53 protein-coding genes (2 of these 53 cut by a window edge) are annotated in these 57671 nt (G+C 30.1%); 48 read left to right on the top strand and 5 right to left on the bottom strand.

Features of this window, described 5'->3' with window-relative positions:
• From flhF to H9661_RS00510, 7 genes are all read left to right on the top strand, one after another.
• Nucleotides 1-178, top strand: partial view of a flagellar biosynthesis GTPase FlhF gene (flhF, locus tag H9661_RS00535; RefSeq protein WP_143314723.1) — the 3' portion only. The gene continues 944 nt to the left of window position 1, outside the view; 178 of the gene's 1122 nt are visible here — the last part of the coding sequence; the start codon falls outside the window, past its left edge; the stop codon is at nt 176-178.
• Nucleotides 172-1026, top strand: a complete 855-nt coding sequence (locus tag H9661_RS00530) for a MinD/ParA family protein (protein WP_143314722.1) — start codon at nt 172-174, stop codon at nt 1024-1026. The genes flhF and H9661_RS00530 overlap by 7 nt, the downstream gene beginning before the upstream one ends.
• Before the next feature lie 204 nt (nt 1027-1230).
• On the top strand, nt 1231-1956 hold the full coding sequence (locus tag H9661_RS00525; RefSeq protein ID WP_191767450.1) for a FliA/WhiG family RNA polymerase sigma factor: 726 nt from the start codon (nt 1231-1233) through the stop codon (nt 1954-1956).
• Between the two features lie 14 nt (nt 1957-1970).
• Nucleotides 1971-2420 (top strand): DUF6115 domain-containing protein, encoded by a 450-nt coding sequence (locus tag H9661_RS00520; RefSeq protein ID WP_143314720.1) that lies wholly within the window; start codon nt 1971-1973, stop codon nt 2418-2420.
• A 77-nt stretch (nt 2421-2497) separates the two neighbouring features.
• Nucleotides 2498-2620, top strand: a complete 123-nt coding sequence (locus tag H9661_RS19800) for a hypothetical protein (protein WP_279232032.1) — start codon at nt 2498-2500, stop codon at nt 2618-2620.
• Nucleotides 2617-3387: a flagellar hook-basal body complex protein gene (locus tag H9661_RS00515; RefSeq protein WP_143314719.1), complete on the top strand. Its 771-nt coding sequence runs from the start codon at nt 2617-2619 to the stop codon at nt 3385-3387. The genes H9661_RS19800 and H9661_RS00515 overlap by 4 nt, the downstream gene beginning before the upstream one ends.
• A gap of 17 nt (nt 3388-3404) precedes the next feature.
• Nucleotides 3405-4175 carry a flagellar hook-basal body complex protein gene (locus H9661_RS00510; RefSeq protein ID WP_143314718.1) on the top strand — a complete coding sequence of 257 codons (771 nt, stop codon included), beginning with the start codon at nt 3405-3407 and terminating at the stop codon, nt 4173-4175.
• A gap of 42 nt (nt 4176-4217) precedes the next feature.
• Here H9661_RS00510 and H9661_RS00505 read toward each other — a convergent pair whose 3' ends face one another.
• Nucleotides 4218-5861, bottom strand: coding sequence for a putative manganese-dependent inorganic diphosphatase (locus tag H9661_RS00505; protein WP_143314717.1), 1644 nt, complete (start codon nt 5859-5861; stop codon nt 4218-4220).
• 196 nt (nt 5862-6057) lie between these two features.
• Between H9661_RS00505 and H9661_RS00500 the strand changes: the two genes are divergently transcribed.
• Nucleotides 6058-8604: a calcium-translocating P-type ATPase, PMCA-type gene (locus H9661_RS00500; protein ID WP_143314716.1), complete on the top strand. Its 2547-nt coding sequence runs from the start codon at nt 6058-6060 to the stop codon at nt 8602-8604.
• 47 nt (nt 8605-8651) lie between these two features.
• Here the strand turns inward: H9661_RS00500 and H9661_RS00495 are convergent, their stop codons facing one another.
• Nucleotides 8652-9062, bottom strand: coding sequence for a hypothetical protein (locus H9661_RS00495; protein WP_143314715.1), 411 nt, complete (start codon nt 9060-9062; stop codon nt 8652-8654).
• Between the two features lie 249 nt (nt 9063-9311).
• On the opposite strand from H9661_RS00495, the gene H9661_RS00490 reads away from it, so the two are divergent.
• The 6 genes from H9661_RS00490 (at nt 9312) to sigF (ending at nt 15488) form a co-directional block, all read left to right on the top strand.
• Nucleotides 9312-10262: a DUF4003 family protein gene (locus tag H9661_RS00490; RefSeq protein ID WP_191767449.1), complete on the top strand. Its 951-nt coding sequence runs from the start codon at nt 9312-9314 to the stop codon at nt 10260-10262.
• 13 nt (nt 10263-10275) lie between these two features.
• Nucleotides 10276-11322 carry a DNA polymerase IV gene (locus H9661_RS00485; protein WP_191767448.1) on the top strand — a complete coding sequence of 349 codons (1047 nt, stop codon included), beginning with the start codon at nt 10276-10278 and terminating at the stop codon, nt 11320-11322.
• Between the two features lie 135 nt (nt 11323-11457).
• A complete protein-coding gene (locus tag H9661_RS00480) occupies nt 11458-13749 on the top strand; it encodes an AAA family ATPase (protein ID WP_143314712.1) in 2292 nt (763 codons plus the stop codon).
• A 191-nt stretch (nt 13750-13940) separates the two neighbouring features.
• Nucleotides 13941-14276, top strand: a complete 336-nt coding sequence (gene spoIIAA / locus H9661_RS00475; RefSeq protein ID WP_143314711.1) for an anti-sigma F factor antagonist — start codon at nt 13941-13943, stop codon at nt 14274-14276.
• A gap of 14 nt (nt 14277-14290) precedes the next feature.
• Nucleotides 14291-14722 carry an anti-sigma F factor gene (gene spoIIAB, locus H9661_RS00470; RefSeq protein WP_143314710.1) on the top strand — a complete coding sequence of 144 codons (432 nt, stop codon included), beginning with the start codon at nt 14291-14293 and terminating at the stop codon, nt 14720-14722.
• A gap of 10 nt (nt 14723-14732) precedes the next feature.
• Nucleotides 14733-15488: an RNA polymerase sporulation sigma factor SigF gene (sigF, locus tag H9661_RS00465; RefSeq protein WP_143314709.1), complete on the top strand. Its 756-nt coding sequence runs from the start codon at nt 14733-14735 to the stop codon at nt 15486-15488.
• A 149-nt stretch (nt 15489-15637) separates the two neighbouring features.
• Here the strand turns inward: sigF and H9661_RS00460 are convergent, their stop codons facing one another.
• On the bottom strand, nt 15638-17371 hold the full coding sequence (locus H9661_RS00460; protein WP_191767447.1) for a methyl-accepting chemotaxis protein: 1734 nt from the start codon (nt 17369-17371) through the stop codon (nt 15638-15640).
• A gap of 180 nt (nt 17372-17551) precedes the next feature.
• Complete coding sequence (locus H9661_RS00455; protein ID WP_243240306.1) at nt 17552-18703, bottom strand: 3D domain-containing protein; 1152 nt, start codon at nt 18701-18703, stop codon at nt 17552-17554.
• 176 nt (nt 18704-18879) lie between these two features.
• Between H9661_RS00455 and spoVAC the strand changes: the two genes are divergently transcribed.
• The 7 genes from spoVAC to H9661_RS00420 all read left to right on the top strand — a co-directional run bounded on the left by spoVAC (nt 18880) and on the right by H9661_RS00420 (nt 31102).
• On the top strand, nt 18880-19335 hold the full coding sequence (gene spoVAC / locus H9661_RS00450) for a stage V sporulation protein AC (RefSeq protein ID WP_143314707.1): 456 nt from the start codon (nt 18880-18882) through the stop codon (nt 19333-19335).
• Between the two features lie 11 nt (nt 19336-19346).
• On the top strand, nt 19347-20369 hold the full coding sequence (gene spoVAD / locus H9661_RS00445) for a stage V sporulation protein AD (protein WP_191767446.1): 1023 nt from the start codon (nt 19347-19349) through the stop codon (nt 20367-20369).
• A 12-nt stretch (nt 20370-20381) separates the two neighbouring features.
• Nucleotides 20382-20738 (top strand): stage V sporulation protein AE, encoded by a 357-nt coding sequence (spoVAE, locus tag H9661_RS00440; RefSeq protein WP_143314705.1) that lies wholly within the window; start codon nt 20382-20384, stop codon nt 20736-20738.
• Nucleotides 20739-20863: 125 nt separating this feature from the next.
• The gene (locus tag H9661_RS00435) at nt 20864-23353 is read left to right on the top strand and encodes a P-type ATPase actuator domain-containing protein (protein ID WP_143314704.1); all 2490 of its coding nucleotides are present in this window, start codon (nt 20864-20866) and stop codon (nt 23351-23353) included.
• Between the two features lie 22 nt (nt 23354-23375).
• Nucleotides 23376-25079, top strand: a complete 1704-nt coding sequence (locus H9661_RS00430; RefSeq protein WP_191767445.1) for a ComEC/Rec2 family competence protein — start codon at nt 23376-23378, stop codon at nt 25077-25079.
• 28 nt (nt 25080-25107) lie between these two features.
• Nucleotides 25108-26142, top strand: coding sequence for a DNA polymerase III subunit delta (gene holA, locus H9661_RS00425; protein WP_143314702.1), 1035 nt, complete (start codon nt 25108-25110; stop codon nt 26140-26142).
• Between the two features lie 181 nt (nt 26143-26323).
• On the top strand, nt 26324-31102 hold the full coding sequence (locus H9661_RS00420) for a pullulanase X25 domain-containing protein (protein WP_191767443.1): 4779 nt from the start codon (nt 26324-26326) through the stop codon (nt 31100-31102).
• 44 nt (nt 31103-31146) lie between these two features.
• Here H9661_RS00420 and rpsT read toward each other — a convergent pair whose 3' ends face one another.
• On the bottom strand, nt 31147-31410 hold the full coding sequence (gene rpsT / locus H9661_RS00415) for a 30S ribosomal protein S20 (protein WP_143314700.1): 264 nt from the start codon (nt 31408-31410) through the stop codon (nt 31147-31149).
• Nucleotides 31411-31583: 173 nt separating this feature from the next.
• On the opposite strand from rpsT, the gene gpr reads away from it, so the two are divergent.
• The 27 genes from gpr to recO all read left to right on the top strand — a co-directional run.
• Complete coding sequence (gene gpr / locus H9661_RS00410) at nt 31584-32558, top strand: GPR endopeptidase (protein WP_143314699.1); 975 nt, start codon at nt 31584-31586, stop codon at nt 32556-32558.
• A gap of 81 nt (nt 32559-32639) precedes the next feature.
• Nucleotides 32640-33701 (top strand): stage II sporulation protein P, encoded by a 1062-nt coding sequence (locus H9661_RS00405; protein WP_243129510.1) that lies wholly within the window; start codon nt 32640-32642, stop codon nt 33699-33701.
• A 214-nt stretch (nt 33702-33915) separates the two neighbouring features.
• On the top strand, nt 33916-34275 hold the full coding sequence (locus H9661_RS00400; protein ID WP_243129509.1) for a hypothetical protein: 360 nt from the start codon (nt 33916-33918) through the stop codon (nt 34273-34275).
• A 123-nt stretch (nt 34276-34398) separates the two neighbouring features.
• Nucleotides 34399-36204, top strand: a complete 1806-nt coding sequence (gene lepA / locus H9661_RS00395; protein WP_191767441.1) for a translation elongation factor 4 — start codon at nt 34399-34401, stop codon at nt 36202-36204.
• Nucleotides 36205-36316: 112 nt separating this feature from the next.
• Nucleotides 36317-36757: a hypothetical protein gene (locus H9661_RS00390; protein ID WP_143314697.1), complete on the top strand. Its 441-nt coding sequence runs from the start codon at nt 36317-36319 to the stop codon at nt 36755-36757.
• A 60-nt stretch (nt 36758-36817) separates the two neighbouring features.
• Nucleotides 36818-37942, top strand: a complete 1125-nt coding sequence (gene hemW, locus H9661_RS00385; protein WP_143314696.1) for a radical SAM family heme chaperone HemW — start codon at nt 36818-36820, stop codon at nt 37940-37942.
• A gap of 174 nt (nt 37943-38116) precedes the next feature.
• Complete coding sequence (hrcA, locus tag H9661_RS00380; protein ID WP_143314695.1) at nt 38117-39148, top strand: heat-inducible transcriptional repressor HrcA; 1032 nt, start codon at nt 38117-38119, stop codon at nt 39146-39148.
• 34 nt (nt 39149-39182) lie between these two features.
• The gene (gene grpE / locus H9661_RS00375) at nt 39183-39812 is read left to right on the top strand and encodes a nucleotide exchange factor GrpE (RefSeq protein ID WP_143314771.1); all 630 of its coding nucleotides are present in this window, start codon (nt 39183-39185) and stop codon (nt 39810-39812) included.
• A 65-nt stretch (nt 39813-39877) separates the two neighbouring features.
• Nucleotides 39878-41731 (top strand): molecular chaperone DnaK, encoded by a 1854-nt coding sequence (dnaK, locus tag H9661_RS00370; RefSeq protein ID WP_191767439.1) that lies wholly within the window; start codon nt 39878-39880, stop codon nt 41729-41731.
• Between the two features lie 126 nt (nt 41732-41857).
• Entirely contained in the window at nt 41858-42982 is a 1125-nt protein-coding gene (gene dnaJ / locus H9661_RS00365; RefSeq protein WP_143314693.1) for a molecular chaperone DnaJ, read from the top strand.
• A 139-nt stretch (nt 42983-43121) separates the two neighbouring features.
• Nucleotides 43122-43763: a pentapeptide repeat-containing protein gene (locus tag H9661_RS00360; RefSeq protein ID WP_143314692.1), complete on the top strand. Its 642-nt coding sequence runs from the start codon at nt 43122-43124 to the stop codon at nt 43761-43763.
• A gap of 197 nt (nt 43764-43960) precedes the next feature.
• Complete coding sequence (gene prmA / locus H9661_RS00355; protein WP_191767505.1) at nt 43961-44902, top strand: 50S ribosomal protein L11 methyltransferase; 942 nt, start codon at nt 43961-43963, stop codon at nt 44900-44902.
• An 11-nt stretch (nt 44903-44913) separates the two neighbouring features.
• Complete coding sequence (locus H9661_RS00350; protein ID WP_143314691.1) at nt 44914-45675, top strand: RsmE family RNA methyltransferase; 762 nt, start codon at nt 44914-44916, stop codon at nt 45673-45675.
• Nucleotides 45675-46982: a tRNA (N(6)-L-threonylcarbamoyladenosine(37)-C(2))-methylthiotransferase MtaB gene (gene mtaB, locus H9661_RS00345; protein ID WP_191767437.1), complete on the top strand. Its 1308-nt coding sequence runs from the start codon at nt 45675-45677 to the stop codon at nt 46980-46982. The genes H9661_RS00350 and mtaB overlap by 1 nt, the downstream gene beginning before the upstream one ends.
• 18 nt (nt 46983-47000) lie before the next feature.
• Complete coding sequence (locus tag H9661_RS00340) at nt 47001-47345, top strand: histidine triad nucleotide-binding protein (RefSeq protein WP_143314689.1); 345 nt, start codon at nt 47001-47003, stop codon at nt 47343-47345.
• Between the two features lie 125 nt (nt 47346-47470).
• The gene (rpsU, locus tag H9661_RS00335) at nt 47471-47647 is read left to right on the top strand and encodes a 30S ribosomal protein S21 (protein ID WP_008429643.1); all 177 of its coding nucleotides are present in this window, start codon (nt 47471-47473) and stop codon (nt 47645-47647) included.
• A gap of 31 nt (nt 47648-47678) precedes the next feature.
• Nucleotides 47679-48131, top strand: a complete 453-nt coding sequence (locus H9661_RS00330) for a GatB/YqeY domain-containing protein (RefSeq protein WP_143314688.1) — start codon at nt 47679-47681, stop codon at nt 48129-48131.
• A gap of 87 nt (nt 48132-48218) precedes the next feature.
• Nucleotides 48219-48506, top strand: a complete 288-nt coding sequence (gene yqfC, locus H9661_RS00325) for a sporulation protein YqfC (protein ID WP_143314687.1) — start codon at nt 48219-48221, stop codon at nt 48504-48506.
• On the top strand, nt 48503-49636 hold the full coding sequence (gene yqfD, locus H9661_RS00320; RefSeq protein ID WP_341480391.1) for a sporulation protein YqfD: 1134 nt from the start codon (nt 48503-48505) through the stop codon (nt 49634-49636). Before yqfC ends, yqfD begins: the two co-directional genes overlap by 4 nt.
• Before the next feature lie 37 nt (nt 49637-49673).
• Entirely contained in the window at nt 49674-51737 is a 2064-nt protein-coding gene (locus H9661_RS00315; RefSeq protein ID WP_191767435.1) for an HD family phosphohydrolase, read from the top strand.
• Between the two features lie 32 nt (nt 51738-51769).
• Nucleotides 51770-52273, top strand: a complete 504-nt coding sequence (ybeY, locus tag H9661_RS00310; RefSeq protein WP_143314685.1) for an rRNA maturation RNase YbeY — start codon at nt 51770-51772, stop codon at nt 52271-52273.
• 29 nt (nt 52274-52302) lie between these two features.
• Nucleotides 52303-53004 carry a diacylglycerol kinase gene (locus H9661_RS00305; RefSeq protein ID WP_143314684.1) on the top strand — a complete coding sequence of 234 codons (702 nt, stop codon included), beginning with the start codon at nt 52303-52305 and terminating at the stop codon, nt 53002-53004.
• A 425-nt stretch (nt 53005-53429) separates the two neighbouring features.
• Nucleotides 53430-54206 (top strand): CsxC family protein, encoded by a 777-nt coding sequence (locus H9661_RS00300; RefSeq protein WP_143314683.1) that lies wholly within the window; start codon nt 53430-53432, stop codon nt 54204-54206.
• A gap of 333 nt (nt 54207-54539) precedes the next feature.
• A complete protein-coding gene (locus H9661_RS00295; protein WP_191767433.1) occupies nt 54540-55694 on the top strand; it encodes a CsxC family protein in 1155 nt (384 codons plus the stop codon).
• A 637-nt stretch (nt 55695-56331) separates the two neighbouring features.
• Nucleotides 56332-56733, top strand: a complete 402-nt coding sequence (locus H9661_RS00290; protein WP_143314682.1) for a cytidine deaminase — start codon at nt 56332-56334, stop codon at nt 56731-56733.
• Nucleotides 56734-56742: 9 nt separating this feature from the next.
• Entirely contained in the window at nt 56743-57633 is an 891-nt protein-coding gene (gene era, locus H9661_RS00285) for a GTPase Era (protein WP_143314681.1), read from the top strand.
• A 9-nt stretch (nt 57634-57642) separates the two neighbouring features.
• Nucleotides 57643-57671: the 5' end (the start) of a DNA repair protein RecO gene (recO, locus tag H9661_RS00280; RefSeq protein WP_191767432.1), read on the top strand. The gene runs 721 nt beyond the window's last position; 29 of the gene's 750 nt are visible here — the first part of the coding sequence; the start codon lies at nt 57643-57645; the stop codon falls past the right edge of the window.

Raw genomic sequence — 57671 nt, 5'->3', positions numbered from 1 at the left:
TGTGATAATAACTAAACTTGATGAAACTTCAGTTTATGGGTGTATATATAATATTCGTAAAATTTCTAAGCAACCTTTACGATTTATAACTACTGGGCAAAATGTTCCAGATGATATAAAGGCGCCAACAAAAAGTGATATTATAAGATTTATATTTGGGGAGGAAGCCCTATGTTAGATCAAGCTGAAAGATTAAGACGATTGGTTAATGAAGAGAATAATGAAAACTATAGGAAAGCAAAAATAATTACAGTAACATCTGGTAAAGGTGGAGTTGGAAAAAGTAACTTTGTAGTAAATCTTGGAATAACCCTTCAAAAAAAGGGAAAAAGGGTCTTAATTTTTGATGCTGACATAGGTATGGGAAATGATGATGTACTTATGGGGGTATACCCAAGATATAATGTATTTGATTTAATAAAAGGTAGAAATATAGAAGATATACTTGTTGAGGGACCAGAAGGAATAATGTTACTTCCAGGCGGATCTGCATTAAATCAAGTAGAAGATCTTCAAAGTAATGAAAGAGATATATTTTTAAAAAAGCTAGAAAGCTTAGATGGGTTTGACTATATACTTATGGACACTGGAGCGGGAATAAGTAGAAGTGTTTTAGCGTTTATTGCGTGTTCTGAAGAACTTATAATAATTACTACTCCAGAGCCAACATCATTAACTGATGCATATAGTTTAATAAAAGCTACAGATCACTTTAACATTAAAGACAGGGCTAAAGTTGTAGTTAACAGAGCGTTTACAAAAGAAGAAGGTCAAGAAACTTTTAGAAAGTTTGAAAGAGCGATAAATAGATTTTTATCTGTTAAGGTAGAGTATTTAGGATGTATTCTAGATGATAGAAAACTTGTTCAAGGAGTAAGAGAGCAGGTTCCCTTTGTACTTTCGTATCCTAATTCAGATGCTTCAAGATCAATTGAGGAAATCTCAAAGAAGTTTTTAGGAGAAAGTTCAGATAGTAAATTAGGTGCTCAAGGACTATTTAAGAAGTTATTTAATATATTTTCTTAGAGAAAAATTATGATAGTTTGAAGAACGATAAAGAAAAGTATTCACTTGTAGGTAAGGTAATTAGGTGTGACAAATGTAAAGATGGATAGTACATTTGTGGATATAAACGAAAAAAGAGAGAAATAAGACAATTAAAAAGGTATTTAATGTAATGAGAAAACAGCGCGAGCTTATGTAGAGAGAGATTTAGAGGAGGAAGAGGTAATGACCACCTTAGATATTGTAGAAGGAAAAGAACAAATAGTAGCAAAATATATACCTTTAGTTAAATATATTGCTTCAAGGGTAAGTTTAGGGAAAAACAAGTATATGGAGTATGAAGACTTAGTAAGCTATGGGATGATTGGCTTAATGGATGCTATGTCAAAATATGATAAAAATAAAGGTATGAAGTTTTCTTCGTATGCATCAATAAGAATAAAGGGTGCAATTATTGATGAAATTAGAAAGTGCAGACCTATATCTAAGGGAGCAATGGATAAGTTAAATAGATATAATGAAGCTGTTGAAGAACTACAAAGAAAATTCTTTAGAGAGCCTTCTATATATGAAATAGCAAAACATATGAATCTATCTATTAATGAAATAGGAGAGATAGAAAATTATATAAATTATATTTCAGTTGTTTCTTTAGAAGATATCATATTTTCTGACGGAGAAGATATGACTATAATGGGTATTATTGAAGATAAGAATAGTCCAAGTCCTGAGCAAAGCTATGAGAAAGATGAAGAAGTTGCAATGCTTGCTAGAGCTATAGAAGGACTTAAAGAAAAAGATAGAACAGTTTTAAATTTATATTATTATGAAGGATTAACATTAAAAGAAATTGGAGTAGTATTAAATGTCTCTGAATCTAGAGTTTGTCAATTGCATAGCAGGGCTATTAGAAAGCTACGTGAAAAGATGCTTGCTATGAATTATTTATAGAAGAGGTAAATTGTATGCCAATAATATTGATAGTAATAGGTATAATTCTAATATTTTTAAATTATAAAGCTATAAAAAAAGGTGAAAACTCCTTTGGAAATGTGTTAAAATACAAAGAGGAAGATGTTTCTGACCTAGAAATTAAAATAGGTGAGGTTAGAAAGGATATGGCTGAAAGTTTACTGGAAATACAACAGGATATCCTAGAATTAAAGAATTCATATAAAGTGGACGATAATGATAGTGTTAAAGAAATAGACGAAGATAAAGAAGAATTGAAAAAAGATGAAAAAGCATATTTACTAGGTTCGGATGAAGGAGTCATCAATAATATTACTGAAAAAAGTAAAACAGAAAGAATAAAAGAGCTTCTTGAGATGGGCTTAAGTGAAGATGAAATTTGTGAGAAGCTATCTTTAGGCAAGGGGGAAGTACTATTAGTAAGAGGATTATTCAAAAAGTAAAGATAATAATAGATTTTTTTAGTGATAGAAAAATACTATTTGGAATAGGTATAGGATTAATCTTAGGAGTTATACTCATGTTTGGTTATGAGTATAAGAGTACTATTTCCGATGCTAAGATAGAAGAGAGAGCTAGAGATATGGGAATGCATTACGAAGGTGAATGCAAAGTACTATTTGAAAGGGATGGGAAAAAATGATTAGAAGTCTTTACACAGCTGTATCAGGAATGATAGCTATGGAAAATAAGCAAAATACTGTTACTAATAATATGGCAAATGCTAATACAACAGGATATAAAAGAGAAAATCTTGCAACAAAGAGCTTTAAAGATGTGTTAGTTGAAAATAAAGACAAAATACTTGGAAATAATAATGTTACACAAAAATTAGGTAAAATGAGTTTAGGTGTAGCTATTGATACTGTTGACACAGCATTTACTCAAGGTGACTTAAAGCAGACCGAAAATATTGGCGATTTTGCTATAGACGGTAGAGGTTTCTTTGCAATTCAGACTCCACAAGGTGTTAAGTATACTAGAGATGGTCAATTTAGAGTTAATAATAATGGTAATTTAGTCAACAATTCAGGTGATTTAGTATTAGGAATAAACAACAGAACTGGTGCTGTAGAACCAATAAATGTTGGTAAGGGAGATTATACAATAGATGATTATAATAACGTTAATGTTAATGGAGTTTCTAATTATAAGTTAGCTATAGCGGATTTTCAGGATTATTCAAAGCTAGGAAAAGCAGGGGACAACTATTATACTGGAGAAAATGCGGTATATGTGAATAATGCTACAGTTCGCCAAGGATTTTTAGAAACATCAAATGTTAACATAATGAATGAAATGGTAGATATGATAAGCACAATGAGAAGTTTTGAAACAAATCAAAAGTTTGTTAGCATGATTGATGAAAGTTTGGGGAAAGCTGCAAACAATATTGGTTCTGTTAGATAATAAAGAGGTGAAATGGGATGTATAGAATTTTAAGTACTAGTAAAGCTGGTATGAATGCTAATCAAACTAGATTAGATACTATAGGAAATAATATAGTTAATTCAGAAACTACAGGTTATAAAAAGGTAAATGTAGGATTTCAAAATTTATTAAGTGAATCTTTAAATAGACAAGGTTATAGAACTAATGATAAAGGAGCTTCAATGGGAACAGGTGTAAAAGCTAGTGAAATGTTTAGAGATAACTCTCAAGGTAATTTGATGACAACTGAATTACCTACAGATTTTGCTCTTGATGGACCAGGTTTCTTTAGAGTTCAACTAGCTAATGGAAATGTTGCTTATACTAGAGATGGTTCATTTAAGATTGATGGAATGGGAAGATTAGTTGATGCTAATGGGAATAAGCTTGAATTAAATTATGTAAATGGAAGATCAGAAGATAATACTAGTTTTAAAAGAAATAATATTTTAGTAGATACAGCAGGAAATGTGTTTACTAAAGAAGGAGATTCTTTTACAAAGGTAGCTGAAATTCCTGTGTATACAGCTACAGGAGATACTTCATTTACTTCAGTTGGGAAGAACTTATTTATGCCTACAGATGGAGCAAGGTTAGAGAGATCTACAGAAACTGATGTCCGTCAAGGTATGCTAGAAGCATCTAACGTAGATTTAACTACTGAAATGACAGATCTTATAGTAGCACAAAGAGCATTCCAACTTTCATCAAAGGGTGTAACCACTGCTGATCAAATGCTTGAAATGATTAATAATATGAGAAGATAAATAAAAAAATTAGTGATAAAATTTTTATCACTAATTTTTTTATTATATTAATGCTATTGTATTTGTTAGTGGTGGTATAACTTGTTTCTTTCTTGATAGTACACCAGGAAGGAAGCAAGTTGAATCTTCTAGTTTCACTGAAAAAGTCTTCTCTACTATTTCTGGAGACTTACCTGCTACTAAAACTTGAGATCCTTCATTCAATATATCGGTAAGTAGAAGTATAATAGTATCAAATCCACCTTCTTCTGCTTTTTTATTCATATATGAAAGCATATTTTCCTTAAGTGGCATAAATCCATCTATATCCATAGTGTTTACTTGTGCAACACCGATTTTCATATCACCGATTTTAAATGGTTTAAAGTCTTGATTGTATATTTCTTCTACTGTTTTGCCTTGTAATGATGTTCCTGCCTTAAACATTTCTTTGGCAAAGTCGTCTATATCAGATATTCCAGCTATTTCAGCTAACTTTTTACATGCATGAATATCTTGTTCTGTGCATGTTGGGCTTCTAAATAGAAGAGTATCTGAAATTATTGCCCCGCATAATAGCCCTGCTGCTTCCTTAGAAGGTCTTATTCCATTTTCAAAGAAGCACTTTGATACTATTGTAGAAGTACTTCCAAGAGGCTCGTTTCTAAAGTAAATTGGATTATTAGTTTGAATATCAGCAACCCTGTGATGATCTATAATTTCTAAAACTTCAGCTTCATCTAATCCATCAACAGATTGGCCTCTTTCATTATGGTCAACTTGAATAACTTTTTTCTTAAAGTTAGAAATAAGATGGTATCTAGAAATAGTTCCAACAACCTTTCCATCAGAATCAGTTACAGGATAACTTCTAAATCTAGTTTCAATCATAGTATCTTTTATATCATCAACTAAATCATCTTCAGTGAAAGATATTAGATTGTCATTAGCCATAACATAACTAACAGGAATACTTTGTATTATTAATCTTGAAGCAGTAAATGAATCGTGAGGAGTACTTATTATATTAACTCCAGCTTCTTTAGCTTTTTCTATAATTTTATCAGAAACCTTATGAGATCCTGTTACTATCATTAATGAAACATTTATATTTATTAAAGCTTCTTGCACATCTGGTCTATCACCAGCTATAGCTATATCTCCTTTTTCAACCATTCCTTTTAAGCTATCAGGTTGCATTGCAGTTACTACAATTTTGCCAGGAAATCTTTGGTTGTTAGCGTTTATATATATTTCTTTAGCAGAAAGAGTATCGATTATATTGTCTATAGTAGTATTACTCTTATCTAAAATTACATTGTCCCAAATATCCATATAAGATGAAGTTAAATTTGAAATTGATAGTATTCCAACTAAATGATCATTGATATCTGCTACAGGTAAAGATTTTACGTTTTTATCTCTCATGATATTCCATGCCATTTTTAATGAAATATCAGGTGAAATTGGACTTATATTATCTATATCTAAATCACCAACTTTAAGCTTTACAGTTTCTAGATATTCAGGTGCCTTTACGTTAAATCTATCTAAGATATATTGAGTTTCTCTATTTACATTTCCAAGTCTTACTGGAATTGCAGGAAGCTCACTAGTTTTGTTCTTAAATTCAGCATATGCATAGGCTGCACATATAGAATCCGAATCTGGGTTTTTATGTCCAGTTACATAAACTACGTTTTTCAAGACGATTCCTCCTTTATTATTAAATTTACATATTATATTTTAAGGCTAAAAGGCTAAAAAGTAAAGAAAGGGTCGAAATAGAGTTTTTTTTATATCTTATACAACAGAAGAAATATATTATGTATTTTTTATTATGTTCTAAGTCAATAGAAGAAAAATATATATATTATAGAGTTTTGTTTAAGGAGGAAAAAGGGTGATACAGGAAAAGACAGTAATTCCGGGATTATCAACAAGAGAAGCAGAAAAAAGAATAAATAAAGTTGGATTAAATGAATTACAACATAAAAAGAAAATTTCACCTATTGTTATCTTTTTATCTCAATTTAATGATTTTATGGTGTGGGTATTATTAGGAGCAACAGTTATTTCAGGAATAATGGGAGATACAGCAGATGCAATTACTATAATAATAATAGTAATAGTTAATGCTATACTTGGGTTTATTCAGGAGTTTAGAACTGAAAAGTCATTGGAAGCGCTTAAAAATTTAGCAGCACCAACTTGTAAAGTATTTAGAGATGGAAGAATAAAAGTTTTAAATTCTATTTATTTAACTATAGGTGATGTTGTTGTATTAGAAGCAGGAGATAGAGTACCAGCTGATGGGGAGTTATTTGAAGCTTCTGGAATTATGGTAGATGAGTCACTATTAACTGGTGAGTCAGTTGGTGTTAGTAAAGATTCTTCAAGTAAAAAGTGTAACGTGTTTATGGGGACAACCGTATTAAAAGGGAAGGGTATATTTAAGGTAACTAGAATTGGTATGGACACTGAAATGGGGAAAATAGCCAACCTTCTAGATAATATTAAGGACGAAAAGTCACCGTTAAAGGAAAGGCTTGAATCTTTAGGGAAAATTTTAGTTATATTATGTTTGGTTATATGTGGAGTAGTAACAGTTCTTGGAATAATTAGAGGAAATGATGTAACAGAAATGTTTTTACTTGGAGTAAGCTTAGCTGTTGCGGCAATTCCAGAAGGATTAGCAGCCATAGTAACAGTAGCCTTAGCTCTAGGAGTATCAAGAATGCTTAAGAGAAATGCTCTAATTAGAAAGTTGCCAGCTGTTGAAACTTTAGGCTGTACATCAATAATATGCTCAGATAAAACAGGTACATTAACACAAAACAAGATGACAGTAAAAGAAGTATATATAAATGGAAGAATTGTTGAATTAGAAAGAGAAAAATTAAAGGATTATGAATTCTTTAGAAAGGCATTAGTCTATTGTAATGATTGTAACTATGACTTTAATGAGAAATATATGGAAAGAGCTTTACATGGAGATCCAACAGAAACAGCCTTAATTAAGTTGTTTTTTGAAGATGTAAAGGATCTTGAAGGTTACATAGGTAAAGCTGAAAGAGTTTTTGACATTCCTTTTGATTCAACTAGAAAGATGATGTCTGTAATTATAAAGGAAAGTGGTAAAGAAACTTGCTATGTAAAAGGTGCTCCAGAAAGGTTAATAGAAAAGTGTTCATTTATACTAGAAGATGACAAAGTCAAACCTCTAACATTTCAAAAAAGAAAGAGGGTAGCAGCATTTATTGAAGCAATGTCATCAAGGGCACTAAGATGTATAGCTGCTGCCTATAAAGAAGAAGGACTAACTAAAAGTGAAAAGTTAGAACAGGGATTAATATTTATTGGAGTAGCTGGGAGTATAGATCCTCCAAGACTTGAAGCTAGAGATGCAGTACTAAAATGCAAACTAGCAGGAATTAGACCAATAATGATAACTGGAGACCATAAAAATACAGCTTTAGCTATAGCAAAATCTTTAAATATATGTAATAGTGAAGAACAGGTTATAGTAGGTGAAGAGTTAGAAAATATAAGCGATAAGGAATTAGATAAAAGGCTCGACACAACTAGAGTTTTTGCTAGAGTTTCACCAGATCACAAGCTTAGAATAGTAAGAGGATTTAAAAAGAAAAATAATGTTGTAGCTATGACAGGTGATGGTGTAAATGATGCTCCAGCGATTAAAGAAGCTGATATAGGTATATCTATGGGACTTTCGGGTACAGATGTAACTAAAGAAGCATCATCTATGATACTTATGGATGATAATTTTGCAACTATTGTAGCAGCTGTTGAAGAGGGAAGAGTTATTTATGATAATATAAGAAAATTTATAAGATATTTATTGTCTTGTAATTTAGGAGAAGTATTAACTATGTTTTTAGCATCATTATTTACTTTGCCTAATCCATTAACGCCGATACAGATTCTTTTTGTAAACTTAGCAACTGATGGGCTTCCTGCTATAGCTTTAGGGGTAGACCCTGCAGATAAGGATATAATGAGAGAAACTCCTAGGGAAAAAAAGGAGGGGATATTTGCAAGAGGGTTAGCAGAAAAGATTTTAGTTAGAGGATGTTTAATTGGAATATGTACTTTACTTTCATTTATGATATCAAGATTTTATGGAATGAACTTAGTAGCTTGCAGGACTATTGCGCTAGCTACGCTTGTAATGTCACAATTATTTCATGTTTTTGAGTGCAGGTCAGAGAGACATTCAATATTTGAAATAAAATTATTTACTAATATGTATTTAGTTGGTGCTGTAACAGTTTCTATAATTATGCTTTGCAGCATACTTTATGTTCCTTTTTTGCAAAATGTTTTTCATACAATACCTTTAGCCTTAAATCAATGGCTTATTGTATTATTTTTCTCAGGAACTATTGCTATGATAAATAGTGTCTATCTGTTTATAAAAACAAAGTAATAAAAAAGCCTTGTCATAATATTTCTATCATGCCAAGGCTTAAATCTTTAGTATCTCATTCTTCCAGCTTGTTGTCTTGATTTTTTTATTTGAGAATGATCTATTGGAACTAAATCCTTTTTAGTAGTCAGATTAAGTATATTTTGTAAAGTAAGAACATCAGCATCTTTCTTACCTTTAATACCCTTAAGTCCCATCAGCATAACCTTATGCCCTACTTTTACAGGAATAAAATCTACTTTTTTAAACCATCTGTTTTTCACATACTTAGCTTTAAGCACTGCTTTACCAGCTTCAGGTTTTATAATCATATCTACAACTAATCTGTGAAAGAAAAGGTAACTTTTTTCTTTGATTTTTATAGAAACAACTGTACCTGCAGCACTAGCTATCCTATCTCCGTATTTTTGAAAATAAGAATCTCTAAAATATTTGTCAAACTTATCTTTAAAGCTCATAGCAAATCTCCTTTATATATATTACATATAAGTCCTATGATAATTAAACCTTATCATGAGTATTATAACATAGTTTAAAGTTTTGTAAAATTAAAATTAATTAATATATATATTATAAATTTGACATCATGTTGACAAATTATATTAATAAAATTAAATTAAGGAATAAATAAGGTTTTTAATACCTTATTAAGAGATAATTATAGTATAATATATATGTATATAAATATGGTAGAAAGAGTGAGTGGGATGAAGATGAAAATAGAAGATATTTGTGACTCAACAATAAGAAATTATAGAAAAGCAAAAGAGGAATTAAGGTTTGATGGAGATTACATTAATCATTTATCTTCATTGATTTATGCACAAGAGGGAAAAGAAATTCCAACAAAAAAAATAAAAGAAGTAAGGAGTTTAATAAAAAGAGAAACTTCAAGAATGTCTGCTTTTAGAGGAGATATTTTATATATAGTGTCTTTATTAATATCATTAGAAGAGGATGTTAATAATTTTATAAGTAATATGTTTTCTGTATACGATAAACTAATGGAAGTAGGATTTAAAGATAGTCAACATTTAGTTTTAGCTAGCTATACATTGGTTAAATATGTAGAAGATGAAGAACGTTTTTCAAGGATTTTATATATGAGAGAGATTTATGAAGTGATTAGAGGAAAGTATAATAATGTTACTAATCATGAAGATTATTTAGAGTGTGCTCTTTTAGCTATAAATGATGTAAGAAAAGAGTTAATTATAGAATATATGGATAAACTATTTGAGAGATATACGAAATTAGATATACTTTCAAATAATAGTATACAAGGATTAGCTATGACTTTGCTATTAAATAAAAATAAGAAAGCTACTGATAAAGTGGAAGAGTTGCTTTTGGAGTTTGAAAAAGAAGACATCAAGGTAAGTCATCAGTTAATACCTCTTTTTGGAGCTATATCAGGATATGATGAACCTAAAAAATATATAAATAAGATAAATGAAGTAATACAGTATCTATGTGACGAAGATGGACAATATGAATTTTACATGGATAAAGGATTTAGAAAATTTATAAGTATAGCAATAATTGAATACTCTAGAAATATAAAAGAAGAAAGGTATATTAATGAGCTTCTATCTGTAGGAATATATTTAATCCTTGTAAGTAAGAATCAAGGTATATTTGCAGAGGTATTAGCTTAATAAAAACATAGATATGGATAGAATTATATTACATGTAGATATGGATGCATTTTTTGCGTCAGTTGAGATAAAAGATAATCCTTCATTAAAGGGAAAGCCAGTTATAGTTGGGGGTATAGGTGAAAGAGGTGTAGTTTCTACCTGTTCCTATGAAGCTAGAAAATATGGAGTTCATTCAGCTATGCCTGTTTTCTTAGCAAGAAAAAAATGCCCTATGGGAATTTTTTTACCTGTAAGATATTTTAGATATAAAGAAACCTCTGAGAGAATTTTTCGAATATTCAGGGAAGTAACACCAATAATTGAGCCTCTTTCAATAGATGAGGCCTTTTTAGATATTACAGATAGCAGATTTAAAACTGGAGAGAAAGCAGCATTATATATAAAAGAAAGAGTTAGGAGGGAGTTAGGACTTACATTATCAATTGGCATTTCTTATAATAAGTTTTTGGCAAAGCTAGCTTCTGATTGGAATAAGCCAAATGGTATTATGGTTATAACTAAAGCAATGATACCTGATATACTTATGCCGATTCCTATATCAAAAGTTTTTGGACTTGGTAAAAAATCAGTAGAAAGGCTAAATAATATGGGCGTTTTTACAGTAGAAGATCTATATGAGCTTCCTAAAGATTTTTTACAAGGTATTTTAGGGAAAATGGGACTTGTGGTATATGACAGGATTAGAGGTATAGATAACAGAGATGTTGAAACCTTTAGAGAAAGGAAGTCTGTTGGAAAAGAGAGGACTTTAAAGGAAAATACAATGGATAAAGATGAATTATTAATTTATATTAAAGAGTTTTCAAAGGAAGTAGGCTCTATTTTAGCATCTAAAAATATTTTAGGGAAGACAGTAACTTTAAAATATAAAACAGGTGATTTTGAAAGTCACACTAGGAGTAAGACCTTAAATTATTATATATCTACAGAAGAAGAGATATATGAAGTCGCTAAAGAAATGCTTATAGGAGAAGAAATTAATGAGGAACTTAGATTAATAGGGATTAGTATATCTTCCTTTAAAGAAACAAGGATAGAACAACTCAAATTATTTTAGAAAAATTATATTAATTTTTTAAAAGTATTATCTAAATAGGCAGTAGAAGAATATTAATATAGTAGATTACTAAAAAGGAGGGAGCTACTTAAATAAGACTGTTTTAGTACAGTTTTAAAAGTGGGTAATTATTAAATGAAAAAAGAGTTAACTCCAAGTGAAGTACTATTTAATATTGATCTAAATGAAGGAGAAGAAAATGTAAAATTTAATGATATTCCTAGTATAAATTTAGCATATCAAAAGGTTAGGAGAGCTATTGAAATTGAAGAAGAGGGGTATAATTTATATCTAATAGACTCTTTTTCAAAAGATAAGCTAAATAACCTAATTAAATTTATTGAGGATATTCACAAGGATTCAAATTCACCTAAAGATATTTGTTATGTAACTATAGATGATCCCAAAAAACCAGAGGCGATTTTTTTGAGTAATGGAAAAGGGAAAGAGCTTAAAGATGAAGTTGAGAATATTAAAAATAGCTATTATGAAGTAGTGATGGAGTTTTATAATACCTCCTCTGAATCAGAAAAAGATAATATAATAGAAGAAGTTCATAGTAAAAGAAGTAATTATATTGGTGAACTTGTAGATATGGCAAAGAATGAAGGGTTTGATGTAAAAGCAACTACTGGAGGTTTTGCTTTTTTACCTTTAAAAGAAGGTAAAGCTATGACTGAAAAAGAATATGATGTCTTAGCAAATGAATCAAAGGATTCAATAGTAAAAAAGGCTTCTAAACTCAGGAATAAAGCAGAATTAGTACTTGAAAAGCTAAAGGATATCGAGCTTACATCTATTAAAAAGTTAAAGGATATATACGCAGAATTTTTAGATGTTGAGTTAGAAGAAGAGAAGCAAGAATGTTTGTTAAAATTTATAACTGATGATGATGCCTATGAATATTTAGAAAAATTGTTCTTTAATATAGAAAAGAATTTAGTAGATTGTTATACAATTAATATAGATGAAGATGAAGCTAATATCAATGAAATATTAAATAAATATGATATCTCTGTCTTGGTAGATAACAGTAATTATAAAAAACCTAGAGTTATATTTGAGGAAGACCCAAGTATAGTAAATTTATTAGGTAATGTAGAATATGAAAATCATAATGGATTATATACAAGTGAACTTTCTTTAATAACACCAGGATCGGTTCTTTTAGCAAATGAAGGATGTATTATTTTAAGATTAAATCAATTAATAAGCAATGGTTATAGTTATTATTATCTAAAAAAGACTTTAATGTCAGGAAAAGTGAATATAGATTTATCTAAAAGTTATTTAGATATATTATCTATTAATGGATTAAAACCAAAGGCTATTCCTATAAAGGTTAAAGTGATTATAATTGGAGATTATGAAAGTTATGATGTCCTCTATGATGCTGATGAGGACTTTAGAAGGTTATTTCCTCTTAGAGTAGAGTTTTCTAATGTAATTAATTATAAAGATATAAAAGGTAAGTATTTAAAGAATTATATTATAGATAGGGGAAAGAAATATAATATAAATAATATAGATGATAATGGAATTAAAGAAATAATAAAATATTTATCTAGAATAGCTAATAGTAAAAAAAAGGTTAGTATAGAAGAAAGTGATATAGATAAAATATTAATATTGACGGAAAATGAAATAAAAAATCATGGAAGAAGAGAAGTTTTTGGTAAGGACATAATAAAGGTAGCATATGAGGAAGAACTAGTAGAAGAGCAGATAATGGATATGTATAAAGAAAAGAAAATATTAATTTCATTAAAGGGGAAAAAAGTCGGATCGATAAATGGATTAGCTGTTTTGAATTCAGGATATTATAGTTTTGGAAAACCTATGAAGGTTACATGTATTGCATGTAAAGGGGATGGAAAGCTAATAGATGTTCAAAAGGAAAGTAATTTATCAGGAAGTATACATGAAAAATCAATAAATATACTTTCAGGACTATTAAGTACTATCATAAACCCTTATGAAAAGTTACCTGTAGATTTTCATTTGAGCTTTGAACAAACTTATGGAAAAATTGATGGAGATAGTGCATCTGTTTCGGAATTCTTATGTTTATTATCAGCTTTAAGTAAATATGCTATCAGACAAAATATAGCAGTAACAGGGTCAATTAATCAATTTGGTGAAGTTCAACCTATAGGAGGAGTAAATGAAAAGATAGAAGGTTTCTATAAAACTTGTAAGCTTATGGGGGAATGGGGAGACAAAGGTGTTTTAATTCCTTCATTAAATAAAGAAGAGGTGATTTTAAAACCAGAGGTAGAAGAGGCTATATTAAAGGGAGAATTCCATATCTATACTATGGATGATTTAGAGGATGCAATAGAGATTATGATGCTAGATAAAAGTCATGATTTGGAGGGATTTTACAAAGATATTTCCAAGGAAATAGATAAATATAGAGTAAAATAAAATTAAAGAAAAATATAAAGCGAGGCAAGTGAATTTTTCAACAAGCTTCGCTTTATATTTTTTTGATGTTCCAATAAATGTAATAAAATTCATAATATTGTTGACTATCACTTAACAACTGTGTTAAAATATGGAAAAAGGGCTTACGAGGAGGTGAATTACTCTAAGGGGGATCTCTAGGGTAACATAATATGTATCTAAAGTTTGAGAAGAATGAAGATAAACTCATTGCAAATCTAGTTGGAGAGCTAGATCATCATAGTGCTGAAGAGGTTAGAGTTAAGATTGATGATAGAATTGACAGAGACAATATCCAAAAATTAATCTTAAATTTTTCAGGAGTAACATTTATGGATAGTTCAGGAATTGGGGTTGTAGTTGGAAGATATAAAAAGATATCGTCAAAAGGTGGTGCACTTTGTGTAACTAATGTTACTAATGGTGTTAATAGAGTATTTGAGTTGTCAGGATTATTCAAAATTATAGATAGCTATAGTAATGTGACAGAAGCACTAAAGTGCATTTAATGGAGGGGTTTTTCATGTATGATAATAAGATAAAAATTGAATTTGAAAGTAAGTCCCAAAATGAGGGCTTCGCAAGGGTTGCAATAGCAGCTTTTGTCTCTCAACTAGATCCAACAATAGAAGAGATAACAGATGTGAAAACAGCAGTATCAGAAGCTGTTACAAATTCAATCATTCATGGCTATGAAGGAAAAGAAGACGAAAGGGTTTTAATAGAAGCTGAGCTATTAAAAAATGAAGTTACTATAACTGTAATCGATTATGGAAAAGGTATAGAGGATTTAGAAAAAGCAAAAGAGCCATTATATACATCAAGGCCAGATCTTGAAAGATCAGGTATGGGTTTTACGGTTATGGAAACTTTCATGGATAGTATGATAGTTGAAAGCAAAAAGGGAGAAGGTACAAGGGTAGTATTAAAGAAGAAATTTAGTACAGTAAGTTAGGTGGAAAGGTATGGAGAAAGGGAATTTTAAAAGAGAGGAATTTAATTATGAAGATAACACAGAGTTACTTCCTCTAGCAAAAGATGGTAATGAGGTAGCTATGAATAGATTGATAGAAATGAACCTTCCTCTTGTATCCTCATTAAGTAAGAAATTCTTAAATAGAGGATATGATTATGAAGATATATTTCAAATAGGTTGTATAGGCCTTGTTAAAGCTATAAAGAATTTTGATTCAGCTTTTAATGTAAAATTTTCTACTTATGCTGTTCCTATGATTATGGGTGAAATTAAGAGATTTCTTAGGGATGATGGAATGATTAAGGTAAGTAGAAATGTAAAAAGCTTGGCTAGAAAGATTCATTTTGATAAGGAAGAGTTAACTAAAAAATTAGATAGAGATCCAACTATAGATGAACTATCAAATTATTCGGGAATAGATAAGGAAGACATAGTCTTTGCTGTAGAATCATCATCCAGTTTGCAATATCTTTATGATACAATTCATCAAGAGGATGGAGCGCCTGTGCTTTTAATAGATAAGCTTAGTCAAGATGGAACTGATGATAGCGAAATGGTAGATAAAATTGCTTTAAAGGAAGCTTTAAGAAGTTTAGATGAAAAGGCTAGGCAGATTATTGTTCTTAGATATTTTAAGGATAAAACTCAGGTACAAGTAGCTAAGATGCTGGGAATAAGTCAAGTTCAGGTTTCTAGGATTGAGAAAAAAGTTTTACTTGTAATGAGGGAGAAGTTACAGGAATAGTATCTAACTTAGGAGCATAGACATATGGTGAATTTATATATGTTTAATATTTAATGAAAATTAAGTATTTAAAGAATTATAATAAAAAAACTCCAACCATTAAATTATTAGTGGTGGAGTTTTTTTACTAATGCAAGATTTTTAGCTTTTTAATATTTAAACTTATTTATATTCTTCTTCAAGTTTTCAGCTAAATGAGCCATTTCATTTACTGAATTAGAAAATTCAGATAAAGAAGCAGTTTGTTCTTCAACAGAAGCTGCCATTTCTTCAGTAGAAGCAGCATTTCCTTCTGCAATAGAAGAAAGGTTTTGAATTATTTCATTAATATCATCACTTTGGTTTTTCATAAATTTACTTGTGTTATTTAGGTTTTCCAAAGAACTACTTGACTTTTCTATGTTTTCAGAAATACCAGTAAATTTATCGGAAGTTTTGTTAAGGCAAGCATGTTCATTGCTTATAATTTCAGTGATTTTATTCATAGTTTCAACTGCATTTTCAGTTCTATAAATTAAGTTTGTTATAGTTTCATCAATTTCTTTTGTAAATTTATTCGATTCTTCGGCTAAGTTTCTAATTTCTTCGGCAACTACAGCAAATCCTTTCCCATCTTCTCCAGCTCTTGCAGCTTCAATGGCAGCATTTAAAGCAAGAAGGTTAGTTTGCTCTGATATATCCTTAATCATTTGACTAGCTTGTTTGATCTCAGCTGCTTTATTATTAGTATCGATTATTATTTCATGAATATTATGAATAGAATTGTTACTCTGGGTATTTTCGTTTTTAAGAAGAGATAACATATCCATACCTTCAGTTTTATAAGTTTCAACTTTTTTCATTATGTTGTTTAAGGCAGCCATATTAGAATTATTCTTATCTATGCATGCACTAAGATTAGAAACTTTATTAACACCATCTTCTGTATTTTTTGCTTGTTTACTTGCACTGTCAGCTATTTGAACTACAACATTTGAAATTTCATTTGCTGTAAAATTAACTTGTTCTATATTATCAATTAATTCTTTTGAATGATTAGTAACATTAGAAGCTAGATTATTAGCAGTTGACATAAAACTTCTTAAATTTTCAACTATTATATTAAGGGCTTTACCTATGTCTCCGATTTCATCTTTTAAGCTTAAAACATTACTAGGTACATTTTTGGAAACATCAAGGTTTTGTATGTTTTTAGAGAAGTTAACTATGGATTTTAAATTTTTAGTAAGTTTTTTGCTAATTAAAACAATAGCAATTTCTGTGATTATTAAAGATGCTATAGATAGTACAATAAAAAGTATTTTTAAATTATTTAAGCTATCATTAACTATTTTTGATGCTGAGTTTGTAGAAATACCAATTTCATAGGCTCCAATAACATTTCCAGAGGAATCAGTTATGCATCTATATTCTGTTTTATAGTTGTAACCAAGTACATTTGTTTCACCGGTATATTCTTTACCAACAGATAGTCTTTTATATGCTTCAGAAGAAGTATCGAGGACTGTATCTATAGCTCTTTTTCCAGTGTCATGACGAATGCTTGTTGAAATCCTTACAAAGTCGTTACCACTTTTTAAATATATAGAAGCGATATCATTAAAATCGTTTGATACCATATCTACTACAGTATTGGTGCCTTTAATATCTACATCCTTATCATCTACTAAGATACCATCTGTAAGTTTCAATCTACCATATACAAGTTTTATATAAGATAAAAAAGCGTTATAGTTATTTGAAAGCCTTTCTTCAACTTGACTATCAGAAAGCGTTTTCATGTGAGCGCTGCTTCTATAATAAGATGCTAAACATAGAGTGCATATAATTACTGCAAAAATAATAGTAAAGAATATAGTAAATTTTTGTTTTAAACTTTTCATTAATATATCCTCCTTTAAAATTAATGATATATAAATTATAAACTTTTTGGTAAAAGATTCCTATGAAAATACTATAGAAAATGATTGGATGATTTTACAAAAGTTATGTAATGAAATTGAGAAATGCAATTTTTTAACTAAAAAAAGATGCTGACTAAAATATAGTACAGCATCTTTTTATTAATTAATTAAAAGAACAGTAACATCTTTTCGCCCAAAGGCAATACAGTCTGCTTCGCTATTCATAAATAAATCTATTCTCATTCCATGAATGTCTCCACCAGTATCAGCAGCTATAGCATAGCCATATCCAGAAACATAAACCGTACTGCCTAAAGGAATGATACTTGGGTCAACAGCTACAGTACTTAATCCATTTGGATTTCTAACAGGAATCGTTCCTGTTGCAGTTGATGTATTAGCAGTGTAAGCTGTAGCTTCCATAGTATAACTCTGTCTATAGGAGCTTGGACTACCACTAAAGCCAGAATTACTGTTTGGACTTGGTGTTAATTTCTTCATTTTTTCTTCAGCTTTAGCAATGGAAGCTTTTGCTTCATCCTTTACAGAAGGAGTAGAAACTTGATCTAGGAATCCTTTTAAAAAGATAGCAGCATAGCTCAAGGCACTATAATCAGAAGAATCAGAATTAATAATTTCAATATATTTTGCAATAAATTGCGCTTCATTCTTACGAATTGCGTCCTTTAAATTAGCCTTTTCTTGCGCAAGCTTGGCCTTAGTTTCTGAAAGAGAATCTTCTTTTGATTTAACTTCCTCTAATTTCTTTTTATTTTCTTCAGTTAGAGCTACAAGATTTTCTTTTTGTTTAGTAATAGAATCCATAGCCTTATTTTGTTCATTAACTTTTTCACGAATTCCTTCTATTAACTTTTTATCTTGATTAATGATTATTCTACAAGAGTTAACTTTATTAAAGAAATCAGTTAAGCTTTTTGACTTGAAAATAAAAGATAAATAGTTAAATTCAGAATAGCTACCGCTTTTATACATTTCTCTTAATCTTTCATCAAGTATTTCTTCATTCTTTTTTATATCTTCATTTAAAGAATTTATTTTCTCTTGGGTATTGTCAATTTCTTTTTGAGTTGTTTTTATAGAATTTTCATTATTAGATACAGTTTCTTTTAATTCAGCTACTTCTTTTTGTGTTTTTGCAAGATCAGTATCTAATTGTTTTAACTTGTCAGAAACTACATTTAATTGAGCATTGTTAGCATCATTAGCAGTGAATGATGTAGCTTTAGCTGTAAATGGTATGTTAATTATTAAAAGCATAAATGCTAATATAATCGAAGTTATTTTTTTCATATGACCACCTTTATTGAAATGTATTAAAATTTAAAGAATAAAATTATTCTCTAATTGTAATAATAGCATAATACTTGGAAAAGGACAAAGCTTGGTTTAGCTCAACATAATTTAGAGAATGAGAATCTTTATTTTACAGATACTATTTATGTAGTATTTTAAGGAGAGTAATTTTAATGGTTAGAGAGAAAGAAGTAGAGAATAAATTTCAAACTTTAACTAAAGAAATAGAACCAAAGCCTAAAATTTTAAGAAATTGCTTTAGAGCTTTTTTTGTTGGTGGTTTAATTTGTGATCTAGGACAATTGATAATGAATTTTTTAAGTAGATATGATTTATCAAGTGGAGATATTTCTAATATAACTTCTATTATAATGATATTTTTAGGTGGATTATTAACAGGACTTGGTTTATATGCTAGGTTAGCTCAATATGCAGGAGCAGGTACTGTTGTTCCTATAACAGGTTTTGCTAATGCAGTAGTTGCTCCAGCTATAGAATTTAAGAAGGAAGGATTTGTCTTTGGAGTAGCAGCTAAGATGTTTACTATTGCAGGACCTGTACTAGTTTATGGTATCGGATCGTCAGTTATTATAGGAATAATATATTATGTAGTTAGTTTGTATGGATAGGAGTGAAGTAAGTGGGAGATGAATTTAATAAGAGAAGAGGACAACAAACTATAGAGTTAAAAGAACCTCCCAGAATAATATCCACATTTTCTATTGTTGGACCAAAGGAAGGAGAAGGACCTCTAAAACATTATTTCGATGAAGTTTTAAAAGATGATACCTGTGGAGAAGAGAGCTATGAAAAAGCAGAAAGCGAGATGATGTATAAAGCTATAGGGGAATCTATAAAAAAGGCAGGTCTAACCGAAAAGGATATTAATTATTTATTTTCGGGAGATTTATTAAATCAAATAATATCATCAACCTTTGCAGCAAGAAAGTTTAAGATACCTTTTTTCGGACTATATGGTGCTTGCTCAACTATGTCTGAATCCTTAAGCCTAGGAGCTTTACTAGTAGATGGAGGATTTGCTGATTATGTGGTAGCAGCAACTTCATCGCATTTTAGTTCAGCAGAAAGGCAATTTAGATTTCCTTTAAATTATGGAGCTCAAAGGAGTAAAACAGCTCAATGGACTGTGACAGGTGCTGGTGCTATGGTATTAGGGAGAAAAGGAGAATTTCCTAAAGTAAGATATATTACAACTGGTGTTGTTAAGGATTATGGTATTACTGATCCAAGTAATATGGGAGCAGCTATGGCTCCTGCAGCTGCACATACAATTTATAAGCATTTTAAAGATACAGGAAGAGAACCTAAGGATTATGATTTAATAGCAACAGGTGATTTGGGAAGAGTTGGAAAGAAAATAGCAAATGAATTATTACTTGAGTATGGTTATGATATAAAGGATAATCATATAGATTGTGGAGATATGATATTTAACGATGTAGTACAGAATACGGAATCAGGTGGAAGTGGCTGTGGATGTTCAGCTGTAGTTGCATCAGGATATCTTTATAAAAAGTTGATGACTAAGGAAGTAAAAAAGGTGTTGTTAGTTTCTACAGGAGCTCTAATGAGTACTACATCATCACTTCAAGGGGAGAGTATACCTGGAATAGCTCATGCAGTATCTATGGAATTTGATTAAGGAGATGATTTTTTGGATTTTTTAAAAGCTTTCTTTGTTGGAGGATTAATATGTGTTATAGGACAAATACTAATGGATACTACAAAATTAACACCGGGAAGAATATTAGTTGTTTTTGTAACTATAGGAGCTATTCTTGGAGCATTTGGAATTTATGATAAAATAATAGAATTTGCAGGAGCAGGGGCAACTATACCTCTGCCGGGCTTTGGAAATAGCCTAGCTAAGTCTGTTATAAAGGAAGTTCAGTTAACAGGTCTTATAGGTGCCTTTAGTGGTGGAATAAAAGGTGCTGCTGCAGGAATTACAGCATCTATTTTTTTTGGATATATTATGGCTGCTATATTTAATCCTAAAACAAAAAGATGATGTTATGTATTATATATTTTAGTTTTTTTCAGTTTAATTTGTTTTTTATAATAAAAATATGTTAGGATGGTAGAAAATATATTATAATAATATGGAGTAATTATCACAGAAATGGAGGAAGCATTTTGAATATTTATAGCAATAATTCTTGGAAGGCTATTGTTGAAATGCTTAAGAGTGATATATATAAGGGATTAAGTGAAGAAGAATGTGAGAAAGAAAGAAAAAATTCAGGGGATAACAGAGTTTTTGTTCCGTATAAAAATGGATTCATAGCATCTTTAAAAAACTTTTTCAGTATATATATTTTTTTAAGTGTAGCAATAATAGGAGTTTTATTTTATTATAGTGAATATGTTATGGGTAGCATATCCACCGCTATTATATTAATAAGTTTAATAATAAAAATTATTTATACAAAAAATAAAACGAACAAGATGAAATTTTTACAAAATTTAAATAATACAACTACTAAAGTGTTGCGTAACGGAATACCAAAGGAAGTAAAATCAGAAGAATTAGTAAAAGGTGATATAGTTTACTTTTCCAAGGGTTCATTAGTGCCAGCGGATATTAGAATAATTACGGCAAATGAAATTAAGGTTGATGAAAAGAATATTACAGGTGAAAATTTCTTGAAGGAGAAATTTGACAGTAAAATAGATGAGGCAATTTATTCTATAGCTGAAATGAAAAATATGCTATTTAAGGGATCTTCAATAGCTGAAGGTGAAGGAACAGGAATTGTAGTAGCAACTGGAAATTTAACAGAACTTGGAAAGATGTTTACTATGATAATGGATGCAAGTAAAAATAAGCATACTTTAGGTAAACGAGTAGAGAAAAAAGTAGGAAAAATAATGATTATACTTTCATTAGTGGCAATTGGGACATCAATAGGAAGTTATTATTTTCAACAAAACCTTTATGGGTTATGTTTATCATTATTTGCAATACAGGTAATGCCTTTAATAAGCATAGCTTTTTTATATGGAATTATTTTAAAGAAAGATTTACATAAAAAGGGCATAGATTTGGTTAATATGTCTACATTAGATATAATAAATGAAATAGAAATTCTTTTTATGGACAAGATAGGATCAGTTACAAAAGAGGAAATGATAGTAGATAAGTTATATGTTAATAATAAAATTTTTGAAAGCAAAGAGATTATATATAATAGAGAAGTTACTATTAAGAGATTAATTGAAACTATAGTTCTCTGTAATAATTCTACATATGATGCTGATCAAGATTTAGGAGAAGGAGAATTAAAGGAAGTAGCTTATTTAAAGTTTGCAAATGAAAAGATGGCATATAAATCTATGTTAGAGGCAAATCATAGAAGGGTATTTGAAATCCCTATGGATACTGATAAAAGAGTAATAACTACGATAAATAAAGTGAAACAAGGTTCAAGAGCAAATTGTCGTGGAAATGTAGATGCCATATTGGATAGATGTAGTTACATAATGATAGATGGTTTAGAAAAAGAGATTACTCCTGAAGATGTAGAAAGAATAAAAGCAATTGATTATAATTTTTCTTTAGAGGGATTAATTACACAAGGTATAGCATATAGAAGTTTTAGCTATACTCCATCTAGAGAAGAAAATATAGAAAATAATTTGGTTTTTGTAGGACTAGTTGCATTAGATAATCCTTTAAATGATGACATAGAAGAGGAAATATCAGAAATAAAAAATAGGGGAATAATACCTATAATGATTACTGATGATAATAAAATAGTAGCAACTTCATTAGGGAAAAAGGCAAAGCTTGTTTCATCAAATAACAAGGTTATTAGTGGAATAGAGATTTATTCTTTAGGAAATGAAGAATTAATCGATACAGTATCAAGAACTAGGGTTTTTTCTAGAGTTACGCCAGAACTTAAGGCTAGGATAATTGGATTATTTATAAAAGATAAATATAAAGTAGCAGCTAGCGGTGAAAGTTTAGGGGAATTGCCAACCATAAGTTTATCTAATTTAGGTATAGGTAAAGGAGATGCTCCTAAAATTATAAAAAATGCTGCAGATTTATTTATTAAAAATAATTACTTAAAAGGCTTTTTAAGTATATTTGATATTGCAAGGAAATTTAATGATGGACTAGCTAAGGTTCAAGCAGCGATTATAACCATGTTGTTTTCGGAAATAGTAATAATAAATACTCTTCCTTTAATAAACAACAATATACAAGTAAGTTATATTCCAATAATAATAATAAATGTAATTCTAGCTATACCTTTGTTTTTAACTTTAATTCATTCGCCAAGAGATGATGATAATAAGTTTATTTTGAGGAGCATTGTTTATAGTGTACTTGCTTTAGCAGCTATATATGATGCAAATAGCAGTTTTGAAATAGTATTAGTGGCTACTCTTGGAGCATTTTTACTTATCAATACTTTTATAAATGTTTCAATTCCTCTTAAGAGGGTGTCAGCTCAATTAGTATTATTTATAGTTAGTATATTAATATGGCTTATGTCAGTTGGTGGACTAATATTTTTATATGGATTAACTTTATCAATTTTTGCTATGGTGAAAATTGGTGTAATTATATTAATTAATTTGATTTATGAATTAATACTGAAAAGGTGTCAATGATTTAGGATGAGGTGATTCATCCATGAAATTTAAAGATATAGAAAAGGTTAATAGCCCTATAGTATATATAGTGTTATCATTTATACTTGGGTCAGTAATTTATGGTTTATATGATAAATATTTATGGCTAGCAGTAATCTCTGCTAGCTTATTTTTTGTTTTTACTTTTTTTAAGTCAAATATGATGTTTACTATTATTGTAGTTGCATTTTTTCTTCTGTCCTTAGTAGATAATGTTGCATATTATAAAATTAATTTTTCTAATAGTTTTAGTGGAAAAGTTCAGATAGTCGAAGTAAAGTCGTATAGTAAAATAGCAACCTACAAAGGAAAGAGATTTTATCTTCAGGGGGAAGGTTCAAAATACAAACAAGGGAATAATATTTATGTAGAAGGAGAGCTTACAAAGGGAATAGATAAGGATAAAGGAATATTAGGTAGCATAACTGTTAAAAAGGGGAGAGTTTTAGAAAAGAATTTAGTAAGCAGGTTATACGACATAAGAGAAGAAATTTATGAGAAACTTAATAATAATTTGGGAAGAAGGAAAGCTGCATTAGTGTCTTCATTAGCTTTTGGATTTTCTGATTATTTAGATGAAGAAGATAAGGAGGATATGAAGAATTTAGGGGTAATCCATGCAATCAGTGTTTCGGGACTACATGTAGCTTTGGTATTTTCCTTTCTGAGAGCTTTTTTAGGAAAAGGGATATCATTGGGGATTACTTTTATATATGTACTTTTTACAGGAGCACCATTTTCTTCACTAAGAGCTTTATTTATGATAAGTTTAGTCTCATTAGCTCCAAGTGCAAGGAAAAATTATAATCCCTTAAGTGCGCTTGCTTTAAGTGCAGGGGGGATAACCTTACTGAGTCCCTATGCACCATTTCAATTAGGATTTCAATTATCTTTTTTAGCAACTCTTGGCATGGTTTTATATTCAAAAAAAATTAATAACATATTGTATAAATTACCAACATACATAAGAAAAACTGTAGCGACATCTTTGTCGGCTCAAGTATTTACCATGCCTATTATAATGGCTTCGTTTAAAGAATGTTCTTTTGTTTTTATTTTAGGTAATTTAGTTTTAGAACCTATTTTTAATATTTTAATAATTCTAGGAAACTTTTTATTATTAGGTCTCTCAATAAATCCTATATTTGATTTCATTTCTTTTGTATTATTAAAAGTTATAAATATATTGGATTTTTGCACTGACTATTTATATGATTTAAGTAGTAGTGCTTATATAGTAAATGAAGGAGCTGTACTGATCTATTGTTCTATGTTTATTAGCGTATACTTTTATTTTAAAGGAATAAAAAAACTTAAAATTTTACCAGTAGCAGCTGCAATAACTGCTTTTATATATGTATATAGTCCTATAATGCGCATTGACTATTTAAAAGAGGGAGGGCTATTAATATCATATAGGGGAGATAGAAAAATAGTTTCAAATATAAGAAATATAGATATGGGAAAGCTTAAAAAAGTAACATTGGCGAAGGAAGCTTTTAGAGAAACTAAAAATATTACTACTAAAAATGGTTTGATAATAAAAGCAGAAGGGAAAAATTATTTGCTAAAAGTAGGGGGAAAGGAATACCTATTACGGATGAATAATAGGCAAAAAATAAATGGAACTTGTGATATAATTAATTTCGTAGAGAAAAAATCAAATGGTTTATTTGTAATAGATGATAAGATTTTATTATATTAGATAGTGTTTTGATGAAAGGCGGATTAACTTGATTACTTACGATACATTTGAAAATGAGATTAAAAATAAGACTATAAAAAATTCGTATATATTTTGTGGTGGAGATGAAGAATTAATAAAAGAGGGTATAGATTTTTTAGTTAAACCAATCGTAAAGGATGGCTTTGAAGATTTAAATTATACAAGGTTAGATGGGTTAACTACCACTATGGATGATATTATGAATGCTTGTGAAACCATGCCTTTCATGGGAGAGAAGAAAGTTGTTTTAGTTTATAGAGCTAACTTCTTAAGGGACAAATCTGATAGTTCAGCAACTAAAATTTATAATGAATTAAAAGAATATTTGAGAGATGTTCCAGAGTTCACAGTAATTATATTGTATTATGTATTTAATGATAAAAGGGAAAATCCTAAAAAGAACAAAAAACTAATGGCTTTAGATAAGATTACGGAGATAGTTCATTTTGATAAATTAAAGAGAGATAGATTTGTAAAAAAGGTTGAAGATGTATTTAGGGAAAAAGAGAAAGAAATAGGAAAGTTTGAGTTAAGGTTTTTCTGTGAAAGGGTACAAAATAACTTTAATATTATAAGAAGAGAGGTAGATAAATTAATTGATTATACTAATGGAAGGAGCATAAAAAAGGAAGATATAGAAAAGCTCATACCTTCCAAAAGTGAAGAGGATATATTTGATTTAGTTGATCTTATTTCACAAAGGAAAATAGAAAAAGCAATAGATATAATGGATGAATTATTGTTTAAAGCAGATCAGCATATGCTTATAATAACATCTATAGAATCTCAGTTTAAGAAGTTATATAACATTAAATTAGGAATGGAAAAAGGAAAAAGAGTTAATGATTTTGTAGCAGAGTTAAAGGTGCCATCCTTTGTTTGTGAAAAGTTAATGAATTTGAGTTCGAAGTTTTCAAGAAGACAACTAGAGGAATTAGTTAAGCTTTCTGTGGATACTGAAGCAAGACTTAAATCATCAGGAGTAGATAAAACTATGGAACTTGAATTGCTTCTACTTAATACATTGATGATAAAAAAGTGATTAAGATAAAAGCCATCTAGAATATAAAATTTAGATGGCTTATTTTTATATAAAGTTTATATAAAATACGGAAAAATATTTTTGTAAGATTACACAAATTTACATATATGTATAATGTAAACGTTGTGTGCTATAATATCTTATGAAAATATATTTAAATAATTTTATGGGAGGTAAAGTGATGAATGAAAAAATTTTCAAAAAAACAACTTGGGTTACTTTGATAATGTTTTTCTTTACTCTGTTCAATAATGTATCCTTAAATAAGGTTAGTGCTGAATCTGAGAGTAATGAAATAATAAAAGCAAATTCAGTAGCTGTACTAGTAGGAAATCTTATGAAGGATAATAATCTTGGGGATGATTGGAACCCGAAAAATTATTTAGGAAAGCTTAGGGAATATAAAAATGGAGTTTATGAAGCTACATTTAAATTAAAGGCAAGTGAAAAATATGAATATAAAATTGCTATGAATGGAACTTTAGAAGAAAGTTATGGGAAAGATGTTGGAAATGGTAATATTGCTCTAAACTTAAAGGAAGATAAAGAGGTTACTTTCAGGTTTGATTATAAAAACAAAAAGATTTATGATTCTGTAAATAACCCAGAACAGTTTAAATCAAAAGCAATATTAACAGGAGAAGTTGATAAATGTTTTGGTGGAAAGTCATGGGATCCTTCAGATGATAATTTTAAGCTTGATTATGTGGGTGGTGGAATTTACAAAAAGACATTTAAAGTTGTTAAAGCAGGAACCATGGAATATAAGGTTGCTTACAATGGGGCTTGGAATAATGGAGAAGGAGTTAATAATGAAAAAGTAATAATACCAGAAGGGACAGAAAGTGTTACATTTTTTTCAGACTATACTGGAAACGTTACCGGAAATTCTATAGATAAACCTGAGATTTCCAAAAATATATCACTCATTGGTACTGTAAGAAGTGGAAACGGTGATTGGGATGAATCTAATAGAAATTTTGATATGTATCAGTTAGGCTCAAGTGAGTTTATTTATACATCTATATTGAAGGCTGGCAATTATGAATATAAAGGAATAGTTAATTACAGCTTTAAGGATGGAGGAATACCAAAGGGAAGCAATGTTTCATTAAGTTTAGATAAAGAACAAAATGTTGTGTTTATCGCTGATTTAAAGGAAGGAACAATAATAGATTCAATAAATAATCCAAATGAAGTTGCATTAAAATTAGGATTAAAGTCAAAAACAGTAGAAATGAAAAGTCCATTATTAAATAGTAATGGCACAATTACTTTTAATTATAAAAATCCAAATGCTAAGCAAGTTTATTTAAGTAGCAATGTTAATGATTGGAGTAAAAATGGAACATCATTAACGAAGGCTGATGATGGAGTATGGTCAACTACAATAAGAGTAGGGGATGATGCAAAAGAAATTCAGTATAAGTTTATAGTTGATGGACAAGAAGTTTTAGATCCATGTAATAAGGAAACAAAAGAAGGCAATTCAATTTTTAACTTTCCAAAGTATGATGGAAGACAAGTAACAATTCCAGGTTCATTAGCTACTGGGATTCAAGGAACAGATGGAACTTGGAATCCAGCTGACAAGGCACTTTTACTTGACTATGTAGGAAATGGTAATTACATGAAAACTTTTAAAAGTGTAAAGGCTGGAAGATATGAATATAAGGTTGCAATAAACTTGAAATGGGATCCTGAAAATTATGGAGCAAATGGGATAGCTAGAGGGGCTAATATAAGTATAGTAGTGCCTAAAACTATGGATGTAACATTTTTTTATAATGATGATTCACATAAAGTGGTAACTGATTTAGAGTATAGAGTTTTAGATATAACTCTAAATGATGGAGAGAAAACACTACAAAAATTAACTGATGAAAAATTAAATGGTGTTTACTCAGGAAAGGTTGAATTGAAAAAAGGAACTTATGATAATTTAAATTTAACAGTCAAAGGTGATGGGGAAAGAAAAGTTAAGCTTGATAAGCTAGTTTTAGATCAAGATAGAACTGTAACTTTTTCATATGATCCAAAAACTCAAATATGTTTTAATGATGCATCTAATGAAAAAATAGATAATGGTGGAATATATTATAATTCTAGATTAGATGAATATAAAAAGCCATATGGAGCTGTTTCAGTTGAAACACCAATAACATTTTCATTAAAAGTTAAAAAAGATATGGCAAAAGAAGTTAAGATGATTTTAAGTACTCCAAGTGGAATTAATGTAGTTGATATGAATAAAAATGGAGGCTATGAAGATAATAGTGATAAATGGACAAGTATCTATACTCCACAAACGATAGGAACTTTTTCATATTATTTTGTAGTTTCTAATGGTTCTGATGTAAAAGCTTATGGAGATGATGATGGTTATTTTGCAGAGGGGAAAGTAGGAAATTTAGGTGAAGTTAAAAATTATGAGTTTAATGTATGTACGAAGGACTTTAAAACTCCTGATTGGTTAAAGAATGGAGTTATATATCAGATATATCCAGATAGATTCTTTAATGGAGATAAAGATAATGACTATATACAAAAGTACGCTAGAGGAACTACTCCATATGAGTTTGCAAGTGATTGGTATTCATTACCTAAGGATCCACAATTAATGAATAAGGAAGGGTATCCAAGCAATGCTAATAAAGGTGATATAAATACTTGGTCAAATGACTTATATGGTGGTGATATAAAAGGTATAGAAGACAAAATTAAGTATTTAAAAGCTGTTGGAGTTACAATACTTTATTTGAATCCAGTAGCCCAATCAATTTCAAGTCATAGGTATGATACAACAGATTATACTAAAATTGATCATCAGCTTGGAGAGATGGAGGATTTCGTGAATCTTGCAAAGGCTGCTAAAGAAAATAATATGCATATTATACTCGATGGGGTTTTTAATCATGTATCTGATGATTCGGTTTATTTTGATAGATATGGTAAATATGTTGCTAAAGGAAGACCACTTGGAGCATATCAATATTGGTCACATGTTTATGATGAAGTTAATAACAATGGATTAAGCTTAAACGATGCAGAAAAGAAAATAACTGATTACTATAATTCTATTGGAATTACAGATTTACATTATAAAGATTGGTTTATAATAAGTAATGTTAAAGTTATGGAAAAAGATTCACAAGGGAATGAAACTGGTAAATATACTTATGGATATGAAGGATGGTCTGGTTTTGAATCAATGCCAGTAATACAAGCATTAAATGGATCAGAGTATAATGTGAAGACCTGGGCCAATGAAATAATTGATGGAGATAATTCAGTAGCAAGACAATGGCTTAGAGAAGGATCAAACGGTTGGAGAATAGATGTTGCAAATGAAGTATCTGATGAGACTTGGAGAGCTTTTAGAAAGACGGTAAAAGGAGAAGGGGATAATGCTATAATAGGAGAAATATGGACAGATGCATCGAATTATATTTTAGGAGATATGTATGACTCTGTAATGAATTATAGATTTAGAGGTGCTGTTCTTAATTTTGTCAAGGGAAGTCAAGATGATAATAAGACAGCGGTAACTGCAAAGGATTCTATGAATGAGCTTGAAAAGATGAGAGAACAATACCCAAGAGAAGCTTTAGAGGCTATGATGAATTTAATGGGATCTCATGATACTCAAAGAGTGCTTTCAGCTTTAGATGGATATCAAAAATCTACAAGAGGATTTGCCAACCCTGCCACAGACTTAGCTAAGGCAAAAATGAGATTAATACCATTTTTACAGATGACATATATAGGGGCACCAACAATATATTACGGCGATGAAATTGGAATGGTTGGATGCGATGATCCAGATAATAGAAGAGGATTTACTTGGGGAAAAGGTGATAAAGAATTGGTTGAATGGTATGGAAAACTTGCAGCGATAAGAAGTGCCTATTCATCACTAAGGACTGGAGAAGTAAATGTATCAGAAGTTCAAACTGAATTTCAAAATGATGTAATGGCCTATGTAAGAAATGATGAAGACTCAAAGGTATTAGTCGTAGCCAATAGAAAAGAAAATGAAATAATGACCACTCTTACAGTACCAACAATTAAAGATGGAACTAAGCTTACTAATATTCTAAATACTGGAGAAAGCTGTGTTGTAAAAGATGGAAAGGTAACAGTTAAGATTCCAGCCTTTGGAGGAGTTATTTTAGCTGATAAAGTAAAAGAAATTAATTTTAATAAAGATGATTTAAAGGATGCTTATAGTTCTAATTCAATAGTTCAAAACAGAAAAGTGCCAGATACTGATAAGCAAATAGAAGAAAAGATAAGTAAGTCAGAGAATGGAAGCGAAGTAGTAATTTCAAATATGAATGAGGGAATAAGTACAAACCTTTTAGAGTATATAGTAAATTCAGGAAAAAATCTTAAGATAGTAATTCAAAGAGGAAACATTAAAATAACAGTTAAAGATGTTGGTAAACTTAATGAAACTTTAAAGAGTCAAGGTTTAACTGATTTTCAAATTACAGTTAGTGACAGACTAGTTAATGATATAAAAAATCAAAATATAATAGATAAATTTAATATAAAAACTAATTTAAAGGATGGAGTTTTAGGCACCGATATGATTTTAGAAGTTTCTGTAGATAAGAATTATGAGGGAAAAGAATTATATTGCTACTATGTAGAGGGTAATGGAAGCTTTGTACAAGTTGGTAAAGGTGAAGTTAAGGATAGTATATTTACCTTCACTACAAATCATTTTAGTGATTATGTCATCTTAGATAAGGAAGTAACTAGTAATGATAATAGAAATGTTGTAAAAGATGGGGCTAATAATACAACAGATAAAGATAATAGTGGAAATACTAATATTACAAGTGGTGTTAAGACTGGTGATAAAGTTTCTGGCAACGAAGTTATGCTGTTGATGTGTATGTTATTTATATCATTTGTAGGAATGAAGTGTCTTATCAAAAAGAAAAAAGCATAGTAAAAGTAAAGAACCGACCTTTAACAAGGTCGGTTTTATTACAACTACGCCATAGCGTTTAACTTTGCAGCTAATCTTGATTTCTTTCTAGCAGCCATGTTTTTATGAACTACTCCCTTTTGAGCAGCCATATCTAAAGACTTAGAAGCTTTAACGAATAATTCTTTAGCTTCATCAGCACTGTTAGCTGATACTGCAGCTTCAAACTTCTTTATAGCAGTTTTTAAAGCAGACTTAACCATTCTATTTCTAGCAGTCTTCTTTTCTGCAACTAATATTCTCTTCTTTGCTGATTTGATATTTGCCATTCTTAATTCACCCCCTCTAAATTTTATAGGGCCTCTCGCAGTTTTGGGGAAATCTGCATACGAGTCGTATTCAACACACCATATTATAGCATTGAAATTTATTAGATTCAAGTATTAAATTTATGTAAATCGGAAAAATAAGTGTAAGAGTATTTAATAGGTGAGGTGTACAAATGATTAATGTAAGAACAGACTTAGCAGTTGAAGCGTGTGAAATTTATAAAAAAGAAAATAATAGAGAGGCTGATGGTGTTGTTGTTGAGGAATATGAAGAAGATGAAACTAAAATAACAAAGGTTAGAGTTATGACAGAAGATGGAGCTGTTAAAATGGGAAAACCTATTGGGAATTATATAACTTTAGATATTCCTGAATATACTGCATATGATGGCGAACTTATGGATCAGGTTTCTAAAGTGTTAGGAAAAACTCTAAAGAAACTTGCAAACATAGATGAAAATAAGTTAGCTTTAATAGTTGGGCTAGGAAATAGAAATGTGACTCCAGATGCTTTGGGGCCTAAAGTAACAGAAGGAATAATGGTAACAAGACATTTAAAATCAGTAATGCCAGATGCTATAGATGATAACGTTGTACCCGTAGCTGCCATAGCTCCAGGAGTTTTAGGGGTTACAGGAATAGAGACGGGAGAAATAATTAAAAGCGTAGTTGATAAAATTAAGCCAGATTTAGTGATTTGTATTGATGCATTAGCATCTAGAAGGATAGATAGAGTGAATAAAACTATTCAAATAAGTGATACTGGCATATCACCAGGTGCGGGAGTAGGTAACCATAGAATGAGAATAAATGAGGAAACACTTGGAGTGAAGGTAATTGCTATTGGAGTTCCTACAGTTGTTGATGCAGCAACTATAGCTAACGATACTATAGATTTAGTTCTCGACGATTTAATTGGCCAATCAGAAGAAGGAAAAGATTTTTATAATATGCTAAAAAAAGTTGATAAGCATGAGAAAAGCGTACTCATAAAGGAAGTATTAGATCCTTATGTTGGGGACTTAGTTGTTACTCCTAAAGAAGTAGATTTAATGATAGATTCCTTATCTAAAATAATATCAAATGGAATAAATATTGCAGTTCAGCCTAATATGACAGTTGAAGATATTAATAAGTTCTTAAATTGATATCTTCTTATAATAATTATGTAAAATCCTCATATAAATATATAGTAAATCTTATTATGAGATAAGAAAGGGGGATTTTAGGTGTACAGACGAACATTAGGAAGAAAAACTGTTAAACAAAAAGTAAATTTAGGGGTAATAATATTATTGGTTATTCTTATGATATTTTCCTATAGGGTAATTAAAGTTCTAAGTAGTAATAAAGAAAGAGGGGGATTTGCCTATGTTCAATTATTGAATTTTGGCATGCCTGTTGTAGAAAATCAAATATACAATGAAGGAGCTTATGCTGAGAATAGCTTATCGATAAAAAGAGTATGCTTAGAAGCTTTAGGACTTAAAAATATCAGTAGCTTTGCAATTATAAATAATGAAGTAAGTTTTTATAAGCAGGGTTTTCAAGCTAATTCAAAAATTGCATCAGTTGATATTAGTCCATTTAAGATTAATGATAGTTCTATTGCAAAGCAAGATGATACCAGTAGTGGAAATAATGTGAACACCAAAAACTCACTAGCTTATGATCCTAAACTAAAAAAGAATATAGATCATTCAAAACCAGAAGTGCTTATATATCATACTCATACGACAGAGAATTACGCTGAAGCTGGGGGGGATACCTTAGATGAAAATTACAGTGTTGTTGGAGTTGGTAGTGAGATTAGCAGAATATTAGAAGAAGATTATGGGGTTTCGGTTATACATGATAAAACAAACCATAGTGTATCTTATAATAATAGTTATGATAGGTCTAACGAAACAGTTAGTAGATATTTAAAAAAGTATGGGGATTTTAAAATGATAATAGACCTTCATAGAGACTCCTTAGATAATAAGGGGGCTGTTACAGCAAATATAAATGGTGAGAATGTAGCGAGGCTTATGTTTGTAACTGCTAAAAACAGCACAAGGTATGGAAAGAATAATGCCTTGGCAGAGGAATTCCTGAATAAGGCAAATGCGCTTTTCCCAGGACTTATAAGACAAATATATTCATATAATCATGGGATTAATGCTTTCAATGAAAGTTTAAGTGATAGTTCAATATTAATTGAGTGTGGAGCTAACGTAAATACTTCAGCTGAAGCTAAAGGCTCTGCAAAATATATAGCAAGGTTAATTGCGGAGCATATAAATAGATAATAAATATGTATAAAAGACTATAAAGTGAGCATCCTTTAAGATATAAAGTGAAACTTTTTTAGGTAGAGAGTTTTAACTCTACTTAAACTTAGTTTTTAATTTCCCATATAGAGGGAATTAGTCTAGAAGCTGCAGTTTGTTATTTTACCTTTAATGAAGAGAGGTTTTTATGGCTGTAGTTATAGGATAAAAGTATCTTGGAGGGTGTTCAATTTTGAAAAAAAGAACAAAATTTAGAATAATATTTAATTTATTAATGGCTATTTTAATTCTTGCAGGACTTACTAGGGTCAACATAATTAATACAAAAGCTTTATCCCCGCTAGATAATACTAATGAGAACTATGAAAAAATATCTGAAGCATTTGGAGAAGAATTTTCTAATTTTATAAAAGATAATGCTTTAATTAAGATATATAAAGATGATTTGAAGGAAGTTTTAGTAAGAGTAGGGGGAAAAGATTTTAAAATAAAAAAAGAATCTAGCTTAATTGAAGGAGCAGAAAAAGCTGTGGAAAACATAGGAGATTTTTTTTGCTCAGTGAGAGATAAGATTGAGAAAGTTATAATATAAAAACTGTATTTCTAATAAGTATGGTTTTTTATTGACAGTGGGTCAGTGGTTTGTGATATAATTTAGCTGATTTAATATAATGGGGGTGAAGTAGCTGTCCTTAAGTAAAGGCAGCTTTAATATATGAGTAGTAATAGGAAGCAGTACATAAGAAACTTTTCAATAGTTGCACATATAGATCATGGTAAGTCTACATTAGCAGATAGATTATTAGAGGCAACAGGAACCCTAACTCAAAGAGAAATGGAAGCTCAAGTTTTAGATAATATGGAACTTGAAAGAGAGAGAGGAATAACAATAAAGTCACAAGCAGCTAGACTTGTTTATAAAAGAGAAGATGGAGAAGAATATATCTTAAATCTTATAGACACTCCAGGGCATGTAGATTTTACATATGAAGTATCAAGAAGTTTGGCAGCTTGTGAAGGCGCACTTTTAGTAGTGGATGCTACTCAAGGTATTCAAGCGCAAACTTTAGCAAATTGTTATTTAGCATTGGATAATGATTTGGAAATAGCTCCAGTTATAAGTAAGATAGATTTACCATCTCAAAGAGCAGATGAAGTTAAGAGGGAAATAGAAGATGTTATAGGAATAGAAGCTGAAAGTGCACCTATGATATCAGCAAAAACAGGTTTAAATATTCCAGATGTATTAGAAGAAATAGTTAATAGGCTTCCTCCTCCAGAAGGAGATGAAGATGCACCATTAAAGGCTTTAATTTTTGATTCTTATTATGATAGCTACAAAGGTGTTGTATGTTATGTAAGAATAAAGGATGGAAAGGTTAAGCCAGGAACAAGGATAAAACTAATGGCTACTAATAAAGTTTATGAGGTAGTGGAGGTTGGAGTATTTACTCCAAAGTTAATGCCAATTCCAGAGCTAAGTGCAGGAGATGTTGGATATATAACAGGTTCAATTAAGAATGTAAGAGATGCTAGAGTTGGAGACACTATAACAGAAGCAGATAGACCTACAAAGAAAGCTCTTCCAGGATATAAGCCAGCTGTCCCTATGGTTTACTCAGGAATATACCCTGTAGATGGAGCTAAATATGATGAACTTAAAGAAGCTCTTGAAAAGCTACAGATTAATGATGCAGCTTTAAACTTTGAGCCGGAAACATCTGTTGCGTTAGGATTTGGGTTTAGATGCGGATTCCTTGGATTGTTGCATATGGAGATAATTCAAGAAAGAATAGAAAGAGAATTTAATTTGGATATAATTACAACTGCTCCATCAGTTATATACAAAGTTATAAAGACAGATGGAGAAAAGTTTGATATCACAAATCCTACAAACCTTCCGCCAGCAACGGAAATTGACTATATGGAAGAACCTATAGTTAAAGCTTCCATAATAGCTCCAACTGAATATGTAGGTGCTGTAATGGAGTTATGTCAAGAAAGAAGAGGGACATATATTGATATGCAATATATGGAGGAAACAAGAGCAGTTATAAATTATGATATACCATTAAACGAAATAGTTTACGATTTCTTTGATACTTTAAAGTCGAGAACTAGGGGATATGCATCATTAGATTATGAGTTTAAAGGTTATGTAAGAACAGAATTAGTTAAACTTGATATATTATTAAATGGAGATGTAGTAGATGCCCTTTCTATGATAGTACCAAGTGAAAGAGCTTATCATAAAGGAAGAGGAATAGCTGAAAAACTTAAAGAGATCATACCAAGACAATTATTCGAAGTACCAATACAAGCTGCGGTAGGATCAAAAATTATTGCGAGAGAGACTGTTAAAGCTATGAGGAAAGACGTACTTGCAAAGTGCTATGGAGGAGATATTTCTAGAAAGAAAAAACTTTTAGAAAAGCAAAAAGAAGGTAAAAAGAGAATGAGACAAGTTGGATCAGTAGAAGTTCCACAAGAAGCTTTTATGGCAGTTTTAAAAGTTGATTAATATTAATTTCTAAAATAGTTTTTTAAGATTTATTTAAGAAATATTATATATAAAATAAGTTATAATTATTTTAGGAATTATAGAAAATAATAGTAATATGCGGGGGGATTTTATGTTTTTAAATGAGTTAAATAAAAATCAAGCTACAGCTTTCATTAATTTAGTAAATCAATTTGCAAATGTGGACCAAGTTTTCGCAAAAGAAGAAAAAGAATTAATAGATGATTATATAAAAGAACTTAACATAGATAAAGAAGTAGTGAATTCTATGAGTTTTGAAGAGATAGTTGATGAATTAAAAGTTGCAAATAATAGAACAAAGTTAATAGTATACTTTGAACTTGTTGGATTAGCATTAGTAGATGGTGATTATGGAGATAAAGAAATTGATTTCTTAGATGAAATAGCTATATCACTTGATATTAGAAGAGATAAAAAGATTGCCTTTGCAAATTATTTCTTCAATTTTAAAGACGTATATAATTTTTCAGTTGTGGAAGCAGAAAGTAAGATAAAATTACTAAAAGAAGAAGCTGAGCTATTATTAGCTTAAAGTATAGATTTGAGAGGGGATTTTAATCTCCTCTTTTTTTATTAGCAGAAGGAGGAATTTATGAAGGAAATATCTTTATATATACATGTTCCCTTTTGTAAGCAAAAATGTTTCTATTGTGACTTTCCGTCCTATGCATGTAAAGAAGGTGCTATGGATGAATATGTAGAGGCACTATGCAAGGAGATTACAAAAAGGTGCAATAAATATATTATAAAAAGTTTGTTTATTGGAGGAGGAACACCATCATACCTAGAAGAAGAATCTTTGAAAAAACTTATGGAAACTATAAGTGCATTAGAGTTTAAAGATAAAGCAGAAAAGTCTATGGAATGCAATCCTGGAACTGTAAATAGGAAAAAGCTTGAGATAATTATGAAAGGTGGAATAAATAGATTAAGCTTTGGATTACAGACGACAAAAAATGAACTGTTAAAAAAGATAGGGAGAATTCATAGTTATGAAGAATTTATAAAAAATTATTCATTGGCTAGGGAAATTGGATTTAATAATATAAACATAGATATGATGTTTGGATTACCAAATCAAAATTTAAGTGATTGGTTAAATAGTTTAGATGAGATAACTAAGTTAAATCCTGAACATATTTCAAGTTATAGTTTGATTATAGAAGAAGGTACAGCTTTTGATAGGTTGTATAGTGAAGGAAAACTTTCTCTTCCCTCAGAAGAAGAGGAGAGAGACATGTATAGAATGGGAAAAGAATTATTAATATCAAGGGGATATCATCAATATGAAATATCTAATTTTGCAAAAGGTGAAAAAGAGTGCGCTCATAATAAAGTTTATTGGCAGTGTGAAGAATACATAGGAGTTGGAGCATCAGCAAGTTCATTTGTTGAAAATAAGAGAATAAAAAATGTTGATGATATTTCTGAATATATAGATAGAGTTAATAGAAATATATCCATATCAGAAGAGGTATACGAAAATTCTAGAGAAGATAATATAGAAGAATTTATGTTTATGGGGCTTAGGATGAATAAGGGAATTGATGAACAGGAATTTATCATTAGATTTGGAGTGAATATAGATTCTATATATAAAAGGTTAATAGATAAGAATATTAAGGCTGGTTTATTAATTAGAAATGAGGGAAAAATATATTTAAGCCAGAGGGGAATTGAATTATCTAATCAAGTTATGAGTGATATGATATTGTAAATGGAAGAAAAATAAAGTATTTATTAGATAATTAAGGATAGTTAATGAATATTTGAGTTTATTAAACATAGCTAAATTTATTCATAATTGACAAAGAAAAAAAGAAATAATATATTAATTACATAGTCATTAGCACTCAATTATAGTGAGTGCTAACAAAAAAGAGGTGAGGGTATGGCTATTGATGGAAGGAAGATAAGAATTCTTGAAGCTATAATTAATGACTATATTAGTACTGCAGAGCCTGTAGGGTCTAGAACAATAGCAAAAAAGTATGATTTAGGAGTTGGATCTGCAACCATAAGAAATGAAATGTCAGACCTAGAAGATATGGGATATTTAGAACAACCTCATACTTCAGCAGGAAGAATACCTTCTAGTAAGGGCTATAGATTATATGTGGATAATTTGATGAAGAAATCAATGTTATCTGCAGAAGAAGAATTGCAAATAAAAAAATATATTATAGATAATGCGATGCTAGAAGTTGATAAGATAGTTAAACAAGCAAGTACTTTGCTTTCAGAGTTAACTAACTTAACTTGTGTAGTTCAAACACCATCGGTAATGAGAAGTTATATTAAGTCAGTTCAGTTACTTATGGTAGATGATCATAATTTGATTTCAGTTATAGTTATAGATAATGGGGTTATTAAAAATCATAGGATAAGAGTTAATAAAATGCCTTCCGTTGAAGAATTGCAAGAAATAAATAGGGTGATTAATACCCGTCTTTCAAATTTGACGATTCAAGAAATAAACCTTGAAGTTATTAATAATTTAAAATGTGACTTAAAAGGATATGATGATTTGTTTAATGCAATAGTTCCAGTTTTGTATGAAACTTTAAAAGAAGATAATTCTTCTGAAATATTTATGCAAGGAACTACCAATATATTTAACTACCCTGAGTATAACGATATTGATAATGCAAAGGAAATATTAAATCTTTTATATAATAAGGATTATGTAGTTGAGCTTATTGCCCCAAAAGGTGACCTAACAATAAAGATTGGTGATGAAAATTATATACCAGAAGCTAAAAATTGCAGTGTAATTTCAGCTGAATACTCATTAGGAGATAAGCCCATTGGAACTATTGGACTAATAGGTCCTAGAAGAATTAATTATTCAAGAGTAATAGCTATAATGGCACAGGTTATGAAGGAGCTAAATGATGCATTAAAAGGTCAGGGATTAGAATAACAAAATTATAAAGAGGTGAGGTGTAGCTTTGATGATGGAAGATATAAAAAAAGAAGTTCTAGAAGAAAATGAAGAGGTTAACCAAGAGGTTGATGAAGTTACTAAAGAGAGTAATGAAAATGATGAAACTTTAGAAGTAAATCCAGAAGAGATATTAACTGAACAGGAAGTTCAAAATGATTCAAAGGAAGATAAAGAGGACGAATTAGATATGCTTAGAAAAAATAAAGATGAAATTCAAAAGCTAACTAACGAAGTTGAGACTTTAAAGGATAGACTTCTAAGAGTTACAGCAGAGTATGAAAATTATAGAAAAAGAACAGCTAAAGAAAAGGAAGGTATTTATACAGATGCATGTGCTGATGTAATTAAAGAAGTACTTCCAGTTATAGATAACTTAGAAAGAGCTGTTCAAGCTGATGGTAGTGTTGAAGACCTTAAAAAAGGTATAGAAATGACTATTAAAGGATTAGAAGGATCTTTTGAAAAACTAGGAGTAGAAGAAATTGATGCTTCAGGAGAATTTGATCCAAATTTACATCAAGCAGTAATGCATATAGAAGATGAAAACTTTGATAAGAACTCTATAGCAGAAGTTTTTATGAAAGGATATAAAAGAGGAGATAAAGTAATTAGACATTCAGTGGTTAAAGTTGCTAATTAATTAAAATTAATATATATAAAAGAATAAAGAATAGAGAAATCTATTTTTAAGGAGGAAAATAAATTATGGGAAAAATTATAGGAATTGACTTAGGTACAACAAATTCATGTGTAGCAGTTATGGAAGGTGGAGAACCAGTTGTTATAGCAAACTCAGAAGGGGCTAGAACTACTCCTTCAGTTGTTTCTTTCCAAGCTAATGGAGAAAGGCTAGTTGGGCAAGTTGCAAAAAGACAAGCGATAACAAATCCAGATAAAACAATAATATCAATAAAGAGAGAAATGGGTACTAACCATAAAACAAATATTGATGGTAAGGACTATTCACCACAAGAAATATCAGCAATGATTCTTCAAAAGATTAAGGCTGATGCAGAAGCTTACTTAGGGGAAACAGTTACTCAAGCAGTAATTACAGTTCCAGCTTACTTTAATGATGCTGAAAGACAAGCAACAAAGGATGCTGGTAAGATAGCAGGACTTGAAGTATTAAGAATTATAAACGAACCAACTGCAGCATCACTTGCATATGGATTAGATAAGACTGATCATAGTGAGAAAATCTTAGTTTATGATCTAGGTGGTGGTACTTTCGATGTATCTATACTTGAACTTGGTGATGGTGTGTTCGAAGTATTATCAACAAATGGAGATACTAAGCTAGGTGGAGATGATTTTGATAACAAGATCATGGATTATATAGCTGAAACATTTAAGGCTGAAAATGGAATAGATTTAAGAAATGATAAGATGGCTCTTCAAAGATTAAAAGAAGCAGCTGAAAAAGCTAAGATAGAATTATCTTCATCAACTCAAACAAATATTAACTTACCATTTATTACAGCAGATGCTACTGGTCCAAAGCACATAGATATGAACTTAACTAGAGCTAAATTTAATGAATTAACTCATGACTTAGTTCAAAGATCTGTAGAACCAATGAAGAAAGCATTATCTGATGCTGGACTTTCAATTGGGCAAGTAGATAAAGTAATATTAGTTGGTGGATCAACAAGAATTCCAGCTGTTCAAGATGCTGTTAAGAGCTTTACAGGAAAAGATCCTTCAAAAGGAGTTAATCCAGATGAATGTGTTGCTATAGGTGCAGCTATTCAAGCAGGTGTATTAACTGGAGAAGTTAAGGATGTATTATTATTAGATGTTACTCCTTTAACACTAGGTATTGAAACTTTAGGTGGGGTTGCTACACCTTTAATAGAAAGAAATACAACTATACCAGCTAAGAAGAGCCAAGTATTCTCAACAGCTGCTGATGGTCAAACTTCAGTTGAAATTCATGTAGTTCAAGGTGAAAGACAAATGGCTGCTGATAACAAGACATTAGGGCAATTCACATTATCAGGAATAGCACCAGCACCAAGAGGAATTCCTCAAATCGAAGTTACATTTGATATAGATGCTAATGGTATTGTTAAAGTATCAGCTATGGATAAAGGAACTGGTAAGGAAGCTAATATAACAATAACTGCTTCAACTAATTTAAGTGACAGTGAAGTAGAAAATGCTGTTAAGGAAGCTGAAAAGTTTGCTGAAGAAGATAAGAAGAGAAAAGAAAAAATAGAAGTTCATAACAATGCAGATCAAGTTATATACCAAACAGAAAAGACTTTAGGTGAACTTGGAGACAAGGTAAGTGCTGAAGATAAGGCTAAGGTAGAAGCTAAACTTGAAGAAGTTAAAAAGGTTAAAGATGGAGAAGATTTAGAAGCTATTAAGAAGGCTGTTGAAGAATTAACTCAAGAATTCTATGCAATTTCTTCAAAATTATATGCTGATGCAGGGGCACAACCAGGAGCTGAAGGATTTGATCCAAACAACATGGGAGGAGCAAACCAAGGAGCAGCTCCAAAAGATGAAAATGTAGTAGATGCAGATTTCAAGGTTGACGAAGATAAGTAGTTGTCAGAAATAGGCTGATCTTATATAATACAAGAGGGAAGGCAGAAAATAAGTCGTCTTCCCTTTTGTTAAGTAAAAATCTTAATAGAAAATAGCAATATAGATACTAGGTGGTGGAATAAGTAGATGGCAAATAAAGACTATTACGAAGTCCTGGGGCTACAAAAAGGTGCTAGTGATGATGAAATAAAAAGAGCCTTTAGAAAGCAAGCTATAAAGTACCATCCTGATAAGAATCAAGGGAATCAGGAAGCTGAAGCTAAGTTTAAGGAAATTAATGAGGCTTATCAAGTGCTTTCAGATCCTGAAAAAAAAGCACGTTATGATCAGTTTGGAACAGCTGATTTTAATGGCGGTGGATTTGGCTCAGGGGGTGGCTTTGGCGGCTTTGATTTCTCAGATATGGGCGGTTTTGGTGATATTTTTGACACTTTCTTTGGTGGTGGCGGTGGTTCACAAAGAAGAAATGGGCCAAGAAGAGGAAATGACCTTGAATATAGTTTAAATTTAACTTTTGAAGAAGCAATATTTGGTGTCAAAAAGGAAATATCTGTTACAAGAAGTGAGTCGTGTGAAACTTGTCACGGAAGTGGTGCTGAACCTGGAACTAGCCCTACTACATGTTCGCATTGTGGAGGTTCAGGTCAAGTTAGAGTACAAAGACAGACTCCTCTCGGAAATTTTGTAAGCACTACAACATGTGATAGATGTGGTGGTACAGGTAAGATTGTAGAAAAACCTTGTCATGATTGTAGAGGTAAAGGGAAGGTTAGAAAGAATAGAAAGATTACTGTTAATATTCCAGCAGGAGTTGATACAGGTAATGTAATGCCTCTTAGAGGGCAAGGTGAACATGGAGAAAATGGTGGCTCACCAGGAGACTTATATGTTAGATTAAGAGTTGCTCCTTCTAAGAAGTTTACTAGAAAGGGTAATGATGTTTACGTTGACGCTCATATTTCTATGGGAAATGCTGCTTTAGGTACTGAAATAAAAGTACCAACTGTAGATGGAGATGTAAAATATACTATTCCAGAAGGTACTCAATCAGGAACTTTATTTAGATTAAAGGGTAAGGGGGTTCCAAGAGTTAATTCTAGTGGACGAGGAGATCAATATGTAAAAGTTATAGTTGATATTCCGAAGAATCTTAATGAAAAACAAAAAGAAGCTTTAAGAGCATTTATGGAAGCTTCAGGAGAAGAAGTTGTTAAAGAAGAAAAGCACAAAAAAGGCTTTTTCCGTAAATAAAACAAAAACTATCCTAGGGATGAGTATCTTTAGGATAGTTTTTTTCGTAATTTGTAATAATTAAGTTGAAAGTAATTTTTTTATTAAATTATGCTATTATGTAGATTAAGAAGAAATGTATTTATGAGGAGAATAAAAAATGGTTAAAGCAAAAATAGATAAACCTAATTTAAGCAAGGAATTAGTTGATTTTAGTGAAAGTATTAATGAAGTTTTGATCAATGAAAGAGAGTTAACAGATAGTTTTGTCAGTGGAGATCTAGTGGAAGATGTGGAAGAACGGATAGAGATTAGAGGAACATATTTTAAAAATGTAGTTTTTAGTAATTGTGTTTTTAGAAATATAGATTTATTAGATGTTAAATTTGAAAATTGTGATTTATCTAATATTGATTTTTCAGATGGAAGTATTCATAGAGTAGAATTTGACAATTGTAAACTTACTGGAAGCAATTTCGGAGAAAGCAATATGCAAAATGTTTTGTTTAATGAATCTGTTTTGAGATATGGGGATATGGCTTATTGTAAGATGAAGGATGTAGGTTTTGTTAATTGTAATTTAGAGGGCGCAACTTTTCTAGAAAGTAAATTTAAGAATTTGGAATTTAAAGAGTGCAAATTAAATGAAGCTGATTTTATGAATACGGATCTTAATGGAATTGATTTTAGAGATTCTGAAATATCAGCTTTAAATTTAACTGGCAAAGAACTTAAGGGAGCAATAATATCACCATCTCAAGCTATGGAGATTGTAGGACTTTTAGGAGTTGTAGTTAAATAGAGATCCAGGAAAAATAAAGAATAAATATGATGAAGAATATTTATTATTATATGGAAATATTCTTCGCCATATATATGGAAATATTCTTATATTCTTCAGAATATGCTGTAAGAATGCGGGTTTGTATTGACACAATACTTTTTAAAAGTGTAAAATTATATATTAGTCGATAAAGTGAAGAGAGGAATGTGATTTTTTTGGAAGGTAAATGGATAGAAATTAGAGTTATTACTAAGAGTGAGGCTTTAGAACCTATCTCAGGTATATTTTATAGTCTTGACTGTAAGGGAGTAGCAATTGAAGATCCAGAAGATATATTAGGTAGAGAACAAGGTCCTTTAACTTGGGATTTTGCTGATATAAATGTTTTAGAGCATAAAGGGGAAGTAGCTGTAGTTAAAGGATATTTCTCAGAAGAAGACAGTATAGAAGAAATATTAGCTTATATAAAAGAAAAAGTTGAAGAAATAAAAGAGTTAGGTATAGATATTGGAAAAGGATTAGTTGAATCAGAAGAAATGTTTGAAGAAGATTGGGCTAATACTTGGAAAAAATATTATAAGCCAACAAAAATAGGTAAAAAAATTATAGTTAAGCCTATTTGGGAAGAATATGAAGAAAAAAAAGGAGATCTTATAGTTGAACTTGATCCAGGTATGGCTTTTGGTACAGGAGACCATGAAACCACAAAGATGTGTATTCAGGCTTTAGAAAAGTATGTAGAAAAGGATAGTACAGTAATAGATGTAGGATGTGGATCAGGAATACTAGCTATAACAGCAGCAAAACTAGGAGCTAAAAAAGCTATTGGAGTAGATTTAGATCCAGTTGCAGTAGAATCAGCTATAGAAAATGTAGGGTATAATAACCTGAATAATATAGAAATATTACATGGAAATCTAATTGAAGTAATAGATGACAAGGCCAATATAGTAGTTGCAAACATATTAGCTGAAATTGTATGCATATTAACTGAAGATGTTAGTAGAGTTCTTAAAGAAGGTGGATACTTTATATCATCAGGAATAATTCACGATAGAGTTGATATGGTAACTAAAAAGTTAGAAGAATGCGGATTTGAAGTTTTGGCAGTTAATAAAGACGGAGAATGGAATTGTATTATAGCTAAACTTAAATAAGGAGGAATATTATGCATAAGTTTTTCACACCACCAGAAAATGTTAGTTTGGATCAGGGCAGAATAACTGGTGATGATGTTAAGCATATTTACAAAGTTTTAAGGTTATCAGAAGGTGAAAAAATAATTTTGAATAACTGTAATGGTACAGAATATTTAGGCGAAATTTCAGAGGTTTCAAAGACAGAAGTTATTGTTAATATACTAGAAAAAATTGAAACTAACAATGAAAGCTCTATTGAAGTCTATTTGTTTCAAGGCTTGCCAAAGGCTCAAAAGATGGATTTAATAGTTCAAAAGGGAACTGAACTTGGAATAACAGAGTTTATTCCAACTATAACTGATAGAGTTGATGTTAAATTAAAAGGTGAGTTTAAAAAACTTGATAGATTAAATAGAATAGCATTAGAAGCTGCGAAGCAAAGTAAAAGAAGTATAATACCTAAGGTATCTGACCCAATTACATTCCAAGAAGCGTTGAAAAAGTTAAGTAGTATGGATTTGTTTTTAGTACCATATGAAAATGCGGAGAATTTTGGAATTAAGGCCCTTATAGCAGATCTCAAAGAAAAGGATAAGTTAAAGTTTATAAGAAAAGTGGGGATAATGATAGGACCAGAAGGTGGATTTCAGGAAGAAGAAATAAATGAACTAAAAGATCAAGGAGCTTATATAATAACACTTGGCAGTAGAATATTAAGAACTGAAACAGCAGGTTTTACAGCTACAGCTTTAGTACAATATGAGTTAGGGGATTTAGGAGGAAAAGTTTAATGAAAGTTGCATTTGCTACACTAGGATGTAGAGTAAACCAATATGAATCAGAAGCTATGGCTGAAAAGTTTATTAGAGATGGCTATGAAGTGACAGATTTTTCAGAAGTATCTGATGTATATGTTATAAATACTTGTACTGTAACAAATATGGGAGATAAAAAATCTAGACAAATAATAAGCAGAGCTAGAAGGCAAAATGAAAATGCTGTTATAGCTGTTGTAGGTTGTTATTCACAAATGGCTCCAGGCGAAGTATCAAAAATTGAAGGTGTAGATGTTGTATTGGGTACCAGAAATAAGGGAGATGTGGTATACTATGTTAATAAGGCAAGAGATGAAAAAGAAGTTCAAGTTCATGTAGAAGGTGTTTTAAAAAATAATAAGTTTGAAGAACTTAATATAGAAGAATATCAAGATAAAACTAGGGCGTTCTTAAAGATACAGGATGGATGTAATAGGTTCTGTACATTTTGCTTGATACCATATGCAAGAGGATCTGTATGTTCAAAGAACCCTGAGAAGGTAATAGAAGAGATTAATAAGCTAAGTGAACATGGCTTTAAAGAAATAATTTTATCAGGAATTCATACAGCTTCCTATGGAGTAGATTTAGAAGGAACTATAACTTTAGTAGATCTTTTAGAGAAAATAGAAAGACTTGATGGTATCGAAAGGGTTAGAATAGGTTCAATAGAACCAGCTTTCTTTACACCTGAAGTTGTGGAAAAGATAAAGAATATGAAAAAGCTATGTCCTCAATTTCATTTGTCACTTCAAAGTGGATGCAATGCTACTTTAAAGAGAATGAATAGAAGATATAGTGCAGAAGAATATGAAAATATAGTTAATGTTTTAAGAGAAAATATTAAGGATGTTTCTATTACTACTGATGTAATAGTAGGATTTCCAGGAGAAACTGAAGAAGAATTTAAAGAAACTTACGATTTTTTAAGTAGGCTTAAACTTACTAAGACTCATGTATTTAAATATAGCCCAAGAAAGGGAACTAAGGCATCAGATATGCCTAATCAAGTAGATGGCAATATCAAAGAAGAAAGAAGTAAAGCTTTAATTGATTTAAATAATAAAAATGAAAAAGCCTTTATAGAAAACTATATTGGAGAAGATTTAGATGTCTTAATAGAACAAGAAGTAAGGGATAAAAAAGGTATTTATGAAGGTTATACTAGAAATTATATAAAGGTTGAAGTTCATGATATGCCTGAAAATATGAAGGGGCAAATAGTTAATTGCAGAATAGAAGAAGCAAAAGAAGATTATGGAGTAGCTACGTATTTAAAATAAGTTAAAGGGGGTGAATTTATGGAAGATTGTATTTTTTGCAAAATAATCAAAGGCGAAATTCCTAGTAAGAAGATATATGAAGATGATAATGTATATGCTTTTTATGATATAAATCCAGGAGCACCAGTGCATTTCTTGGTGATACCAAAAGAGCATATAGAAAGTGTAAATTCATTAAATGAAGATAATGCAGAAATTGTTTCACATATTTTCAAAACTATTAATAAACTAGTTAGTGAATTAGGAATTGATAAAAATGGTTATAGAATTGTAAATAACACAGGAAAAGATGGAGGCCAAACAGTACATCATATGCATTTTCATGTACTTGGAGGAAGAAGTTTAGCTTGGCCACCAGGTTAAAATTTCTATAAATTGATAAGAGTTATTGACAGCAATCGAAAAACTATTGTATAATATACCGTGTGTTATTAAGCCCGTAGCTGAGTTGAATTAGAGATTTTAGCTAGCGGAGGGAGGGATAATTAATGTCAGAGATAAAAGTTGGAGAAAACGAAACACTTGAAAGTGCGTTAAGAAGATTTAAGAGAAAATGTGCTAGAGCTGGAGTTCTTTCAGAAGTTAGGAAGAGAGAACATTACGAAAAGCCAAGCGTAAAGAAAAAAAAGAAATCAGAAGCTGCTAGAAAGAGAAAGTTCAAGTAGAACAATTTCTTTTTGAAAGAAGGTATGATATATGCCAACAATAAAAGAGAGACTTCAAGAAGATTGGAAAGCTGCATTGAAATCTAAAGATAAATTTAAAGCTAATGTTATAAGTACTGCTAAATCATCGATATTGTTAGTTGAAAAAACTGATAATAGAAAAGTTGAAGATGCAGAAGCTATTGAAATATTAGCTAAGGAAGTCAAGCAGAGAAGAGAAGCTATGCTTGAATTCGAAAAGGGAAATAGACAAGATTTAGTAGACCAGAATAAAGCTGAAATTGAAATCTTGCTAGAATACCTTCCTCAGCAGTTAAGTGAAGTAGAAATTAAACAAATAGTAGAAGAATCAGCTATAGAAGCGGGCGCTAGTAGCATTAAAGACATGGGAAAAGTTATGGCTTTAGTTAGACCTAAAACATTAGGTAAAGCTGACGGCAAACTTGTAAGTCAATTCGTTAAAGAATATTTAACTAATAAATAGCAAAAGAACTCTTAGGAGTTCTTTTTGTTATTTTTTTTTGCTTTAAAACATAAATTACAATGATAGAAATAATTAGGGGAGATAAAAGTGGAGAGCAAAAAAAATAGAAATAAAGAAACTATCATTGATAAGTTGAAAATTCCAAGGGAATTAATTATGGATACACCTAGAATTATTGTGACAAGTGATAGGGAAATTGTTATTGAAAATTATAAGGGTATAGTAGCTTTTGAAAAAAAAGAAATGAAAATAAATACTAGCGTTGGAATTATAAAAGTACAAGGAGGTAATTTTGAAATATTATACATAGGGGGAGACACTATAACAATAAGTGGTGAATTTAAAGCAATTATTTATGAAGGTTATTCTATATGATAATGTTTGACAAACTTAAAACTGGAAAACTTGTTTTAGATGTTAGTGTTCCTATACCTGAAAAATTTTTAAACCTTTTATGGAAAGAAAACGTAATAATTGAAAAGGCTAACAGAATAGATATCACTACTATTAGATTAGAAATAGATTATGAAAATTATAGTGAAGTAGAGAAAGTGGTAAAAAAATGTAGAGGAAAAGTAAAGATTATTCACCGTGAAGGTTTTATATTTGTAGTATCAAGAATGAAAAAGCAAATTTCATTAATAATAGGTGGGGTCGTTTTTATAGGAGGTCTATATTTATTATCAAATCAAATTTGGGCTGTAGATATATCTACAAAGGAAAATATAGCACCATACGAAATTAGAAAAGAGCTTACTGAACTTGGTGTAAAACCTGGAATAAGTAAAGGAGATATTAATGTTTATGCTCTGGAAAAAAAGTTGGAGGATATAAACAGTAATATACTTTGGATAAGAGCTAGAATAGAAGGGTCTACTTTAAAGATAGTAATTGAGGAAAAGGTAACACCACCAAAATTAACTAATGCTCATATAGGAGATTGTGTAGCAGGTATGGATGGTGAAATTAAAAGGGTATATGTAAATTCAGGAACAGCAAAGGTGGTTTCTGGTGATATAGTGAGAGAAGGAGATGTTTTGATAAGTGGAATTCAAGGAAGGGAAGGGGATGAATACCAAGTTCCTGCAAAGGGAACTGTAATAGCAAATACTTTTTATGAGAAAGAGATGGAGCTTCAGATAAGCGGAAAGAAGTTAGAAAGGACGGGGCATATAGATAACGATGTATATTTAAATATTTGTGGTAGGAAAATTTACTTAAAAAAAGCTATAAATAAATTTAAGTATTATGATAAAATAGAAACTAATAGAGGAGTTATCAATGAGGTTATGTATTTTCAGCGTGAAGAAAAAGAAGTTAATGAAAACAAAGATGAAATTGTTAAGAAAGCAGCAAATCAGCTGGAAGAATCGCTATTAAAGTCATTAACTAATGATGCCAAAATAACCAATAAAGAAATTAATGTGCAGGATATTGAAGATGGAAAAGTTAGAATAAAAGTTATGTTTTTAGTTGAACAGAATATAGCTATGACACCTAATTGATAAAAGGTCTATAGATAAGAAGGTGAGATACATCGTTATGAAAAAGCAAAAAAATTTAGATATTAAATATAATACAAAGAGAACATTTTTGTTTGTAATTACTTTTATGGTGACATATGTATTATTAGTGACTTCAGTGGCACCTAAAAAGTATGATTTAAGTGAAGGTGAAATCGCTAGGATTGATATAAAAGCTCCTAGAGAGACTGTAGATGAAACTGCGTCAGATGCAAAATTAAAACAAGCTCTTGAAAGCGTAGATAAGCAATTTACTTTGAAAGGTGAGGTTAAAAAACAAGCTGAAACAAATTTAGAGGGATTAATAGAGAAAGTTATCAGTGTTAATTCAACATCAAGTCAAGAAGGAGAGAAGATTTCTTCATTAGAAAAATACGAACCAATCAAATTAAATGATGGAGAGTGTAAGATTCTTATACAACTCACTAAAGATCAGCTATTGGAGATTAAGGATGATATATCTTCAATAGTAGATGGAGTTTATGAAAAAAATATTGAAGATGATAATAAAGATAGATTAGTGGAAGCAAGACAGCAAGCATCACAAAAGATAGATGAGTTAAAACTAGATTCCAATATGATTACTTTATTAAAGAAAATTGTGACAGCACAAATACAACCTAACTTTTTTTATGACGAAGAGAAGACTGAAGAAAAGAAAAAAGAAGTTCAAAAGAATACTGATAAAGTACTTATAAAGAAGAATCAAACTATTGTAAAAGAAGGAGAACCTGTAACTGCAAGTCAAATTCAGATTTTAACAGAGTTAGGTCTTTTAAGTGAGAATTCTGGAAAAGGATTTTTCTTATTGTATTTTGTGTTAGCAGCATTTTTAGGAGTAATTCTTTATATAGAATATAGATATATATATAAGAATCATAAAGAGATATATTCCAATGTTAAGATGCTAGGTTTAATCAATCTGCTTAACGTATTATCATTAGTGGTTGCGAGAGTGGTAAGTATTGGATCACCATATTTGATTCCTCTTGCTTGGGCACCTATGTTAATTACTTTGCTTGTAAATTATAGAATCTCTATATTTGTGAGCACTTTAAATGCTGTGATTATAGGAGCTATAGTTGAATTTAATCCAGCTATAATGATTTTGGCAGTTTTGAATGCTCTACTTGGAGCTACGGTTCTTAGAAAAATGCAACAAAGAAATGATATATTATATGCATCTGTTATAATTTTAGTTTTAAGCGGAATATCAAGTTTTACAGTAAGTGTGATATTATCAAGCAATATGGCAGATATACTTATAAACACATTACTGGCTGTTATGGGGGTATTTATATCAGGTATATTATCTATTGGATTGCTACCGTTTTTAGAAGGAGCTTTTGATATAGTAACCACATTAAAGTTATTAGAGCTTAGTAACCCTAATAGTCCACTTTTAAGGAGATTATTAATGGAGGCACCAGGAACTTATCATCATAGTGTTATGGTTGCTAATTTAGCTGAAATGGCGGCAGAAGAAGTCGATGCGGATCCAGTTGTAACAAGGATAGGAGCCTACTATCATGATGTAGGAAAGATTTTAAGACCTTATTTCTTTAAAGAAAATCAAATGAATAAGGACAATCCTCATAAAAAGATAAATGCAAGCTTAAGTACTCTTATTATTGTGTCACATATTAAGGATGGTTTAGAACTTGCTAAGGAGTATAAATTACCTAAAGTTATACAGGATATACTAATAGAACATCATGGAACTACTTTGGTAAAATATTTTTATTTAACTGTAAAAAATAATTCTGAGCATCCAGAAGATGTTAGAGAAGAAGATTTTAGATATAAAGGTCCAATACCAAGTAGCAAAGAAGCAGGTCTTATAATGCTTGCTGACTCAACAGAAGCGGCAGTAAGATCTATAAGTGATCCTACAAAAGGGAAAATTGAAGAAATGGTTAATAATATAATTAAAGATAAGCTATATACAGGTCAATTAGACAATTGCGATTTGACTTTAAGGGATTTGGATAAAATAAGAAAAAGTTTCTTGAAATCACTAAGCGGAATCTATCATCAGAGGATAGAATATCCTACTGAAAAAATTAAAGATTTAAAGAAATGATAAATTTTTATATGTATTAAAAGGAGTATAATATGATATACGTTGATAATAGACAAGAAAAAATAGATGTTAATGATGATATAATTAGAGGGTTAGAAGATACTATAGCTTTTGCATTAGAGGAAGAGGAGGTAACAATCCCTTGTGAGGTTTCTTTAGTTTTTGTAGATAATGAAGAGATTAAAGAAATTAACAAGGAGAATAGAGGAATAGATAGAGTAACAGATGTTCTTTCTTTTCCTATGTTAGATTATCCTGAGAGAAAGGTGTATAAAGAATGTTATAAAGATAAAGTTTTTGATGAAACATTTATGGATGGAGATCAGCTGGTTCTTGGAGATATAGTCCTTTCTTTGGAAAAGGCTGAGGAGCAAGGTAAAGAGTATAATCATTCTTTTCAAAGAGAAGCATCATATTTGGTAGTGCATTCAGTACTGCATTTACTAGGATATGATCATATGGATGAAGAGGAAAAGAAGATTATGAGAAGAAGAGAGGAAGAAATTTTAGATAAATTAAATATTAAGAGAATATAATACTCGTATAGAGTAAGAGGGTGATTGGGATGAAGTTAAAGAAGTTAGTTGATAGTTTTAATCATGCTATTGATGGGGTTATAGATACTGTTAGAACTCAAAGGAACATGAAAATTCATTTGTGTGCTGCATTAGTCGTTTTAATAGCATGTTTTTGCTTTGATGTTTCTAAGGTGGAATTCTTAGTTCTAGCAGTAACGATAACTCTTGTAATATCTGCAGAACTTATTAATACAGCCATAGAGGCGGCGATTGATATGACTACCAATTATTATCATCCTCTAGCTAAAATAGCTAAGAATGCAGCTGCTGGTGGAGTCCTTATTACAGCTATAAACGCTATGGTGGTAGGTTACGTTATTTTTTGGGATAAGTTATCTGATTTTTCTTATGTAGTAGTACATAAAGTTAAAAATTCTCATCCCTATACTATATTTATAGTATTAGTAATAGTATGTATAGTAACAATAATTGCAAAGGCTATATTTGGTGAAGGAACACCTCTTAAAGGTGGAATGCCAAGTGGACACAGTGCTCTTTCGTTTTCAATAGCAACAGCAATATCACTTATTACAGAAGAGCCCATATGTATTATGTTAAGTTTTTTAATGGCAATTATAACGGCACAAAGTAGGGTTGATTCTGAGGTGCATTCTTTAGCAGAAGTGGTAGTTGGAGCGGTATTTGGAATGATATTGACACTATTGATATTTACTGTATTTAAAATTTAAGTTATATTATAAATAATAAATTTTGCATATGCATAATAACAAATTATTTCAAGAGCTTTACTTGTTTGCAAATTCTTGTATAACCTTATATAGTGGAATTTTTTATGGATTTACAATTTTAATTAAATGAAGAGCTCTTTTTATAGAACTGAACTGTACCCTAATTAAATGAGAAATTTACTGAAATTAGATAGTTAAATGGAGGGGTCGGTGTATATCGACTCTACCAAGTATATCCCCAACAACACTAATATAGTGTTGTTGGGGAGTTTTTGCGTTATAAGGTAAATAGATGTAGCATGATAATTGTAAGCACACTTATTATATAGGGAAAATATTTTTGTCCGTTTTTGTACAAAAAAGGGGAAAATTGAATAGTATATATTATAGAATTCAATTTAGATGAAAATGAAAGGAACATTATAATGAGCGATAATAAAGAAAATACAAATGATTATGGATATGTAAAAGATCCTTCTTGTGCAAAGGTTAAATCTCAAGTAGAATCGCTAACTGAACAAATTTCTGTAACTCCTACTGTTATTACACCTGGACCTACATTCGTTAAGATTCCAGTTGTATTGGCAGAGACAAATATAACCATTCCTGTTGAGGCTACAATCACATTAGACCAAGTAGCTTTAGAAATTAAACGAATTAAAAAGAATGTATTTTTAACTCAATCTCGTATTATTCCATTTTCTCAAGATAATAGACCTGGTACAGGAATATTATTTATAGCAGGTTTTATAAGAAAGAATATTGAGTTTGCAACTCAAACTTGTACTACAGTTGGAAGTTCAAATGTTTGTGGAGATATAAGACACTGCACAGTTGAAGTGCCTTTTAATTTTACTACTAGAATTACTTTCCTTAGACAACCAATTTTTATTGAAAATACTATTCCAAGAGAATTAGAATTTTTTACAGATGAACTTGAAAGTTGTGATGTTTGTTCAGATCCAGTGATTGGACGTAATCCTTGTGATCAGAGTTCTTTGTTTAGAGAAGTTTTTAATGAAAAACCTTTTACTGAATTAGTAAGAGCAGATATTACTGAAGTTGATATTCACACAAATCCAGTTTTAAACTGCAAAACTCCTACAGAACAAAAGTTTACTAAACTTACAGAAAAAGTAATATTAAATTTAACACTAAAAGTATTACAAAACCAACAGGTAAGAATTACAGCAATAGAATAGAATTCTAAAAAATTTAAATCTAAAAATATTTTCAAAGAATTAAACAGACCTAAGACTTACTAAGAGAGGTATTAGGTCTGTTTTTATGGAAAGATAGATATTGATCAATTCCTATTGCATATTGATTTAAATCTATATTGTAACTGAATTTTATAGTAGTACAAAAATTTAAAAATAATTTTACAACTGAATAAACATTAAATCAATATATTGATTGTTGAGTAATAAAACCATACTTATAGATTGTAAAAAAATATCTTGAACTATTTGAATCAAATTTATTGAAATTTATATACTTAAATTTATTAAATTCTTAAGTGGAGGAGATATGTTATGGGAAGAATGTACTATTCAAGACAAAAGTATAATCAACGTAAAAGAAAACAGTATGAAGAATATCTTAAAAGGCAGATTATATATTATTTATATAAGAAAAAATGTCGTGAAGAGTATCTTAAAAGGCTGAATGAGTATTATTCATATAAGAAAAAATATAATGAAGAACATCATAAAAAAAATAGTAATAAAACTGACACTTCCAAAAGTGAATTTTTTAATTCTTTAAAAGCTGGTAGCATAGAATATAATAATATAAATGACAATAACGTAAAAAATAATAATTATGATTCTTTGGAAGTTTATAGCAAAGAAAGTAACTTGGAATATAAAAAAGATGTTTCATTCCAATATGATAATTTAGAAAATAATAATCGTATTAGTATTGGAGATTCATGTAAAGAAGAATTTTTAGAAGAGAATGATAAAGAGTTCTCAGGGAAAGACAATAATAATGCTGTAAAAGAAGGTCCATCTAAAGAAACCAATATTTCAACTGGAAGTGTATATGTTAAGCTTCCGGTTATATTGGCGGAAGCAAATATAACCATTCCTGTTGAAGCTACTATCACATTACATCAAGCTGTTATGGAGATTAAGCGAATTAAAAAGAATTTATTTTTAACTCAATCTCGCCTTATTCCATTTTCCTCAAGTATTGCAGCTCCTAATTCAGGAATATTATTTATAGCAGGGTTTATAAGAAAAAATATAGAATATGAAGCTCAAACTTGTACTACAGCGGAAACAGCAAATACTTGTGAAAATATAAGACATTGTATAGTTGAAGTGCCTTTTAATTTCACTACTAGAATTACTTTTCTTAGGCCACCAATTTTTATCAAAAACATAACTACAAGTGAATTGGAGTTTTTTACAGATAAACCTCAAGTATGTGACGTTTGTGCAGAACCAGTGTTTGGACGTGATCCTTGTGAACAGAGTTTCCTATTTACCGAGGTATTTAATGAAAAGCCTTATGTTGAATTAGTAAGTGCAACTTTCACTGAAGTTGATATTCATAAAAATCCAATTTTAAGCCAGGAAACTTCGATGGAAAGAATGTTTACTCAAATTACAGAAAAAATAATGGTGAATTTAACACTAAAAGTATTACAAAACCAGCAGGTAAAGGTTACAGTAATAGAGTAGAATTTTATCTTTAATATGATGAACAAGTTTTAGTTTGATTTTTATAATTAGGTTGTACAGGGATAGGAGTTTTGTTCATTGTATTTTATGGAATTTATTTTTAATTGCTTGTAGAGTGGCGTAATAAGAATGCAATTATATTTAAGTATATATTACATTAGTTAGTTTCATTAGTTTTTTTGAAAAGTTACATTGGTAAATTCAATTTGGAGTATAGTGGAAATAAAAGACGGTTTTAATATTGAGTATTATATATGAAATTACATATTTATCATTGTAAATTTAGAGAAAGAAAAATATAATTAAAATTATAATGTAGATTGAATAGCATATTTAGAGGCTTCGTGAGAAGTGATTCGTTTAGAGAGAAAAAGTTACATTCAATGATTTATGAGTATGTGTGGTTTTAATGAATATATAAACTACATAGGCTTTTAGAACTTTTTAAAAACGAAGTTTAAATGTTTATTTGTTGCGGGTATATATCATATTGGATTATTCATATTAATATTTTTTTATAAAATCTAACAAATTGTCCTTTAAAAATGTTAGAATAAACGAGAAATGATGAGTATATGCTAATCTAATGGGGAGTATGCTAATAAATATATATCCAATTAGTGCTGGAGGAATTATTATGATTAATAAAGAATTGATATTAAAAGCTATAGAAGCTAGAGAAAATGCATATTGTCCTTACTCAAATTTTAAAGTAGGTGCAGCAGTTTTGTTTGAGGATGATAAAATATATACAGGGTGTAATATAGAGAATGCATCATTTGGTGCTACTAACTGTGCAGAAAGAACAGCTATTTTTAATGGTATATCCCATGGAAATAGGCTTATAAAAGCTATTGCACTAATAGGAGATCCAAATGCATTTACTTACCCATGTGGAATATGTAGGCAAGTTATTTCAGAGTTTGCAGAAAGTAAGGATACAAAAATATATATAATAAAAAATGAAAATGAAATTTTAGAAAAGACTTTAGAGGAGATAATGCCAGGCACTTTTACAAAAGAAGACTTGGATAAATAAGGAGGAATAATGTTTAAATCAGGATTTGTTACTATAGTAGGAAGACCAAATGTAGGTAAATCAACCTTAATGAATCATATAATGGGGGAAAAGTTATCTATTGTTTCTAATAAACCACAGACTACTAGAAATAATATTCAAACAATTTTAACTACAAAAGATTATCAAATTGTTTTTGTAGATACACCAGGAATACATAAGCCTAAACATAAATTAGGAGAGTATATGGTGAATTCTGCAAAGGAATCAATGAAGGAAGTTGATTTAGTAATATTTATTACTAACCCAGATGAGGAATTAGGAAGAGGAGATAAATTTATACTAGAGACTTTAAAAAATTCAAAAGCGCCGGTATTTTTAGTGTTAAATAAGGTGGATGAAACAACAAAAGAAAAAGTAGCTATGTCTTTAGCTAAGTTTTCACAAGAATTTAACTTTAAAGAAATAATTCCTATATCTGCTTTAAGGGGAAAAAATGTTGATAAGCTAGTAGAGTTAATGGTTGAGAATTTACCAGAGGGGCCTCAATATTACCCAGAAGATATGATTACAGATGTTCAAGAAAAATTTGTTGTTGCTGAACTTGTAAGAGAAAAGGCATTAAGGACTTTAAGAGATGAGGTTCCTCATGGAATAGCGGTTGATGTAATTCAAATGAAACAAAAAGAAAACGGAACATACCATATTGAAGTAGATTTAATTTGTGAAAAAGATTCGCATAAAGGTATAATTATAGGTAAAGATGGCCAAAGCTTAAGGAAAATTGGTGAATCTGCAAGATATGAATTAGAGAGGTTTTTAGATTCAAAAGTAAATATTAAAATATGGGTTAAAGTTCGAAAAGAGTGGAGAGATAATCAAAATCTTCTAAAAGAGCTTGGATATAAGAAAAATAAGTAGTAGATAGGGGTGGTTTTACTGTCACTATTTAAATGTAA

The organism is Clostridium cibarium (assembly GCF_014836335.1).
Taxonomy (GTDB): domain Bacteria; phylum Bacillota; class Clostridia; order Clostridiales; family Clostridiaceae; genus Clostridium; species Clostridium cibarium.
The sequence above is the reverse complement of the archived record's forward strand: the minus strand, read 5'-3'. Positions and strand labels throughout refer to the sequence as shown.

Bases quoted from the DNA above. Each gene is read 5' to 3' on its own strand.
- H9661_RS00530 (WP_143314722.1), top strand. From the start codon at position 172: ATGTTAGATCAAGCTGAAAGATTAAGACGATTGGTTAATGAAGAGAAT.
- H9661_RS00525 (WP_191767450.1), top strand. From the start codon at position 1,231: ATGACCACCTTAGATATTGTAGAAGGAAAAGAACAAATAGTAGCAAAA.
- H9661_RS00520 (WP_143314720.1), top strand. From the start codon at position 1,971: ATGCCAATAATATTGATAGTAATAGGTATAATTCTAATATTTTTAAAT.
- H9661_RS19800 (WP_279232032.1), top strand. From the start codon at position 2,498: ATGTTTGGTTATGAGTATAAGAGTACTATTTCCGATGCTAAGATAGAA.
- H9661_RS00515 (WP_143314719.1), top strand. From the start codon at position 2,617: ATGATTAGAAGTCTTTACACAGCTGTATCAGGAATGATAGCTATGGAA.
- H9661_RS00510 (WP_143314718.1), top strand. From the start codon at position 3,405: ATGTATAGAATTTTAAGTACTAGTAAAGCTGGTATGAATGCTAATCAA.
- H9661_RS00495 (WP_143314715.1), bottom strand. From the start codon at position 9,062: ATGAGCTTTAAAGATAAGTTTGACAAATATTTTAGAGATTCTTATTTT.
- H9661_RS00490 (WP_191767449.1), top strand. From the start codon at position 9,312: ATGAAGATGAAAATAGAAGATATTTGTGACTCAACAATAAGAAATTAT.
- H9661_RS00485 (WP_191767448.1), top strand. From the start codon at position 10,276: ATGGATAGAATTATATTACATGTAGATATGGATGCATTTTTTGCGTCA.
- H9661_RS00480 (WP_143314712.1), top strand. From the start codon at position 11,458: ATGAAAAAAGAGTTAACTCCAAGTGAAGTACTATTTAATATTGATCTA.
- spoIIAA (WP_143314711.1), top strand. From the start codon at position 13,941: ATGTATCTAAAGTTTGAGAAGAATGAAGATAAACTCATTGCAAATCTA.
- spoIIAB (WP_143314710.1), top strand. From the start codon at position 14,291: ATGTATGATAATAAGATAAAAATTGAATTTGAAAGTAAGTCCCAAAAT.
- sigF (WP_143314709.1), top strand. From the start codon at position 14,733: ATGGAGAAAGGGAATTTTAAAAGAGAGGAATTTAATTATGAAGATAAC.
- H9661_RS00460 (WP_191767447.1), bottom strand. From the start codon at position 17,371: ATGAAAAGTTTAAAACAAAAATTTACTATATTCTTTACTATTATTTTT.
- H9661_RS00455 (WP_243240306.1), bottom strand. From the start codon at position 18,703: ATGAAAAAAATAACTTCGATTATATTAGCATTTATGCTTTTAATAATT.
- spoVAC (WP_143314707.1), top strand. From the start codon at position 18,880: ATGGTTAGAGAGAAAGAAGTAGAGAATAAATTTCAAACTTTAACTAAA.
- H9661_RS00430 (WP_191767445.1), top strand. From the start codon at position 23,376: ATGAAATTTAAAGATATAGAAAAGGTTAATAGCCCTATAGTATATATA.
- H9661_RS00420 (WP_191767443.1), top strand. From the start codon at position 26,324: ATGAATGAAAAAATTTTCAAAAAAACAACTTGGGTTACTTTGATAATG.
- rpsT (WP_143314700.1), bottom strand. From the start codon at position 31,410: ATGGCAAATATCAAATCAGCAAAGAAGAGAATATTAGTTGCAGAAAAG.
- gpr (WP_143314699.1), top strand. From the start codon at position 31,584: ATGATTAATGTAAGAACAGACTTAGCAGTTGAAGCGTGTGAAATTTAT.
- lepA (WP_191767441.1), top strand. From the start codon at position 34,399: ATGAGTAGTAATAGGAAGCAGTACATAAGAAACTTTTCAATAGTTGCA.
- H9661_RS00390 (WP_143314697.1), top strand. From the start codon at position 36,317: ATGTTTTTAAATGAGTTAAATAAAAATCAAGCTACAGCTTTCATTAAT.
- hemW (WP_143314696.1), top strand. From the start codon at position 36,818: ATGAAGGAAATATCTTTATATATACATGTTCCCTTTTGTAAGCAAAAA.
- hrcA (WP_143314695.1), top strand. From the start codon at position 38,117: ATGGCTATTGATGGAAGGAAGATAAGAATTCTTGAAGCTATAATTAAT.
- grpE (WP_143314771.1), top strand. From the start codon at position 39,183: ATGGAAGATATAAAAAAAGAAGTTCTAGAAGAAAATGAAGAGGTTAAC.
- dnaK (WP_191767439.1), top strand. From the start codon at position 39,878: ATGGGAAAAATTATAGGAATTGACTTAGGTACAACAAATTCATGTGTA.
- dnaJ (WP_143314693.1), top strand. From the start codon at position 41,858: ATGGCAAATAAAGACTATTACGAAGTCCTGGGGCTACAAAAAGGTGCT.
- H9661_RS00360 (WP_143314692.1), top strand. From the start codon at position 43,122: ATGGTTAAAGCAAAAATAGATAAACCTAATTTAAGCAAGGAATTAGTT.
- H9661_RS00350 (WP_143314691.1), top strand. From the start codon at position 44,914: ATGCATAAGTTTTTCACACCACCAGAAAATGTTAGTTTGGATCAGGGC.
- mtaB (WP_191767437.1), top strand. From the start codon at position 45,675: ATGAAAGTTGCATTTGCTACACTAGGATGTAGAGTAAACCAATATGAA.
- H9661_RS00340 (WP_143314689.1), top strand. From the start codon at position 47,001: ATGGAAGATTGTATTTTTTGCAAAATAATCAAAGGCGAAATTCCTAGT.
- rpsU (WP_008429643.1), top strand. From the start codon at position 47,471: ATGTCAGAGATAAAAGTTGGAGAAAACGAAACACTTGAAAGTGCGTTA.
- H9661_RS00330 (WP_143314688.1), top strand. From the start codon at position 47,679: ATGCCAACAATAAAAGAGAGACTTCAAGAAGATTGGAAAGCTGCATTG.
- yqfD (WP_341480391.1), top strand. From the start codon at position 48,503: ATGATAATGTTTGACAAACTTAAAACTGGAAAACTTGTTTTAGATGTT.
- H9661_RS00315 (WP_191767435.1), top strand. From the start codon at position 49,674: ATGAAAAAGCAAAAAAATTTAGATATTAAATATAATACAAAGAGAACA.
- ybeY (WP_143314685.1), top strand. From the start codon at position 51,770: ATGATATACGTTGATAATAGACAAGAAAAAATAGATGTTAATGATGAT.
- H9661_RS00305 (WP_143314684.1), top strand. From the start codon at position 52,303: ATGAAGTTAAAGAAGTTAGTTGATAGTTTTAATCATGCTATTGATGGG.
- H9661_RS00300 (WP_143314683.1), top strand. From the start codon at position 53,430: ATGAGCGATAATAAAGAAAATACAAATGATTATGGATATGTAAAAGAT.
- H9661_RS00295 (WP_191767433.1), top strand. From the start codon at position 54,540: ATGGGAAGAATGTACTATTCAAGACAAAAGTATAATCAACGTAAAAGA.
- H9661_RS00290 (WP_143314682.1), top strand. From the start codon at position 56,332: ATGATTAATAAAGAATTGATATTAAAAGCTATAGAAGCTAGAGAAAAT.
- era (WP_143314681.1), top strand. From the start codon at position 56,743: ATGTTTAAATCAGGATTTGTTACTATAGTAGGAAGACCAAATGTAGGT.